We start from the raw sequence: 57014 nt of genomic DNA, 5'->3' as shown, positions 1-57014 counted from the left end.
GCGACCTTACGGACGAAATTGCGGATCAGTTTGGCGCCATCCGGCGTGTGCACCACTTCGGGGTGGAACATCAGGCCGTAGTACTTGCGCTTCTCGTCCTGGATCACCGCGAACGGTGCATTGGCGCTGGTGCCGGCGACAGTGAAGCCGGGCGGCATTTTGGTGATGCGGTCGCCATGGCTCATCCAGACCGGATGCTTTTCGCCCATGCCCCAGGTGGAATCGAACAGCGCGCTTGCGGCCTTGACCTCGACATCGGCGCGGCCGAACTCGCGGTGGTGGCCACCCTCGACGCTGCCGCCGAGTTGCTCCGCCATGGCCATCTGGCCGTAGCAGATGCCGAGCACCGGCACGCCGGAATCGAAGATCGCCTGCGGCGCGCGCGGCGAGCCCGCTTCATGCACCGATTCCGGGCCGCCGGAGAGGATCACCGCTTTCGGCTTCATCTCGGCGAAGGCGGCTTCGGCCTTCTGGAACGGGACGATTTCCGAGTAGACGCCCTCCTCGCGCACCCGGCGCGCGATCAGTTGCGTCACCTGACTGCCGAAATCGACGATCAGAATCTTGTCATGCGCCGAGGCCACCGAAGGCACCGACTCTGCTGCTGGCTGTGGGGCTGTCATGGACAGCAAATACGCGACGGGGGGCCGGCTCGCAACCGCGCAAAACGACGGCCCACATGCTTCTGCAGGCATGGACAAATCCATATAGGTAAGTATCATTGACCTATATGTGCCAACGGGAGCGCACAGCCGAATCGCCAGGGAGGAACCATGCAAGGCCAGCCTCACGCCGCCGCCGATCTGGCCACTCTCGGCCGGGACTGGATCGCGGCCTGGAATTCCCGCGACCTGGAACGGATTCTCGCGCTCTACGCTGACGATAGCGAGATGACCTCCGACAGGATTCAGGCGCTCGGCTTTGACTCCAGTGGAACATTACGCGGCAAGGCCAAGCTTCGGGAATATTGGGGAAAAGCGCTTCAGCTGGTGCCCAATCTGCAGTTCGACCTGATTGACTTGTTCGTCAGTCCCGACAGCGTCGTGGTGTTTTATGCGAACGAGCGCGGGATGAGGATTTGCGAGTATCTCAGGGTCGATGCGGACGGCAAGATCAGGCAAGGTTCGGCCAATCACCTCGCGCATTAGCCGCAGCTCGTACAGCCCGGGACCTTCGCCATGAAAATTCCAGCGCTCCCCTTCACGGTCACGGACTGGAGCAAGGTAGCCGCGGTGACGCACCCCGGCGTATCAGGGCAAGCCCACTGGCGCACCCTCGATATCGGCGATCTCCGGGTCCGGATGGTCGAGTACACGCCCGGCTACTTCGCCGATCACTGGTGCGACCGCGGGCACGTGCTCTATGTCGTGGAAGGCGAACTCGATACCGAGTTGCGCGACGGCCGCACCTTCAAGCTCAAGCCGGGCATGAGCTACCAGGTGTCGGACCACGGCGACGCCGCGCACCGCTCCTCGACGAAAACAGGCGCGAAGCTCTTCATCGTGGATTGAGCGGCCGTACCAACAACGTCATTGCGAGGAGCTCTTGCGACGAAGCAATCCAGCTTCTTTCTTTGTGCCGCGCGATGGATTGCTTCGCTTCGCTCGCAATGACGGCTTTAGGCCGTCATCGCTCTCTTCAGCACCGACACGAAAAACCCGTCCGTGCCCGTGCGGCGCGGCGTCATCAGCCAGCCCTCATTTGACTTGAGTGCCGCCGCCGCAAAATCCTCGGCCTTGTCCCACAACACCGTCACCGTCTGCTCCGGCGGAACCACCGAAAACTCCGGGTGGCGCGCGACGAAGGCTTTGATCTGCTCGCCGTTCTCCTGCGGCAACACCGAGCAGGTGATGTAGGCGATCCGGCCGCCGGGTTTTGCCAGGGCGGCGGCGCGGTCGAGCACGGTGACCTGGTCCTTCAGCCGGACCTCGAGCGCGCCGGGGCGCATCCGCCATTTGGCGTCGGGATTGCGCCGCCAGGTGCCGGTGCCGGTACAGGGCGCATCGATCAGCACGAGGTCGGCTGATGCGTGGATGTCGGAGAGCGTGTCGTTCGGGCCCTTCGGGGTGCGGACGTCGCAATTGTGCACGCCGGCGCGCGACAGCCGCTCGTAGATCGGCGCCAGCTGGCGCTTGTCGTGGTCGGTGGCGATCAGCCGGCCCTTGCCCTGCATCATCGCCGCCAGCGCCAGGGTCTTGCCGCCGGCGCCGGCGCAGAGGTCGATCACCTGCTCGCCGGGCTTTGCGGCCGACAGCAAGGCCGCCAGCTGCGAGCCCTCGTCCTGCACCTCGATGGCGCCCTTGATGAAATCCTCCTCGGCATGGATGCCGGGATTGCGCGCGTCGGCGCCGAGCTCGATGCGCAGCCCGATCGGCGACCATGGCGTCGGCGCCACGCCGAGATGGGCCAGCGACGGCAGCATCTTTTCGCGGGTGGCCTTCAGGGTGTTGACTCGCAAATCGAGCGGCGCCCGGCTCGCCATCGCGGTCGCCTCGGCCACCCGGTCATCGCCGAACACCTGAGCCAGATAGCCGTCGAGCCATTCCGGATAATCGCCGGCGACGTGTGCGGGCGCCTCCGCCAAGGATCGCGATGATAGCGCGGAGCGCTCGGCCTCGGTCAACGGCTCCGGCGCAAAGCGGCCACCGTCGCATAATGCGTCGATCGCCTCGGCATCGAGCTTGCGCTCGAGTTTCAGCATGCCCAGCACGCGCGCCCGCGGCGTATCGGCGTCCATGATCCAGGCGCTGGAAGCACGGCGGCGCAGCACGTCCCAGATCAGGCCCGCGATCGCGGCGCGGTCGCCGGAGCCGGCATAGCGGTGCGCGGTACCCCACTCCTTCAGCGCCTTCGCCGCGGGGACGCGCTCTGCGTCGATGGTGCCGATCAGTTCGATGGCGGCCGAGAGCCGCGCTGCGGGAGTCATTAAAAACTTTCAGTTCGAGAACGGGTTAGCTCAACAACAGCATCTTCAGGGCGAAGTAGAGCCACATCGCAAACAACACCAGCACGCCGGCGAACCAGACCAGCGAGCGCGACCGGACGTCGTTGGAGGTCACGAAGATTCCGGCATGGGCAAAGCGCGTTACGACGAATACCCAGGACAGCAGCACGATGACGAGGTCGGCCTTGCGCAGCGGCAGCGCCAGCGCGATCAGGATGTAGAACAGCACCGGGAGCTCGAACTGGTTGCTGAAACAATTGCCGATCTGGGTGACCCGCTCGGGCCAGTTCGGCTGGCGCAGCGCGATATCCTTGAGGGCGACCTGTCGCCCCGTGACCGCCCGGGTCCGCGCCGAGGCCATCCCCAGCAGCAGCGCGAAGGCAAGCCCCACCAGCACGAAGACCGGCAGCAAGACCATTTGAACCGACATCGGAATTCCCTCTGGATGGCGTGCAGGCCCCCGCTATAGCGACCGCGCTTCCCCCTGACAATAAACCCTGAAACAGCGGTTGAACCACATTCGCCGCTGCCGTGACCAACTCCAGGCGGTTCCACCCGTTTCGGGCCGAACCGGCACCAATGCGACCTTCGAGATGCCACGATGAACCTGACTTCCCCCGCCCTGAAGGGTGCCGCCCACGGTACCGAAGCGCCCGGCAGCGCCGTGGCCTCGCTGTTCAAAATGGCCGACGACAGCCCGGACGGCGTGCTCGGCATGCTGATGTCGGGGCTGGCGGGCGTTGCCGCGGCGCTGGCGGTGGCGATCGTTCTGACCGTCTATTTCCGCTCCGGCTATCGAAGCTCACGCGACATCCTGAGGCACGGCCTTGCCGCCACGGTGGTGCTCGCGCTGCTCGCTTTCGTGGCTTACGACATGCGGCATGCCGCCCAGGCCTATCTCGGCATCAACCCGGCAAAACCCGCGGTCGAATTCGAAATCCGGCTGCCGAAGGCCGCGCTGGCCACGGTGTCCGAAACCCAGGTCGAACTGGTCACCGATCGAAACCAGAAGCTGGCCCAGATGCAGGCCGCGCTGGCGTCCGACCACAACGGCCGCACCGTGATCCGGGGGTCGGTGACACTGGATTACCGGACCACCGACCGCGTCGTGGTGCTCCATTTGCCGGGACAGCCGCAGCGGCTGTTCAAGCTGCGGCTCGCGGCGAACCCTGGCCATTCCGATCAGTTCGGGCCGTGGCATCTGGTCGATCGCACCGCCTCGCCCGGCGGCGAAGCGGCGCGCGAGCGGAACGACGCCTTCGCGATCCGCTATCGCGTGCTGTAGCGCTTCGGCGCAGCTCCTCGTCAGGCCACCCGGATGGTCTGCAGGAAGTTTTCAACTTCGGTGCTGAGGTGATTGCTCTCCGCCAGCAGGGAGACCGCGAGGCCGTGAACCTGCCCTGCCGCCGTGCCGGTATCTGCCGCCCCGCGATTGACGTCGGCGATGCGCCCGGTGACCTGCGTCGCGCCCTGGGCGGCCTGCTGGACGTTGCGGGCGATTTCCTGGGTCGATGCGCCCTGCTGGTCCACCGCTGCTGCGATCGCGGTGGAGATCTCGGAAATCTGGCCGATCGTGGCGCCGATCTCCTTGATCGCGGACACCGAATGTTCGGTGGCGGACTGCATTTGCGTGACCTGGGCCGCGATCTCTTCGGTGGCCTTGGCCGTTTGCGCGGATAGCGCCTTGACCTCGGACGCCACGACGGCAAAACCTCGCCCGGCGTCACCGGCACGCGCGGCCTCGATCGTCGCATTGAGCGCCAAAAGGTTGGTCTGCTCGGCGACCGCCGTGATCATCTTGATGACCTCACCGATCCGGCTCGCCGACTGCGACAGCTCCGCGATCCGGACATTGGTTTGCTCGGCCTGCGCCACGGCGGCCTGCGCGATCGCTTGCGATTGCTGGACCTGCCGGCCGATTTCGGCGACCGAGGAAGCCATTTCCTCGGACGCTGCTGCGGCGGAGCGCACATTCGATGACGATTGCTCGGATACCACCGCGACCGTCGCGGATAATTCCTGGGTGGTTTCCGCGGTTTTCGTCAAGTTGCCGGCTGCCGCCTCGATATCGGAAGAAGCCGACGATACCGTCCTGATGATCCGGCCCACCGCCTTTTCAAAACCGTCCGCCACTTGCAGCATTCCGGCCTTGCGGTCCTGCTCGGCCTGCTTCGCCTGTTTCGCATGGGCCGATTCCATGGCTTGTACGCGCAACGAATTTTCCTTGAAGACCTGCAGCGCGCTCGCCATGGCGCCGACCTCGTCCTTGCGGCCCAGCGAGGGAATTTCCGAATCCAGTTCGCCGTTGGCGAGCCGTTGCATCGCACCGGTCATCCGGGTGATCGGACGGATCACGCCCTTTGCCACACCGGCAATCCCGGCGCCGACGACGAGAAAGACGAATGCGGAAATGCACCAGAGCAGAATCGTGAACCGCTGAACCCGGCTGGTGGCTTCGGCTTCCGCGGCGGCGTTGTCGTCGGTGGCTTGCTTGACGATCTCGTCGATCACGGCGCGGTGCGCGGTATAGGCCGCGGCGATCTCCGTGTATGACTTCGTCGCCTGTGCGGTGTCGGCCTTGGCAAGGGCCGGCAGGAACGACTGTTCCAGCACGTTCCAGAAACGCTGGACTTCCTTGTGCGATTTCTCGACAAGCCTGGCCTTGTTCACCGGCTCGAGGTCGGAGGTTTTCCAGAATTCGTGACGCTCGTCATACTCCTTCTTGAGCTGCGAGAGCCGTTCGCGCCGCGCCGCGACCGTCGACGGGTCCTGGCGTGCAAGCGTGGCTTCGAGATAAGCCTCGATGATATATTCAGGCGGCGGCAGAATATCCGCGATCAGGTCATTGCCGAGCTTGATCTTGCTGTAGAGCGGCCCTCCGACCTTGAGCTGGGAGAGCGCGTAATTGCTGGCAAGGATCACGGCCAGGAGACCGACGACGGTCAGCGCCCCGAATGCAAGGATCGCGCGCGAAATCGTAATACGAAATCTCATGGCAATGGTTCCGGGCGGGGTGCAACCTGACGATAATGAGAGACATTGTTACATATTAGTTAAAAACGTATTGAATCCCCGTCGCCGCAACTGCCCAATGCTTAGGCACAGGCGCTTTTGTATTTCATCGTGCCGTCGCCGATCGACGTATAAGAAGTGCGCAAGGAATGCTGCATGACCGAATTTCGCCTGACCCAGATTTCCGATACCCACCTCACCCGCCGCTATCCAAAACTCACCGACAATTTTCACCGGCTCAGCGCCTACATCGACGCGACGCGTCCCGATCTCGTCGTCAACAGCGGCGATCTCGCCTGGGACGCGCCGACCAACCGGGACGATTTCGAATTTGCCCGCGAGCTGCACGCAGCTCTTCCGGCGCCCTGCCGCTATCTTCCAGGCAATCACGATGTCGGCGACAATCCGACCACGCTTGGTCCTACCCCGACCTCACCCGTCACCGAGCCAGGCGTGCAGGCGTTCCGCGCGCACTTCGGCAAAGATTACTGGCGCTTCAAGGCCGCCGGCTGGTGTTTCATCGGGCTCAATTCAATGGTGATGAACACGGGTCTCGCAAGCGAGGCCGAACAGTTCGACTGGCTGGCTCAACAGCTGGCGAGCGCCGATGGCAAGCCGGTGGCGCTGTTCCTGCACAAGCCGCTGTTTCTCAACACGCCCGACGATGCGGAACTGGCGGAAACGGCCATACGCTATGTGCCGATGCCGGCGCGAAGCCGGCTTGTGGAGATGCTGGATACCGTCGACCTGCGGCTGGTCGCCAGCGGCCACGTGCACCAGCGCCGTGATTTTACGTTTCGTCACACCAGGCACGTCTGGGCGCCATCCGTCGGCTTCATCATTCCCGACCACAGGCAGGAAGTGATCGGCGCCAAGGAAGTCGGGCTGGTGGAATACCGCTTCCAGCCCGACAGCTTCGAGGTCCGGCACGTCAGGGCGCCAGGCCAGGTCGATGTCGATCTGGATGCGCTACTCCGCCGGAGCTAGATGCGCGGCTCGCGCCAGTGATGCAGATTTCTGCGAGAACAGCCAAGCCAGCACGTAGAAGCCGAGCGCCAGCAGGTAGAGGAAGGCAAATCCGAAATACATCGAATTATATTCCATCACGCCGCCGAACAGCGCGCCCATCAGATTGTAGGCGAACGCCGTGGAGATGTTGATCCTGCCCTCGCCGACCAGGCTGGAGAAGATGATCCCGGCGAAAAACAACGGAACTGTCAGCACGAAGCAGCTCATGGCCAGCTGCACCAGCGGCGGACCGAAAGCCCAGTCGCTGTGGCTGACCGCCAGCCCGTATCCGACCAGAAGGCTGACGAACAATCCGACATAGGCCGCCCCTGTCAGGTTGCGCGTCGTCCGCGTCACGATCAAATTGGCCATGTAGGCCATGACCAGCACCAGCATGATGGCTGACGCGATCACCACCCAGGTGCCGCCGAGATGCAGCCCAAGCTCGGTGATGGCCTTGGTCTCCACCAGCATGAAGCCGGAGCCGAGAAAGAAGAACGGCAAATAGCTGCGGTCGATCGGATCGGAGAAACCGATGGTCCGGCGCACGAAAAAGTAGCTGAGCAGCAGGATGATCCCGAGCGCGATCATGTAGGTGAAGGGATAGGCGCGCTCGACCATGTAGAAGAACGGCCAGTCGTCGGTCGGGACCGCGGACTCCGGATAGGGCTGCGAGAACAGGTCGGAGACATCGGTAAAGCCGATCGCTGCAAAAGCGCTGGCGTTCGGCATCGTCACCGCGCCGCCCTTGCGGACGATGAAGGCGGTGGTTTTCGAATAGTCATAGAGCACCCGCACCGCCAGCGGCTTGCCGGCGCCGGGCAGTTCCCGCAGGATCTTCGACAGCTTGAAGCCGAGCGCGTCGTTGACCAGCGTGAACGAGATCGAGAGCACGCCGTCGGGCTTCAACAGCTTGAAGGCCTCGGCGATGCCCTCGCGGGTATAGACGTAGGAATCGACCCGCAGGTTGGAGGCATGGCTGAGCGCGGTGTGTGAATCCAGCACGCCGTAGACGATCAGGTCGTATTTCTGGTCCGCGGTACGGAAGAAATTACGCGCATCGTTGATCGACAGGTTGACGCGCTTGTCGTCGTACGGCCGCTCCGGATGATATTTCTGGCCGAGGAAGGCGATGGCGGGATCGATCTCGATCGCATCGACGTGCGACGCGCCCATCCGCAACGCGGTGGCGACGTCGTTGCCGCTGCCCGAGCCGACGATGGCGACGCGCTCCGGCGGCTTTTTGAAATTGTATGGGAATTCGTAATAGGCGCGAACATACTTATCCGCGTCGGTCTCCTGCCCGCGCTTGCCCTCGGCGAAATTGTAGACCTTCTGGTAGTAGCTGCCGCCCGACAGGATCTGCATCAATCCTTCTGATGTGGCGGTGCGCTCCAGCAGCTGGTAGGGCGAATAGATCCGCTGCGTCTCGGGCTGCACCGGCCAGGCCAGGATCGCCAGCAGCGCGCAGAAGCTGGCGAGGCCCACCGGAAGGAAGTTGTCGCGCGGCAACACGAACAGCAGCATCATGCCGCCGACCACACCGAACCAGATCACCGGCGGCAGCCAGTACAGGCTCATCACGAACAGCGCGATGACGCCCAGGATGCTGCCGATCAGATTGAGGCTGTAGGCTTTCAGCGAGTTGGAGCTGTGCAGCAGCTTGCCGCAGAGCTGGCCCACGGGATAGCAGATGCAGGCGCAGAGAATAAAACTCGCTCCGAGCAGGAAGTAGACCGGCAGGTCGAACGTGGAGAGCCAGCCGATCGAGAAGATCAGGTGCCCGCCGCCGGTATCGTAGCGCAGCAACGTGATGACCCCGACGAACAGCGCCAGCATCGGCAAGACAAGCGCGGGCGCGCAGCGCTGCTTTTCCGCCACCGCGTAGCCCGCGCCGAGGCCGAGGAAGCAGGCCAGCATGGTGAAATTCTTGTAGAAGGCGAACACCGGAAAGACCGAGGCGAGCCAGCGGATAAGCACCAGTTCCAAAAGCAGGCTGAGCATCGTCACCAGAACGACCGCCCTGATCTTGCTCCGGGTGCTCAAATTGTCGTAGTCGGCTTCGAACAGCGTGCCCATCAGCCTGACCTGGCGCTCCAGCGGCTCGGCCAGCCAGCCCCAGCAGAACAGCGCGCCCAGCGTCAGTCCAAACGCGATCCTGACAAGGCTGACCGCCCACTCCGCGGCACCGACATCGGGGCGCATCATCAGGGTGTAGATCGCGATCGCCGTGTAGACGAACAGCAATCCGCCGAGCGACAGGCAGAAGATGCGAACCAGGCTGCGATTGGGATTGTGGGCGGTATTTTTCATGAGCCGGACCGGGAGCGTTGGTGAAACCGTGCGCTCCCGCATCGAAAAACCCCGTGAAATCCACGCGATGGTTCGTGGCTTATGGCTTCACCAGGGATCGAGCGTGCGTCGAGGCGAAAGACTAGGCAGCTTCGCTTAAGAGCCTGTTACCGGAGGTCGTGAATCGGCCGGCCTGCTATTGGATATTGATGCCGGATTGACGGGCTTTGTCGGGCCTATGCGCCCCCGGCCGTATTGAACCGGGAAAGGTCGCAATCGCGCTCGGCATATTGGGTCCGGCGCAGCCCCTCGCGGTCCGTCACCACGGCCGGCCGGCAACGCGCCTGCCAGGCGGCGCGGGCCTCCGCGTCGGCCTTCTGCTGCTCCGGCGTCGGCGGTGGACCGACACGAATGACGTCGCTGCCGTTGACGCCGAAATCGGTGGATTGGCTGGGCGTGAGCGGACGTCCCAGGCGGATGGCGTCCGCCTTGGCCTTGGCCTCCGCGGCCCGCGCTTTCGCCGCAGCAGCGGCGGCTGCCGCGTTGCCATGGTCCATCGCAAAGGACGGTCCCGCCGGAGGCGGCGTGGCCGGAGCCCGCGCGTTCTGGGCCGACGGAACCGGCGTATCCTGGCTCGGCGCCGTCGATGCTGCGGGCGGATCCGGGGCCATAAACGCCGGCTGGGCCGACGCCGTCGATATGCCAGCCGCAATCAGCAACAAAACAACCGGAATGATGCGCATGTGACAGGTCCCGAAAAAGCGTAGGCAGCGGGACTTGTTGATATTCCGGGAAGGTTGAAGGCGCGTAAATTTGGCTGATTACCGCCCGGACAACAGAATGCGTCGGATTCTAGCGATAGGCGATGGCCGCGCCGGCGCCCGCCCTGTCGAGCGGACGCCGGGCCTGCGGCTCAGGCCTTGTCCGGTCCGACCCGCACCAGCTGCTTGCCGAAGTTGGCGCCCTTCAGAAGACCCATGAAGGCCGCGGGCGCGCTGTCGAGACCCTCGGTGACGAATTCCTTGTGCTTGACCTTGCCCTCGCGCACCCACTGCGACATGTCGCGCAGGAAGTCGCCATGGCGCGCGGCGAAATCGCTGACGATGAAGCCGCGGATGGTCAGCCGTTTTGTCAATACCGCGCGCATCATCTTGCCGGCCCATTTCGGCGAGGTCTCGCCGAAATTATTGTATTCGGCGATCAGGCCGCAGACCGGCATGCGCGCGAACGCATTGAGCAGCGGAAATACCGCTTCGAACACCGCGCCGCCGACATTTTCGAAATAGACGTCGATACCCCCAGGACAGGCTGCCTTCAGCTTGGCCGCGAGATCGGGATCGCGGTGATCGAGGCAATCATCGAAGCCGAGTTCGTTCTTGACGTAGTCGCATTTGTCCTTGCCGCCGGCGATGCCGATCGCGCGCGCCCCCTTGATCTTCGCGATCTGCCCGACCGCCGAGCCGACCGCGCCGGATGCCGCCGCCACCACCACGGTTTCGCCGGGCTGCGGCTTGCCGATATCGAGCAAGCCCGTATAGGCGGTCATGCCGGGCATGCCGAGCACGCCCACCGCGCTCGAGATCGAGCCGAGTTTCGGGTCGATCTTGCTCAGGCCCTTGCCGTCGGAGATCGCATGGGTCTGCCAGCCGGCGCGTGACAGCACGATGTCGCCTTTGGCAAAAGCGGGATTGTTCGAGGCGATCACCTCGCTCACGGTGCCGCCCTCCATCACGCCGCCGATCGGCACCGGCGCCGCATAGGACGGGCCGTCACTCATGCGGCCGCGCATATAGGGATCGAGCGACAGCCAGATGGTGCGCAGCAGCACCTCGCCCGCGCCGGGTGTCGGGATCGCGCACTCCTCGATGCGGAAATCCGAGGCCTTGGGTTCACCGACCGGGCGGGAGGCGAGAATGACGCGCTTTGCTTGATGGGACATGGTTGTTTCCTCCGATTTTTTTATTCGTCACTGCGAGCGTAGCGAAGCAATCCATCGTCGCCAAGCAAAGAAGAGGGGAAGGCGACCGCGACAATCAAGATTGTCGTCGCCCGGCTTGACCGGGCGATCCGGTACGCCGCGGCTTCTCGATTGATCTCTAGCGCCTCTGGATACTGGGTCGCCCGGTCAAGGCCGGGCGACGACAGTGGTGTTGGTGCGAGCGATGAGGTTCGATTAAGCGGTGATCTTCGCCAGCACCGCGTCGAATGCTGCGGCGGCACTCGGAAGATCCTTGAACGCGAGCCCGCTGTCGGCGGACTGCTTCTGCGCTTCGGTCGCGGTGGGACGAATTTCCGCCACCGGCTTCGCGCCCTCAAGCAGCGCCTGCGGGGCGATCACGTGAAACTCATGCGCTTCGATCGGCTGATCCTTGAGCAGGAAGACGCTGAGCGAAACGATGTCCTTGCCGCGCCGGTAGGAAATGTAGCGGTCGACCGCAACCGAACCGTCACGCTGCATCCCGCCCAGCTTGGCGTAGCCCTTGGCGTCCAGCAGCTTGTGCGACTTGAAGCCCTTGACGCCGACCGATTTGGCTTTCGCGGTCTCTTCCGACAAATCGTATTTCTCGGCCATCTCCTTGCCGACGGTCGCGAGCTGCCCGGACATCTCGTGCTCGAATTCCTTCAGCTCGGTGCGCGGCTTTCCGGCCTTGCGGGGCTTTGCGGCATCGCGCTTTTCCATCTCGGCCTTGCATTGCGCAATGACCTCGGCGACGGATTTACGTTCCGCATTGACCAGCAGATTCTTCAGATCCTGATCTGAAAGCGCGGCAATCCTGTCGTCCGACCAATCGACCATGGTAACCAACTTCTCTTCTGAATTATGTTGCGATGACTTCAAGGGAACCGCGCTTCGAATCCGAGCCTGGATCCATGGACAGCGCAGTCGTCCGCAGTTCGCACCCTACCGCGTTTCGCCTGATTTGGGTGGTCTATTTGGGCCCGAAAACTACACCCCGCCGGGGTAATTCGGGCTTTCGCGCGTGATGGTGACGTCATGGACGTGGCTTTCGCGCAGGCCCGCCCCGGTGATCCGCACGAATTCCGCCTTCTCGTGGAACTCGGCGAGGTTTCGCGCGCCGACATAGCCCATTGCCGCGCGCAGGCCGCCGGCCAGCTGATGCATGACGTTGCCGACCGGGCCCTTGTAGGGCACCTGGCCCTCGATGCCCTCCGGCACCAGCTTGAGGGTGTCCTTGATATCCTGCTGGAAGTAGCGGTCGGCGGAACCGCGCGCCATCGCGCCCACCGAGCCCATGCCGCGATAGGCCTTGTAGGAACGGCCCTGCCAAAGGAACACTTCGCCGGGGGTCTCATCGGTGCCGGCCAAGAGCGAGCCGACCATCGCGATGTCGGCGCCGGCGGCCAGCGCCTTGGCGAGATCGCCGGAATATTTGATGCCGCCATCGGCGATCACGGGCACGTTGGCCTTCTTGGCCGCCTCGACCGCATCCATGATCGCGGTCAGTTGCGGCACGCCGACGCCGGCGACGATGCGGGTGGTGCAGATCGAGCCCGGACCGATACCTACCTGGATGGCGTCGGCGCCGGCATCGATCAGCGCCTGCGCGCCTTCCATGGTGGCGATGTTGCCGGCGATCACCTGCACGGCATTGGAGAGCCGCTTGATGCGGTTGACCGCCTGCAGCACCCGCGAGGAATGACCATGCGCGGTGTCCACCACGATGATATCGACCCCGGCATCGATCAGCCGCTCGGTGCGCTCGAAGCCGCCCTCGCCGACCGTGGTCGCGGCTGCGACGCGCAAGCGGCCCTGCGCGTCCTTGCAGGCCAGCGGATGCGCGACCGCCTTTTCCATGTCCTTCACGGTGATCAGGCCGACGCAGCGATACTGGTCGTCGACCACGAGCAGCTTTTCGATGCGATGCTTGTGCAGCATCCGCTTCGCCTCGTCCTGGCTGACGCCCTCGCGCACCGTCACGAGGTTTTCGTGCGTCATCAATTCCGAGATCTTCTGGCGCGGGTCGGTAGCGAAACGGACGTCGCGGTTGGTGAGAATGCCGACCAGTTTGCCGGGCACGCCCTTGCTGGCGCCGGTAACCACGGGAATGCCGGAAAAGCCGTGGTCGGTCATCAGCGCCATGGCATCCGACAGCATGGCGTCGGGACCGATGGTCAGCGGATTGACCACCATGCCGGATTCATACTTCTTGACCTGCCGCACCTGGGCGGCCTGGCCGTCGACGTCGAAATTGCGGTGGATCACGCCGATGCCGCCGGCCTGCGCCATGGCGATCGCCATCCGCGCTTCGGTGACGGTGTCCATCGCGGAAGCGATGATCGGGATGTTGAGCGGAATGGCGCGGGTGACGTGGGAGCGGATGTCGGCCTCGGAGGGCAGGATGTCCGAAAGGCCCGGTTTCAGAAGCACGTCGTCGAACGTATAGGCTTCGCGAATCCCCTGAAGTCCCTGTACCAGCGCCATTTACCAACTCCTTCGGCGGCTCGTTCGCCGCGATATACCTATGGGATGAGCAGGACCTGCGCCGACGCCTTGGCGTCACCGTCGAATCGAAGCCCATCGGTAGGGTTGGCGGTGGTCGATAGCATGGCGGGCCGCCGAATCAAAGCGTTTGCCAGCCATGCACAGGCTTTTGTGAGCGGATCCCCGAGGACCCTGCCCCTAGCGCGGATAGCCCGGCGGCGGGCCATGCTGCCGGATCGCCTCCACCACCTCCCGGTGCCGGCGATCCTCGCGCTTCATGTGAACCACAATCAGCGCGTGCGCCGACGGCACCAGCAGCAGGACGGGGAAGATCAGCCCGAAAATCACGCAAAGCACGATCAGGACAAGGTTGAAGACCGCCGAAAACGGCTGCCCGTTGAGCAGCAGCCCAAGCGGCGGCAACAGGGCGGCGAGGACATAAATCATCGTCGAATCTCCGGCGGGGCTTACTACACCTCTCCCATCGGGAGAGGTCGGCGCGTAGCGCCGGGTGAGGGGTTACGGTGTCTCGTGGTGCCTAGCCCCCTCACCCGAATTGCTGCGCAATTCGACCTCTCCCCGCTGGGGAGAGGTGAAGTCGGGCCTTCGATCATCCAAACGCAAACCAACATTGTCACGCAGGATTTAGGTGGCTTTGCGGCTTCCGCAATGGCCCCTCGCTTGCCGCGATGTTACAGCCGGTCGGCCTCCCCTTCTCCACCCCCCCGATCCCCATGACCAAAGAACGCCTGATCCCGCTTATCGTGGCCACCGCCCTGTTCATGGAGAACATGGATTCGACGGTCATTGCGACGTCGCTGCCGGCGATCGCGGCGGATATCGGCACCAGCCCGCTGACGCTAAAGCTCGCCATCACGTCCTATCTCTTGTCGCTCGCCGTGTTCATTCCGGCCAGCGGCTGGACCGCCGACCGTTTCGGTGCGCGCATGGTGTTTTCGACCGCGATCGCCGTGTTCATGGTGGGATCGATCGGCTGCGCGCTGTCGACTTCCGTCACCCACTTCGTCATCGCGCGCATCCTGCAGGGCATCGGCGGCGCGATGATGACCCCCGTGGGGCGGCTGGTGCTGCTGCGCTCGATCGACAAGAGCCAGCTGGTGAATGCGATGGCCTGGGTCACGGTACCGGCGCTGATCGGCCCGGTAATCGGCCCGCCGCTCGGCGGCTTCATCACGACGTATTTTTCCTGGCACTGGATCTTCCTGATCAACATTCCGATCGGCCTGCTCGGCATCTTCATGGCGCAGCGCTACATCGATCCGATCCGCAGCGAGACCCCCGAGCGGTTTGACCTCTATGGGCTCGTGCTGGCGGGGATAGGCCTCGGCGGCATCGCATTCGGTCTGTCGGTCGCCGGGCTCAACCTGCTGCCGTGGACGGTGATCGTGGCCCTGGTCGGGATCGGCACGGTTTCAATGACGCTCTACGTCATCCACGCAAGGCGAACCCAATCGCCGGTGCTGGACTTTTCGCTGATGCGGCTGCCGACATTGCGCGCCAGCATCCTCGGCGGCTTCCTGTTTCGCCTCGGCATCGGCGCGCTGCCGTTCCTGCTGCCGCTGTTGATGCAGGTCGGCTTCGGCCTGTCGCCGTTCCGCTCGGGACTGGTGACGTTTGCCTCCGCGGTCGGCGCCATGGGCATGAAGACGCTGGCGGCGCGCATCATCCGCACCTTCGGTTTTCGCAACATCATGGTGATCAATGCGGTCGTGAGCTCGATTTTTCTCGCCGCCTGCGCGCTGTTCACGGTGACGACGCCGCTGCTCCTGATCATGATCATCCTCGTGGTCGGCGGCTTCTTCCGCTCGCTGCAGTTCACCGCCATCAACACCGTGGCCTATGCCGAGGTCGAGCCGGCGCAGATGAGCCGGGCCACTACGCTGGTCAGCGTCAACCAGCAACTGGCGATTTCCGCCGGCGTCGCGATCGGCGCGTTCACGGTGGAATCCACCATGCTGATGCGCCATGTCACCGAACTGAGCGCGGTCGATTTCGCCCCGGCCTTTATCGTGGTCGCCATCATCTCGGCGATTTCGGCTTACTTCTTCTGGCAAATGCCCGATGATGCCGGCCATGAGATCTCCGGCCGCAGCGCGGTCGAGATTTCCAGCCGCAAGGGTGCCGCGAAGGCCGCCGCCAAGGCGGCCAGCGAGACCACGGAAGACGCCAGGGATCAGCGGCTGGGTTGAATCGAAGTCAGGGAGATTACCGTGCAGATGTCAAAAGCGATCATTGCCGCCGCGTTCGCGCTCGCCGCCGTCACGGCGACGGCTGCCGCACAGGAGTGGCCCGCCAGGAACATCACCCTGGTCGTGCCGTTCGCGGCCGGCGGCGGCATCGACGCCAATGCTCGGCTGCAGGCGGTGGCGCTTGGCGAGGTGCTGGGGCAAACCATCATCGTGGAGAATGTTGGCGCTGCGGCCGGGACGGTCGGCAGCGCCCGTGTCGCCAAGGCGGCGCCTGACGGATACACGCTGCTGATCGGCAACACCGGCACGCACGCCTACAGCCAGTCGCTCTACAAGAAGCCGCCGTATGACGCCGCGAAGGATTTCGAGCCGGTCGGGCTGGTTTCGGAATCGCCGCGGATTCTGATCGTGCGCAAGGACCTGCCGGTGAACAATCTGCAGGAATTCATCGCCTACGCGAAGGCCAACCAGAGCAAGATGCAGTATGGCTCGGCAGGCGTGGGTTCTGGTACGCATCTGCCATGCGCGCTGCTCAACATGGCGATCGGCATCGACGTCACCCACATCCCATTTCGCGGCGCGGGTCCGGCGATGCAGGACCTGATCGGAGGCCGCATCGACTATATGTGCGACACCATTCAAACCGGGGCGGCGCAGGTCAAGGGCGGCACCGTCAAGGGCATCGCGGTGATGTCGCCGAAGCGCGTGCCGATCGTTGCGGACCTTCCGACCACAGGCGAACAGGGCTTGCCGGGCGTCGAGGCCACGGTCTGGAACGGCTTCTTCTTTCCGAAGGGAACGCCTGAGCCGATCGTGCGCAAGATGAACAAGGCGCTGGCGGACATGGTGGCGCGGCCCGATCTGCGCGAGAAGATGGAGGCTATCGGGCTTGCCGTCGTGCCGCCGGAGCAGCGCACGCCGGAATATCTGGCAAAATTTCTGCCGGAAGAAATCGAGCGCTGGGGAAAGGTGATCAGGGCCGCCTCCATCAACATGGATTGATTTGAGGAGAGTTTTAACAAACTTTCCGACACGCCCTTAAGCCCTGCCGACCAGATTGCTGTCGCGGCGCCCAGGGAGATTTCATGATCGACGACAAAGTCAGAATCAAATGCAGCAAATGCTCGCAGGTGTTCCGCGAGCGCGCGCAAAAACTCCGCGACGGGTTTCAGACCAACTGCCAGCACTGTAATCGGCTGATTACTTTCGATTCCGGTTCGGAAGACAAAAACATCCGGCGGGCCCTGCTGAACGCGAGGGACGTTCGGATGGCGCTGGAAACCCGACTGAGGGAAAGCCTGGCGCAAGCCCAAGCTTAGGGCCGGCGGTCTATCCGGCCGATTCGGCGTCGCTGTCCGAGGGCGGCTTGGCCTGCACGCCGCGAAATCCCAGCGCCAGCACGTAGCGCTCCGAGGAATCCTTGCGGCTCGAGGCCGGCTTGACGTGCTTGACGGTGGTAAAATCGCGCTTGAGCTGCGTCATCAGGGTCGCATCGGCGCCACTCTGAAACACCTTGGCGACAAAGGCTCCGCCGGGCTTGAGCACGTCGGCGGCAAAAGCGGCGGCGCTTTCGACCAGGCCGATGATGCGCAGCTGGTCGGTCTTGCGGTGGCCCGTGGTGTTGGCGGCCATGTCGGACAGCACCACGTCGGCTTTGCCGCCCATCATGGCCAGCAGCTTGTCGGGCGCGTCGTCCTTGAGAAAATCCAGCTGCGCGAAGCTGACGCCGGGAATTTCCGGCATCTCCAGCAGGTCGATCGCGATCACCTTGCCCTTGCCGTCAGCGGCGCCGACGCGCTTGGCCGCGATCTGGCTCCAGCCGCCCGGCGCGGCGCCGAGGTCGACCACCGTGATCCCCTGTTTGAGAAAATGGTACTTGTCGTCGATCTCGATCAGCTTGTAGGCCGCGCGCGAGCGCAGACCGTCCCGCTTGGCCTGCGCCACATAGGGATCGTTGAGCTGGCGCTCCAGCCAGAGTTTTGAGGACAGTTTCAGCCTGCCCGCGCTCTTGACGGTAACCCGCAGCCGTCCGGTGGTGTCTTTTGCCATAATCGAGGCTCTAGCACATCGAGAGCCGGCGCGCCTATCGGCATCCACTCAATGCGCCGTCCGCGCGCATCATTTCGACCAGCATGCCCTCGCGCAGGCCGCGATCGGCGACCCGCAGCCGCGGCAGCGGGAACGCGCTGCGGATGGCATCGAGGATGGCGCAGCCCGCCAGCACCAGGTCGGCACGCTCGACGCTGATGCAGTTGTTGCTGGCGCGTTCCTGATAGGTCATGCACAGCAGGCGCGCGATGGTGGCGGTGAGATCGGCATCGCTCATCCAGACGCCATCGATCCGGCGGCGATCGTATCGCGGCAGGTCGAGATGGACCCCGGCCAGGGTCGTCACCGTGCCGGAGGTGCCGAGCAGGTGCATGCCGCCGAGGTCGGCGCCATGTTCGGCCGCGAACGGCGCGATGTGCTGGGCGACCGCCGCGACCATGTCCGCGTAGGATTGCGCCGTGACGTCCTTGCCGCCGAACCCCTCGGCCAGCGACACCACGCCGAGCGGGATCGACATCCATGCCTTGATGCGCGGGGGCGCATTTTCCTGTTCCGGATTGCGCTCGATCCGGACCAGTTCCGTCGAGCCGCCGCCGATGTCGAACAGGATGGCGCCCCTCCCGTACGGATCAAGCAGCGGTGAACAACCGGTCACCGCCAGGGCTGCTTCGGTCTCGCGATTGATCACTTCAAGCCGGATGCCGGTCTCGGCCGCCACCCGGTCCATGAAACCGTCGGCATTCGACGCCGCGCGGCAGGCTTCGGTAGCGATCAGCCGCAGCCGTTTGGCCTTCTTCGACTGGATCTTGTCGCGGCAAATGCTCAAGGCCGCGATGGCGCGCTCGATCGCGGCGTCGCTGATGCAGCCGGTCGCCGAGATCCCCTCCCCGAGCCGGATGATGCGCGAGAACGAGTCGACCACGCGAAAGCTGTCGCCGGTCGGACAGGCGATCAGCAGGCGGCAATTGTTGGTGCCAAGGTCCAGCGCGGCATAGACGCCGGTCGCCGCCGCCGGCGAGTGGCCGGCGCCGGGTGCGCCGCCGCGGCGCGACTCCTGCCGCTCGCCGCTATGCGGCGGGCCTTGGCCGTCGTCTCCGCGCGGCCCAGGGCCCTCGCGAAGCCGCGTGTCTTCGTTCATTCAAAATGTCTTTCCGCGGCCCCCTTGGGGCCGACGTGGAATTTCCGTTCACGGAAACTTTAGCAGCGCCGGACATCCGCGCAACAGCCGTTCACATGCCACCATGTCCAATCAGGCGTTGTCGTTCCGATATCGGTGCGTTATCTCAGGGAAATCGCGAAAATCGCACAAAAGTATGCATTTCAGGTATTTTTCAATGCAAGATCACACGTCCCCCACCTCTCTGGAAAACGCTATCGCACTGCAAAAATACGGTGTCGGGCAGCCGGTCCGCCGCAAGGAAGACGACACGCTGGTACGCGGCAAGGGCAAGTACACCGACGATTTCAGCCTGCCCGGCCAGGCCTATGCCTGGATCGTGCGCTCCAGCCACGCCCACGGCATCATCCGCGCCATCGACACCAGGGCCGCCAAGGCGATGCCGGGCGTGCTCGGCGTGTGGACCGGAACCGATCTTGCCGCTGCCGGCTACGGCCCCTTCACCTGCGGCCTGCCGCTGAAGAGCCGTGACGGAACCCCGCTCCTGCAGACCAACCGCACCGCGCTGATGACCGACAAGGTGCGCTATGTCGGCGATCCCGTCGCCTTCGTGGTGGCCGTGACACTAGCGCAGGCGCGAGAGGCCGGCGAAGCCATCGAACTCGATATCGAACCGCTTCCTTCCGTCACCAACGCCGCCGAAGCCGGCAAGCCCGGCGCGCCGCAGCTCTACGATCATATCCCCAACAACGTCGCGCTCGACTACCACTATGGCGACGCCGCCAGGATCGAGGCGGCCTTCGCCGCTGCTGCGCATGTGACAAAACTCGACATCGTCAATACGCGGGTCGCCGTGGTGTCGATGGAGCCGCGCGTGGCGCTGGCGGCCTACGACAGAACCAGCGAGCGTTACACACTGCAGGTTCCGACCCAGGGCGTGTCGGGCAACAAGGTGACGCTGGCGAAGATCCTCAACGTGCCGAACGACAAGGTCCGCATCCTCACCGCCAATGTCGGCGGCTCGTTCGGAATGAAGAACGTCAACTACCCCGAATATATCTGCATCCTGCACGCGGCGAAGATACTCGGCCGCCCGGTCAAATGGACCGATGAGCGCTCCACCAGCTTTCTCTCCGACAGCCAGGGCCGCGCGCAGCTGATGCATGCCGAACTGGCGCTCGATGCCGACGGCAAGTTCCTCGCGGTTCGCCTGCAGGGCTACGGCAATCTCGGCGCCTACATCACCGGCGTGGCGCCGGGCCCGCTGTCGCTCAACACCGGCAAGAACCTCGCCAGCGTCTACCGCACGCCATTGCTCGGCGTCGACATCAAGACGGTGCTGACCAACACCACGCTGATGGGCGCCTATCGCGGCGCCGGACGCCCCGAGGCCAATTACTACATGGAGCGCCTGATCGATCGCGCCGCAAGCGAGATGGGCATCAACCCGCTGACCTTGCGCAAGCGCAACTTCATCAAGCCGGCGCAGATGCCGTTCGCCGCCGCCTCCGGCGTCACCTATGACAGCGGCGATTTCCAGGGCGTATTCAACAAAGCGCTGGAGATTTCCGACCACGCCAACTTTGCCAGGCGCAGGAAAGAGAGCCGCAAGTCCGGCAAGCTGCGCGGCATCGCGGTCGGCTCGTATCTGGAAGTCACGGCGCCGCCGAGCGGCGAACTCGGCAAGATCACGTTCGAGCCCGACGGCTCGGTGAAACTCACCACCGGCACGCTGGATTACGGCCAGGGCCACGCCACCCCGTTCGCCCAGGTGCTGTCGGCGCAACTCGGCGTGCCCTTCGACAAGATCACGCTCGAACAGAACGACAGCGATCTCGTGCGCTTCGGTAACGGCACCGGCGGCTCGCGCTCGATCACCGCGACCGGCCAGGCGATAGTCGAAGCCGCCGCGCTGGTGGTGGCAAAAGGCAAGCAGGCGGCGGCGCATCTGCTGGAAGCCGCCGAAGGCGACATCGAATTCGGAGGCGGCCGCTTCACCATCGCCGGCACCGACCGCTCGATCGGCATCATGGAGCTGGCGCAGCGGCTGCGCGAAGGCAAGGTGCCGGAAGGCGTGCCTGAAACCCTCGACGTCGATCACGCCACCAAGGACACGCCGTCGACCTTCCCCAATGGCTGTCATGTCGCGGAAGTCGAAATCGATCCCGATACCGGCGTACTTCGGATCGTGCGCTACACCGGGATCAGCGACTTCGGCACCATCGTCAACCCGATGATCGTCGAGGGCCAGCTGCATGGCGGCGTGGCGCAGGGCATCGGCCAGGCGCTGATGGAGGAAGTCTGCTACGACGACAACGGCCAGCCGATCACGGGATCGTTCATGGATTACGCGCTGCCGCGCGCGGGAGACATTCCGCCGATGGTGGTCGGCGATCATCCCTCGCCGGCGAAATCCAACCCGCTCGGCACCAAGGGCTGCGGCGAAGCCGGCTGCGCCGGCGCGCTTGTCGTGATCGTCAATGCGGCGCTCGATGCGCTCTCGGAGCATGGCATCACGCAGATCGACATGCCGCTGACGCCGGAACGGGTGTGGCGCGCAATCCAGGACGCGAAGCAGAAGGTGGCGTGAGGTTGTCGCTCGTGCAGCCAGCCATCATCGACGATCTTCGCGCCGCGTTCGATACAACGACCGTGCTGACCGGCAGCGACATCGGCGCCCGTTATCATACCGACATGGCCGGCGTTGCGGTGGCGCCGCCGCTCGCGGTGGTGCGGCCGCGCACCACGGAAGAGGTCTCGCAATTCCTGAAACTCTGTCATCAGGCGCGCGTGCCGGTCACGACGCAGGGCGGCATGACGGGATTGGTGCGCGCCACGATGCCGGCATCAGGCGAAATCGTGCTGTCGACCGAGCGCATGAACGCGATCGAGGAAGTCGATACCGGCGGCGGGGTCGTCATTACCCAGACCGGGGTGCCGCTGCAGCGCCTGCAGGAACGCGTCGAGCAGGACGGCTTCATGTTTCCGCTCGATTTGGGCGCGCGGGGCAGCTGCACCATCGGCGGGAACATCTCCACCAATGCCGGCGGCAACCGGGTGATCCGTTACGGCATGACCCGCGATCTCGTGCTCGGGCTCGAAGCCGTGCTGGCGGACGGCACCATCCTCAAGGGCGTGCGCAAATACATCAAGAACAACACCGGCATCGATCTCAAGCAATTGTTCGTCGGCACGGAAGGGACGCTCGGCGTGGTCACCCGCGCCGCGTTGCGGATTTTCCCGGCGCCGGCGGAGCAGCAAGTCGCGCTGTGCGCGCTGCCGAGCTTCGACATGGTCCGTGCCTTGCTGACGTTGACGCGCGCGCGGCTCGGCGGCGATCTCACCGCGTTCGAGGTGATGTGGAACAATTACTATCGCCTCACCACCGAATTGGTGAAAGGCGTCGCATCACCACTCGCGACCAACTATCCGTTCTACGTTCTGCTTGAATCCTCCGGCAGCGACGCCGAACGCATCCGCGCCGACCTCGAAAAGCTCCTCGAGCAGGCGCTGGGGGACGACATCATCCTCGATGCCACGATCGCGAGCTCCGGGGCAGCGGCCGCGGCGATCTGGCGGATCCGCGACTCCTCGGTCGAACTCGGCCGCGCGCTCGGGCCCGGTGTCGGTTTCGATATCAGCCTTGCCATCGACAGGATGGAGGCCTTCGCGGTCGCCGTCGACAAGGGCATGAAGACGATTCACAGCGATGCCTACGCCATCGTGTTCGGCCATGCCGGGGACGGCAATCTGCACGTCAGCGCAAAGTACCCGCCGCCGGCCGACAAATACGACGAGGTCTCGAAGCTGGTATACGGCATAACAGGCGATTTCGGCGGCTCGATCTCGGCCGAGCACGGCATCGGCATCCTGAAGCGGCCGTACCTGAAACTCAGCCGCACCGCGGAGGAGATCGAGACCATGCGCACGCTGAAGCGCGCACTCGACCCGCATCACATTCTCAATCCCGGACGTATTTTTACGATGTGAAAGCCGGCGTGAGGTCTTCGCTTGAGAGCGTAAGCACGCTGCACATTACACCCACAACTGTCATCGCCCGGCCCTTGACCGGGCGACCCAGTATTCCGAGACGCCTGAGATCGAGCCGTGAAGCCGCGGCGTACTGGGTCCCCCGCTTTCGCGGAGGACGACAACTGAGGATGTTGCGGGCAGCGGGGGCTCTTACGCCGAAGCCGCCCGTCTACCCCAGCTGCTTCAGCGCCCGCTCCAGCAGATCCAGCCGGTCCTGGCCCCAAAAGATCTCGCCGGATGGCAGCACGTAGCTCGGTGCGCCGAACACACCGACCGCGAGCGCGTCCTGGGTGTACTGCTCGTGCAGCGCGTCGAGTTCGGCGTCGGAGGGGCCACCGGCGCGCAAGCTCACGGCGTCGAGACCGGCGCGCCTGGCGGCGGATGCAACGTGACCGGGATCTTCGAGCGTTTCCTCGCGTTCCCACACCGCGCGGCCGAGCTCTGTCGCCAGCCGGTGGGCGTCCTCGCCCTTCAGCTTGGCGGCGATCACCAGTCGCGTCGCTACGGTGTCGTTGCAGGGGAAACCCTTGGGCTCGAGAGTCAGGGGAACGTCCCGCACCTCGCGCCAGCGCTTCAACTCCATCATCCGGTAGGCGCGCCGCTGCGGCGAGCGTTTTGGCAATGGCAGCCCACCGGTCTGCTCGAAGATTGGCCCGAATTTGCAGGGTTTGATGTTGACGGTGACATCGTTACGCTTGGCGATCTCGGCGAATGGCGCGCTGCCGAGATAGGTCCAGGGCGACGTCAGGGTCATGTAGTAATCGACGGTGATGCTCATGCCGCCGCCTGCTCGCGCGGCTGGGTGATCGCAATGTGCTGGCAATGCGCCAGCGGCGTCGTGCCGTTGGCGACCACCAGGGCGTCGAGTTCGACGAAGCGGTGGCCCTTCTTGTCGTAATTGCCGGTAACTTTCGCCCGCGCCGTCAATTCATCGCCGATAGCGGCCGCGGACAGCAGCTGCATCCTGGTGCCGACATGAATCCAGGGGCCCATGATGGCGTTGTCGACCAGCACCTTGTTCATGACCCGCGGCAACAGGCCGGGATGACCGAGACCTTCCCGCTCATAGAGCGTTTCAGTCTCGCGGATATCCGCCAGATATTCTCTTGCCGCGTCGGCGCCCCACGCTCGCGGCACGGCCCCGAGCCATTTGCCGAGGGCATAGGACTCCGCATTCACCGGCTTGCGCTCGGCTACTGCTGCGACCTCGACATAGTCGGACAGGGAAAATGACGGAGCTGCTGCCGGCAGCGATGCCGTGCCGGTGGCGCAAAGCGCTCCACGGCTCCTGACCTCGATCGAAAGCACGCCGTTGCTTTCCTCAGCCGTGACATCGGCCAGTTCGCCGTCATAGACCGGCTTGATGAAGCGCGCCTCAATCAGCCCGCGTTCGAGAAAGTCCCGGCCCCATTTGGCGACCGGCAGATGCATCATGTAGGCCATGACGTCGACGCCCGGCACCAGTCCGCCGTCAAAGCCGTAGCGCTTCGCCACCGTGTCATCGTGCATCTTGTTTTCGGAATGCTTTGACGTGTTGTAGGCCGAGACCCGATACGGCGCGATAGGCATGGCGGTTTCCCCCGTTTTTGGCTGCTTTTCTGCCCCAATCGTACGCGAAGAAAATGCCGTGGCAAGCGCGTTCCGGTCGCCTTTTCCTCGCAATTCCCGCTGCGATGGGCTACCACGCGGCTCCGGGACCGCCCAAAGGGCTCCCGTGCCAAATCCTTAACGTGATGACGCCTGTTTTGAACCCCACGACCCGCATCTATGTCGACGCCGACGCCTGTCCGGTCAAAGACGAAATCTACCGCGTCGCCGCCCGCCATGGCCTGCCCGTCAGCGTGGTCGCCGGCAATTTCATCCGCGTACCGCCTGATCCCATGATCGAGCGTATCGCGGCGGGGTCCGGCATGGACGCCGCCGACGACTGGATTGCGGAACGCGCCGGAAAGGGCGATATCGTCATCACTTCCGATATCCCGCTGGCGAGCCGCTGCGTCAAGGCAGGCGCCGAGGTGATCGCGCCGAACGGCAAGCCGTTCTCGGAGCAATCGATCGGAATGACGCTGGCGGTCCGCAACCTGATGACGGACCTCAGGTCGTCAGGCGAAGTAACCGGCGGTCCGAAGGGCTTCGCACCGCGCGACCGCTCGGCATTCCTGTCGGCGCTCGACCAGACTATTCGGCGCATTCAGCGCCAGCGCGCCGACACGGCGCAAAAACAGAATTGAATTGAGATACCATGGCGCCTCCCCTGATCCAGTTGAAAGACATCAAGCTGACCTTCGGCGGCACGCCGTTGTTGTCCGGCGTCGAATTATCGGTATCGGCGGGCGACCGCGTCTGCCTGATCGGCCGTAACGGCTCCGGCAAATCGACGCTGCTCAAGATCGCGGCCGGTCTGGTCGAGCCCGACAGCGGCAGCCGTTTCGTGCAGCCCGGCGCCACCATCCGCTATCTGCCGCAGGAGCCGGATTTCGACGGCTTTACGACGACGTTGGCCTATGTCGAGGCCGGGCTCGGCCCCGGCGACGATCACTATCAGGCCCGCTACGTGCTGGAGCAACTCGGACTGCACGGCGATGAAGATCCCGCACATGTCTCCGGCGGCGAAGCCCGCCGCGCGGCGCTGGCGCGGGTGCTGGCGCCCTCGCCCGACATTCTGCTCTTGGACGAGCCCACCAACCATCTCGACCTCACCACCATCGAGTGGCTGGAAGGCGAACTCGGCAGCCGCCGCAGCGCGCTGGTGATGATCAGCCATGACCGCCGCTTCCTCTCCAATCTGTCGCGCTCCACCGCCTGGCTCGATCGCGGCCAGATCAAGCAGATCGACCGCGGTTTCAGCGCTTTCGAGGCCTGGCGCGACGAGGTGCTGGCCGAGGAAGAACGCGACCAGCACAAGCTCGACCGCAAGATCGTCAACGAAGAGCACTGGCTGCGCTACGGCGTCTCCGGCCGCCGCAAGCGCAATGTCAAGCGGCTCGGCAACCTGTTCGCGCTGCGCGACCAGCGCCGCGACTACCGTGGGGCAGCGGGTAATGCCAATCTCGCGGCTTCGGAAGCCGACAAGTCGGGCAAGCTGATCATCGAGGCCAAGGGCATCAGCCGGACCTATGGCGAGCGCAAGATCGTCGATGACTTCTCGATCCGGGTGCAGCGCGGCGACCGCATCGGTATCGTCGGACCGAACGGCGCCGGCAAGACCACGCTGATCGAAATGCTGACCGGCGGCAAGCCGCCGGACAGCGGCACCATCCGGTTCGGCGCCAATATCGAGATGGTGACGCTGGACCAGCACCGCGAAAGCCTCGATCCCAAATCGACGCTGGCCGACGCCCTCACCGGCGGCGGCACCGACAATGTGATGGTCGGCGGCAAGCCGAAACACGTCGTCAGCTACATGAAGGATTTTCTGTTCGCGCAGGAACAGATGCGCACACCGCTGGAAGTACTCTCCGGCGGCGAGCGCGGCCGGCTGATGCTGGCCCGGGCTCTCGCAAAACCTTCCAACCTGCTGGTGCTGGACGAACCGACCAACGACCTCGATCTCGAAACCCTCGACGTGCTCGAGGAAATGCTCGGCGACTACGAGGGCACCGTGATCCTGATCAGCCATGACCGCGACTTTCTCGATCGCGTGGTGACCTCAGTGATCGCGCCCGAGGGCGACGGCCGCTGGATCGAATATGCCGGCGGTTACACCGACATGCTGGCGCAGCGCGGCGCCGACCTCAAGCGCGAGGCCGTGAAGGCCGGCGCCGAGGAGAAAAAAGACTCGAAGGGTGGCGCGCCCTCGACCACGGCGAGGCGCAAGCTCAATTTCAAGGACAAGCACGCGCTGGAGACGCTGCCGAAGACGATCGCCGGCCTGCAGGCCGAGATTGCAAAACAGCAGCGTCATCTTGACGATCCCAATCTTTACAAGAAGGATCGCAAGAAGTTCGACCTGTGTTCGGCCGCGCTCTCCGCCGCGCAGAAGGAGCTGGAAGCCGCCGAGGACAGGTGGCTGGAGCTCGAAGTGATGCGCGAAGAGATTGAGCAGGCTTGACGACATTCACCGTCATTGCGAGGAGCCCTTGCGACGAAGCAATCCATTCTTTCTTTCCGCCGCGAGATGGATTGCTTCGCGGAGTTTATCATCGGGCGCGCGCATTTGCGCGACCCGGTGGCTCGCAATGACGAGGATGCAAAATACGGAGTTGCTTCAATGACCACGCCCCTTGCCGCCACGATCGCCCGCGAATATGGCACGCCCTGTGCCGTGATCGACATGGACCGGGTCGAGCGCAACATCGCGCGGATCCAGGCCGCCTGCGATGCCGCCGGGGTCGCCAACCGGCCGCATATCAAGACCCACAAGACCCCTGTCCTGGCGAGGATGCAGATCGCGGCCGGCGCCAGGGGCATCACCTGCCAGAAACTCGGCGAGGCCGAGGTGATGGCGAATGCGGGCATCGACGACATCCTGATCAGTTACAATCTGATCGGCGAGGAGAAGATGGCGCGGCTCGGCGCACTGCAGGCCAAAGCCAGCATGACCGTCGCTGCCGACAATTCGACGGTCATATCAGGCCTGCCGCAGGCGGCCGCGGCCTCCGGCCGGCCGCTCTCGGTGGTGGTCGAATGCGATACCGGACGCAAGCGCGCCGGCGTCGAAACCCCCGCCGAAGCCATTGCATTGGCGCGCGAGATCGCGGCGTCGAAGGGGCTAATCTTCGCCGGTTTCATGCTGTACCCGACCGAGACCGGCTGGGCCGACGCGCAGAAATTCTATGACGAGGCGCTGGCCGGCGTTCGCGCCCATGGTCTGGATGCCGCGATGGTTTCCACCGGCGGCACACCGAACCTGAAGAACGTCGGAAAACTCAAGGGCGCCACCGAGCACCGGCCCGGCACCTATATCTACAACGACCGCATGCAGGTCGCCGCCGGCGTCGCGACCTGGGACGATTGCGCATTGAACATCTATTCCACCGTGGTCAGCCGGGCCGGTCCCGATCGTGGCATCCTGGATGCCGGGTCGAAGACGCTGACGTCGGATACCGGCGGGCTCGAGGGCCACGGCCTCATTCTCGAACATCCCGAAGCCAGGATCGCGCGCTTCGCCGAAGAGCACGGCTTTCTGGATCTCACCCGCAGCAACACCCGCCCCAATGTCGGCGACGTCGTGCGGATCGTCCCCAATCACGTCTGCGTCGTCGTCAACATGATGGACGAGGTGGTGATGGTGCGCGGCGAGGAGATCATCGGCACACTGGCGGTGGCAGCGCGGGGGAAACTGCGGTAGCTCCGATGCCGATTTGTAGGGTGGGCAAAGGCGCTCTTGCGCCGTGCCCACCATCTATCGGCAATCGTGAATGTTGGTGGTGGGCACGCTCCGCTTTGCTCACCCTACGATTGGCGCGAAAGCCACTTCAACGCCCCCCTCCCCGCCGCAGCCCCCGTCGCAAACGACGCCTGCAGCAGATAGCCGCCGGTCGGCGCTTCCCAGTCCAGCATTTCGCCCGCCGCGAATACGCCGGGCAAGCGGCGGATCATGAAATCGGTGTCGAGTTCGTCGAAGGCAATTCCGCCCGCGGTGGAGATCGCGCGCGCGATTGGCGCGACACCATTCAATTGAACCGGCACGGCGTTGATCAATCCGGCTAGCTTTTCGGGAGATAGCGACGACAACGACGCGCCGGATTTCGCCGCCGCCTCCTGCAACAACCCGATGCCGACCGGCGACAGATGCGCCGCCTTGCGCAGCCAGTTCGAGAATGATTGCTTGCCTTTCGGCGCGGACAGTCGGGCCACCAGATCCTTTATGACGAGATCGGGCCGCAGCGCGATGTGCAGGGTAGCCTGCCCCGAATCCAGAATGGCCTCACGCAAATCAGCCGACAGTGCATAGATCGCGCCGCCCTCGATGCCGGTTCGCGTGATGATGGCCTCACCGCGCACGGTGTGGGAGCCGAACGACAGCGCAATACCCTTGAGCGGCTGGCCCTCGAAGCGATCGCGGAAGATGTCGGACCAGGTCACCTTGAAACCGCAATTGGCCGGTCGCAGCGGCGAGATCATCACGCCTTTCGCGCCAAGCGTTCCCGTCCATCCACCATCAGAGCCGAGCCTCGGCCAACTGGCACCACCGAGCGCCAGCACCGTGGCGCGTGCTTCGGTGACGCGTTGTCCGTCCGGTGTTTCAAACAGCAAGCGGCCCTGCTCATCCCAGCCGGTCCAGCGGTGGCGCAGTTTCAGTTGCACGCCCATCGAATCCAGCCGCCGCAGCCATGCGCGCAGCAGCGGTGAGGCCTTGAACGCTTCGGGAAACACCCGGCCGCTGGAGCCGACGAAGGTCGGCTGGCCAAGTTGCTCGCTCCATTGCCGCAGGCGATCCGGTGGAAATGCCTCGATAGCGGCTGCGAGCTTCGGCATCGCCTCGCGGTACCGCGCGAGAAACGCGGGCAGCGGCTCGCTGTGCGTCAGGTTGAGCCCGCCCCGCCCCGCCATCAGGAATTTTCGACCCGCCGACGGCATCGCGTCGTAAACAGTGACGCTGGCGCCGCCCTGCGCCAGCACCTCGGCCGCCATCAGGCCGGCGGGACCGGCGCCGATGACGGCGACCTGATTCTTTGAAACTGCAGACATGTAGGGAGTGTAGGCGTTATCCGCTGACCAAAACACTGCCGTCATGCCCGGGCTTGACCCGGGCATCCACGCCTGACCTTCCGAGCAGTGCCAAAGACGTGGATGGCCGGGTCAAGCCCGGCCATGACGAGAGTGTTTCGTGATTCCGGGATGATGCGCAATCACCAGCCCCGGAGTGACGGGATCAGAGCTTGATCCCGGCCCTTGCCGCGGCCTGACCGACATATTTCTGGGTCTGCTCGAACGCGCCCTGCAACGCCTTCGCCTTGCCCATGTCGCTGATCTCGGCGAAATGCGCAGCGACCGCGTCGGGGGTCCAGTCTGCTTGCGCCAGGTTGATGCCCTCGGTTTCCATGACCTTGATCACCGCGAAGGAGCCTGCGCCCGCGCCCATGATGGTGCGGGTCGGCGCGTCCTCGCTGAGCAGGAATTCGACCGCCGGCGTGATCGCCTCGGGGCGCATCAGCCCGAGCGCCTGCGGCGGCAGCAATTCCTCGGTCATCCTTGTCGCCGCGGTCGGCGAGATGGTGTTGACGCGGATGTTGTTCTTGCGGCCCTCCTCGGCCAGCACATTCATCAAGCCGACCATGCCGGCTTTGGCGGCGCCGTAATTGGCCTGGCCGAAATTGCCGTACAGGCCCGACGACGAGGTGGTGATGACGATGCGGCCGTAATTGCGCTCGCGCATGCCGTCCCACACGGCCTTGCAGCAATAGAAGGTGCCGGTGAGATGCACGTCGATCACCTTGGCAAAATCGGCAATCTCCATCTTGGAAAACGACTTGTCCCGCAGGATGCCGGCATTGGCGCAGAGCAGATCGACGCTGCCCCATTCACTGGTGGCGCGGGCGACCATCGCCTTGACCTGCTCGTAGTTCGAGACGTCAGCGCCGTCGGCCATCGCGGTGCCGCCCGCCTTGCGGATTTCCTCGACCACGGTTTCGGCCGGGGTCAGCGAGCCGCCGGTGCCGTCGCGGGCGCCGCCGAAATCATTGACCACGACCTTGGCGCCGCGGCTCGCCAGTCCCAGCGCATGCGCCCGTCCCAGACCATTGCCTGCGCCGGTCACGATGGCGACGCGTCCGTCAAACCTGATTGTCATGTGTAGCAATCCCGAATTCAGAGTTCATTCTTCCCTTCTCCCCTTGTGGGAGAAGGTGGCGCGAAGCGCCGGATGAGGGGTTTCTCTCCTCACGCACGGTGCACGCTGGGGCAAGCCCTCACCCGTCGCGATGCTTCGCATCGCGCCACCCTCTCCCACAAGGGGAGAGGGTAAGCAACCCCGGCAATGCGGCCAATCCCTAAGCGAAATAGATCAACCCGATCCAGTCGGCTACCAGCGCGGGCTTTGTCTCACCCTCGATCTCGACCGTCACGTTGGTGCGCGACAGCAGTTCCGTCGGCTTGCGCAATGTCGCTTCGGTCAGCGTGAAGCGGCCGCGGACTCGCGAGCCGGCGCGCACCGGCGACAGGAAGCGCAATTTATCAAAACCGTAATTCACTCCCATGGTGGTGCCCTCGATCACAGGCATCACCTCGTAGGACATGATGGACATCAGCGACATCGTCAGGAAGCCGTGCGCTACCGTATTGCCGAACGCGGTTTCACGTTTGGCGCGCTCGGGATCGACATGGATGAACTGGTGATCCTCGATCACGTCGGCGTAGACGTTGATCCTGTTCTGATCGACCAGATGCCATGACGACACCCCGACTTCATGGCCGACCAACTTCATGTAGGCATCCAGCGGGATCGGCGGTTTCTTCCAGACTTCATTCATTCGTCAGTTCTCCGCCGATCCAGCCGGCATTACCTTCTTCAACTCTGGAAAATCCTCTTCGCGGAATTCGACGCCACGCAGCGAATCTTCGCGATCATTGTCATGCTCCAGCCGGCGCAGTTGCACGCGGCGGATCTTGCCGGAAATCGTCTTCGGCAGCTCGGTCACGAGTTCGATCCGCCGGATCCGCTTGAATGGCGCCAGCCGGGTGTGCAGATGCCGGAAGATCGACAGCGCGGTTTCCGCCGATCGTTCCTTGCCCGCCACCAGCATCACATAGGCCTTCGGGATCGCCAGCCGGATCGGATCGGGGCTGGGAACCACGGCGGCTTCCGCCACCGATTCATGCTCCAGCAGGATGCTTTCGAGTTCGAACGGACTGATCCGGTAATCCGATGATTTGAACACGTCGTCGGAGCGGCCGACGAAGGTGAGATAGCCCTCGTCGTCGGCGAACACCACGTCACCGCTGCGATAGAGATCGCCGTCGGCGCCGGAGAGTTTGCCGTCGTCGCCCTGGTAGCCCTGCATCAGGCCGGCGGGCCGTTCGTCCCCGAGCATCAAGGTCACCTCGCCCTCTTTGGTGACTTGGCCGTCGATATCGGTGATCTGCACGCGGTAGCCCGGCAGCGGGCGGCCCATCGATCCGACTTTTACCTTCTGCCCCGGCGAATTCCCCGCCAGCGCCGTGGTTTCGGTCTGGCCGTAGCCGTCGCGAATGGTCAGGCCCCAGGCCATGCGCACCTGATCGATCACTTCGGGATTGAGCGGCTCGCCGGCGCCGCAGACTTCACGCAGCGATACCTTGAAGGTGGCGAGCTTCTCCTGAATGAACAACCGCCACACCGTCGGTGGCGCGCACAGCGTGGTGACGCCGCAGCGGCCGATGGTCGCGAGCAAGCCCTTGGCGTCGAAGCGCGGCTGGTTGACCACGAACACCGTGGCGCCGGCATTCCACGGCGCGAAGAAGCAGCTCCAGGCGTGCTTGGCCCAGCCCGGCGAGGAGATGTTCAGATGCACGTCGCCGGGCTGCAGCCCGAGCCAGTACATGGTCGAGAGGCCGCCGACGGGATAGCTGCGCTGGCTGTGCCGCACCAGTTTCGGTTTTGCGGTCGTGCCCGAGGTGAAATACAGCAGCATCGGATCGTCCGCCTCGGTCGGTCCATCCGGCGTGAAACCTTCCGGAAAATCCGCGGCTTGCTCATAAGGCCGCCAACCCTCGTGCTTCGACGACGCGCCTACCACGATGCGAATGAGTTTGTCGCCGCCCAGCCCCGCAAACTTCGCGACCTGGTCCTGCGTCGCCACCACGATTTTGGCGCGGCCGCGATCGAGCCGGTCGCGCAGTTCGTCCGGCGTCAGCAGTGTGGTCGCGGGGATCACCACCACGCCGAGCTTCATCGCCGCCAGCATGGTCTCCCACAGTGGAATGACATTGCCCAGCAGCAGCAGCAGGTGATCGCCACGCTTCAAGCCCTGCGCGCGCAGGAAGTTTGCCACCTGGTTGGAGCGGCGCGACAACGCCTCGAACGAGAGTTTGGTCTCGCGGTTGCTGCCGGCGTCGACGATCCACAGCGCCGGACGGTCCTTGCTGTCGGCATTATCAGCCAGTTCGGCGTCGAACCAGTCCAGCGCCCAGTTGAACGGCACCGGATCCGGCCAGCGGAAATCCGCGACCGCCTTGTCGTAGTCCGTCCTGTGCTCGAGCAGGAAAGCGCGCGCGTCCTGGAATGTTGTCATGTTAGGCCCTACGGTCTCACCACATCCCCAACCGTCATCCTGAGGTGCGAGCCTCTTTGGCGAGCCTCGAAGGATGGCCGCACGCACCGAACCAGGTCATCCTTCGAGGCTCGCTCTGCGGTGCAAGTGCACCGCAAAGCTAGCACCTCAGGATGACGCACGGTCATCACTTGCCCGCCAGCCCGCGTACGTGCTGGATGATTCCGGAAAAATCCACCCCGCCGTGGCCCGCGGCATCAAATGCCTTGTAGATTTCCTGCGCATGTTTGCCAAGCGGCGTCGCGGCACCGGTGGCGTTGGCCGCGTCCTGCGCCAGCGTGAGATCCTTGACCATCAGCACCGAGGCGAAACCGGGTTTGTAGTCGTTGTTCGCCGGCGAGGTCGGCACCGGGCCCGGCACCGGGCAATAGGAGGTCAGCGCCCAGCATTGTCCCGACGAGGTCGAGGCAACGTCGAACAGCGCCTGATGCGACAATCCCAGTTTTTCGGCGAGCGCAAATGCCTCGCCGACCGCGATCATGGAAATGCCCAAAATCATGTTGTTGCAGATCTTCGCCGCCTGCCCGGCGCCGGCGCCGCCGCAATGAACGATCTTCTTGCCCATGTTTTCGAGCACCGGCTTGGCCGCCGCAAAAGCCTTGTCCTCGCCGCCGCACATGAAGGTCAGTGTCGCGCCCCTGGCGCCGCCGGTGCCGCCGGACACCGGCGCATCGACCGAGCCGACACCATTCTTGGCCGCCAGCGCATGGGCCTGTTTGGCGCTCTCGACGTCGATGGTCGAGCAATCGACGATCAGCGCGCCTTTTGTCATGGCCGGAACGACCTCGGACCACACCGACATCACATGCTTGCCCGCGGGCAACATGGTGATCACGACATCGGCGCCTTTCACCGCGGCCACCGAGCTGTCGGCGATCCCTGCCCCGTCGGCCTTGGCTTGCGCGCGTGACGCTTCCACCAGATCGAACGCGACCACCTTGTGGCCGGCCTTGACCAGATTGGCCGCCATCGGCCCGCCCATATTGCCGAGACCGATGAATGCAATGTTTGCCATCTGAAATTCCCTCCGCTTGAGCCGTTGCTGTTCTTATTGGTTGAACTTGAGTTCGTCGGCGCCGATTTCCGCGAAGTAAGGCGCCAACATTTCGGGCGTCACATCCTCGATCCGGGGCGGCGACCACTTTGGATTACGGTCCTTGTCGATCACGGCGGCGCGTACGCCCTCGCGAAAATCGTCGCTGGCGAACACTTCCAGCGCGGCGCGATACTCCCGCACCAGGCATTGCTCCAGCGAGGACGAAGCCCGCGCCAGCCGCATCAGCTTGAGCGCCACCACCATGCCGCGCGGCGATTTCTCGTTCAATGTCTTCAGCGTCGCCTGCGCCAGCTCCGAGCCGTCCGCCTGCAAGGCCGCAACGATGTCCTGCATGTGGTCATGGCCGAACCATGCATCGATCTGCGGCTCGATCGCCGCGACCGGTCCCGACGTCTCGCCGGTGGCAAAGCCGTCGATGACGCTTTTGACTTCCGCTGAGGTCACGCCGGGCCGCAGTTTTGTTAGCGCTTCACGCAAGGAAGCAAGCTTGGCGGAGGGCACCACCGCATCCGCAAACCCGGCGTAGACCGCATCCGGTCCGTTCATGGTCTGGCCCGTAAGTCCAAAATAAGTACCGATCTCGCCCGGCGCGCGCGCCAGCAGCCAGGTGCCGCCAACATCAGGAAAGAAACCAAGGCCGACTTCGGGCATCGCGAGTTTGGTCCGCTCGGTAACGACGCGATGGCTGCTGTGCGCGGACAGTCCGACGCCGCCACCCATCACGATGCCGTCCATGAAGGAAATATAGGGCTTTTGGAATTTGGCGATGCGGGCGTTGAGGATGTACTCCTCGCGCCACAGGATTTTTCCCAGATCGCCCCTGACTTTGGAATCTTCATACAGCGCGCGGATATCGCCGCCGGCACAGAGGCCACGCTCGCCGGCGCCTTCCAGCAGGATCACGCCGACCGCCGGGTCCGCCTCGAATGCGTCGAGCGCCTTGTCGACATCACGAAACATCTCCAGCGTCACCGCGTTGATCGCCTTGGGACGGTTGAGCCGGATGACGCCGGCCGCCCCCTCGCGCCGCGCGATCAGGTCGGGTTCGGAGCCTGTGACAGCCGCGGCCGCCGTCATCGCGCGCCCTCGATCAGTTTTCGCGATACGATCAGCCGCATGATCTCGTTGGTGCCTTCCAGAATTTGATGCACGCGCAGATCGCGCACGATCTTCTCGATGCCGTATTCGCTGAGATAGCCGTAGCCGCCATGCAGCTGCAGCGCCTGGTTGGCGACCTCGAAGCCGACATCGGTGCCGAAGCGCTTTGCCATCGCGCACAGCATGGTGGCGTCGGCATCCTTGCGGTCCAGTGCCGCCGCTGCCCGCCACACGAAAGTCCGCGCCGCCTCCAGCTCGGTCGCCATGTCGGCGAGACGAAACTGCAGCGCCTGGAACTCATCGAGGCGCTTTCCAAAGGCCTTGCGCTCTTTCATGTAGGCCAGCGACTTGTCGAGCGCGCATTGCGCGCCGCCGAGCGAGCAGGCCGCGATGTTGATGCGGCCGCCGTCGAGCCCGGCCATCGCGATCTTGAACCCGATGCCCTCGTCGCCCAGGCGATTGGCGACAGGCACGCGGGCATTCTCAAAAATCACCGCGCGGGTCGGCTGCGCGTTCCAGCCCATCTTGCGTTCATTGGCGCCGAACGACAGGCCCGGCGTATCGCCCTCGATCACCAGCGTCGAGATGCCGCCCGGGCCGTCGGCGCCGGTCCGCACCATCACCACATAGAGATCGCCCTTCCCTGCGCCGGAGATGAACTGTTTCTGGCCGTTGAGCACATAATGATCGCCGTCGCGCACCGCACGGGTGCGCAGTGCCGCGGCGTCCGAGCCGGAACCCGGCTCGGTCAGGCAATAGCTCGCCAGCAGCTCCATGGTGCACAGTCTTGGCAGCCACTTCTGGCGCTGGCTGTCGTTGCCATAGGCATCGATCATCCAGGAGGCCATGTTGTGGATCGAAATGAACGCCGACACCGTCGGACAGCCCTGCGCCAGCGCCTCGAAGATCAGCGCCGCATCGAACCGCGTCATCCCCGAGCCGCCGACATCGTCGCGGATATAGACGCCGCCGATGCCGAGACTGGCGGCCTCGCGCATCACGTCGACCGGAAAATGCTTCTCCTCGTCCCAGCGCACTGCATGAGGCGCGATCTTTTCCGCGGCAAATTCCCGCGCCATATCGCGAACCGCAATCTGGTCCTCGTTGAGAGCGAAGTGCATCTGTCCCGACGCGATCAGTTCATCGTCGGAATCGAGAACTCCGCGCCTTCCTTGACGCCGGAAGGCCAGCGCGCGGTCACCGTCTTGGTCTTGGTGTAGAAGCGGATCGAGTCCGGACCGTGCTGGTTGAGGTCGCCGAAGCCGGACTTCTTCCAGCCGCCGAAGGTGTAGTAGGCGATCGGCACCGGGATCGGCACGTTGATGCCGACCATGCCGACATTGACCTTGGCGGCAAAATCGCGCGCGGCGTCGCCGTCGCGGGTGAAGATCGCTACACCATTGCCGTAGTCGTGATCGGAGGGCAAAGCGAGCGCCTCGTTGTAGTCGTGCGCGCGCACCACCGAGAGCACGGGGCCAAAGATCTCTTCCTTGTAGATCCGCATGTCCTTGGTGACGTTGTCGAACAGGCAGCCGCCCATGTAGAAGCCGTTTTCATAGCCCTGCATCTTGAAGCCGCGGCCGTCGACTGCGAGCGTGGCGCCTTCCTTGATGCCGACCTCGACGTAATCCTTGACGCGTTCCAGCGCCGCCCTGGTGACCAGCGGGCCGAAATCGGCGGACGGATCGATCGAGGTACCGATCTTCAGGGCCTCGACGCGCGGGATCAGTTTCTCCATCAGGCGGTCGGCGGTGGTCTTGCCGACGGGCACCGCGACCGAGATCGCCATGCAGCGTTCGCCGGCCGAACCGTAGCCGGCGCCGATCAGGGCATCGACGGTCTGGTCCATGTCGGCGTCCGGCATGATGATGGCGTGGTTCTTGGCGCCGCCAAAACACTGCGCGCGCTTGCCGGTCTGGGCGGCGCGCTCATAGATATATTGCGCGATCGGCGAGGAGCCGACGAAGCCAACGGCCTTGATGTCGGGATCGTCGAGGATGGCGTCGACCGCTTCCTTGTCACCGTTGACGACGTTGAGAATGCCCGGCGGCAGGCCGGCCTCGATCATCAGCGCCGCCAGCGTCATCGGCACGCCGGGATCGCGCTCCGACGGTTTTAGGACGAACGCATTGCCGCAAGCGATCGCGGGCGCGAATTTCCACATCGGGATCATCGCCGGAAAATTGAACGGGGTGATGCCGGCGACGACTCCGAGCGGCTGACGCATCGAATAGATGTCGATGCCGGGGCCGGCGCCCTCGGTGTATTCGCCCTTCATCAAATGCGGGATGCCGCAGGCGAATTCGACCACTTCGAGGCCGCGCTGGATGTCGCCCTTGGCGTCGGGAACGGTCTTGCCGTGTTCGCGCGCCAAAAGGTCCGCGAGTTTGTCATAGTCGCGCTGCGCCAGTTCGAGGAACTTCATCATAATGCGGGCGCGGCGCTGCGGATTGGTGGCGCCCCACTCGACTTGGGCGGCCTTGGCATTCTCGACCGCGGCGCGCATTTCCGCCTTGGAGGCCAGATCGACCTTGGCCTGGACATCGCCGGTCATCGGCTCGAAAACGTCGGCCGTCCGCCCCGAGGTGCCCTTGACCTCGCGGCCGCCGATAAAATGTCCGATTGTACGCATGTGAGAAATCTCCCTGGGTCCCGGCTGGATCGCTTTGGTGACCCTTTGGACCCGCATTTTGCAGTATTCAAGTCCGAGATATTGCACCATAGATGTGCGGAAATGCAGGATCAAGCCGGCGCCATCGATTGGGACGACTTCCGCTTCCTCTTGGCCATTGTGCGCGGCGGATCGGTCTCCGCTGCCGCGAAACAGCTCGGCGTCGATCATGCCACAGTGATCCGGCGTGTCGACCGGCTGGAGCGGCATCTCAAGGCAAAGCTGTTCGACCGCCGCAAGACCGGGTATCTGCTGACCGAAGCCGGCCAGCGCGTCGCCAACAGCGCGGAGGCGATGGAATCGACTATCGTCGCCAACCAGGAGGCCGTCGGCGGGTCACGCGCCCATCTCACCGGCACGGTGCGGATCGGCGCGCCCGATGGTTTTGGCAGTCACTTCCTGGCCTCGCGGCTGCTGCCATTCACCGAGCGCTACCCGGATCTCGACCTTCAGCTGGTCGCGACCGCGCGGCTGTTCAGCCTGTCGAAGCGCGAGGCCGATATCGCCATCAGCCTGACGATGCCGAAGGAAGGACGGGTGGTCGGGCGCAAGCTGCTCGACTATAGCCTCGGGCTCTATGCCGCACCCGCCTATCTCGACCAGCGCCCGGCGATCGCATCCCGCGCCGACCTGCCCAGCCACCGTTTCGTCGGCTACATTGAGGAACTGCTGTTCACGCCGGAACTGGACTATCTGCCGCAGGTCTCGCCGAAGATCTCGGCCAAATTCCGCAGCGCCAATCTGATCGCCCAGCTCAATGCCACCATCGCCGGGTTCGGGATCGCGGTGCTGCCGCATTTCATGGCGACGGCGCATCCCGAGCTGCGGCCGATCCTGCCGGACGAAATCTCGATCTCGCGCAGCTTCTGGCTGTTGATGCATGCCGACAGCAAGGACCTGGCGCGGATCCGCGCCGTCGCGGATTATATCTACGAGACGGTGGAGCGCGAACGCGCGCTGTTCAATCGGCCTAAATCGTAGGGTGGGTTAGCCGCAGGCGTAACCCACCATCTGGATGCGAGTGAGACAATGGTGGGTTACGCTACGCTAACCCACCCTACGCAGCACCCTACGCAGTTCTGGACTTCCTTGCCGGCTTCGCTACCGCACGACCCAGCGCAGCGTCACGCCCCGCGCCCAGAATGTCGTCCGAAAATTCGCCCGATCCAGCGATGCGGGACAGCACCAGCGTTCCCACCATGGTCGACAGCGTCGCCAGGGCCTGTTTGCGCGCGGCCTTGCGCGGAACGTCCGGTACCTGGTCTGCGATCATGTCGACCATCTGCTCCAGCTTGGCCGCGAACGCCTTTCGGGTTTTTGGACTCTCGCGGGCGATTTCCGCACCCAGCGCCGTGATGGCGCAGCCGTGGCCGGGATCGTCACGATGCAGCGGGGTCAGATAGGTTTCCACGATGGAGGCCATGCGCTTTTCCGGCGGGATGGTTTCCGTCATCTTGCGCCAGCGTTCGGTCGAACGGTCCATCGCGTAGGCGAAGGCCTCGATCACCAGCGCCTCACGCGAATCGAAATGGGCGTAGAACCCGCCATGGGTCAGCCCCGCATCCTTCATCAAATCGGCGACGCCGATGCCATGGGCGCCCTTTTCGCGAATCCGCACCGACGCCTTCTTCACGATCCGGTCGTGGGTCTCGAGCTTGTGTTCCCTGGAATAGCGCATCGCAATCCTGCAGCTGCTGGTCTATGATATGTTTTCAGTCATATAATAGCAGTTGCGGCCTGGGAAAGCTGCATCTTATTTCGTTATTTCGCGCGCGGGGCTTCCCCGACCATCGAGAAGGTCGCCGTCGCGTGCACCGCAAGATTGCCGGCGCCATCGTACACCCAGCCTTCGGCGTAGCTGGTCTGGCGGCCGAGTTTTATCACTTTACCTTCCGCCGAGATGGTGCCGGACTTGACCGACAGCGGCCGCAGATAGGTGAGCTTCAGATCGAGTGTCACCGCGCCCTGCCCCGCCGGCAGCATGGTCGAAATCGCGCAGCCCATGGCGGTGTCGAGCAGCGCCGCGGCGGTGGCGCCGTGCAGCAGCCCGATGGTGTTCTACCTTCATGCGGCTGAAGCTCCATCACGATCCGCCCGGGTTCCGCCACCCGCAGCCGAAAATCGATCAGGCGGGCCATCGGCGGTTCCGGCAGCACCCCGTCGCGGATCGCCCGCATGGCGTCGAGACCGGACATGGCGGCAGCGGCCCGCGCCACCGGACCCGGCGCCTGCCAGTCCACCACCCGCTCCCGCCGCGATCCGGCAGCGAACAGGTGCATCTCCGCCGTATCGATCTTCTCAACCGCTGTCATACGCCCGCTCCATTATGAATGATGATCGTCATATTATAGCAGCGTCCGCCGCTCCGCAACGGGTTGTATTGTCGCCAACGGCGATCGCCCCGCGCACCACTTGACAAGGCGGCGCTTTGCCCCGGAAGTGACACGTCCACGCACACTTCGAAGGAATTGCGAGACCGTCCATGCACATGCTCAATCCCTATTGCGGCGTCGACCGCGACCCGCGCGGCGTGGTTCGCCTGACCATCTGCAACGCCGGCTCGCTCAACATCCTGGGAACACCAGCGATCAACGGCGTGCGCGAAGGGCTGGAGACGCTCGCGGCCGACAGGGAGATTCGCGTGCTCGTGATCGCCGGCCAGAGCGAAAAGAGCATGATCGGCGGCGCCGACATCAAGGAAATGGCCAAACTCGATCAGGCCTCGGCGGAGAAATTCATCACCGGCCTGCGCGATCTCTGCGAGGCCGCGCGCGCGTTCCCCGCGCCCGTCATCGCGCGGATGCCGGGCTGGTGCCTCGGCGGCGGGCTCGAATTCGCCGCCGCCTGCGACTTCCGGATCGCCGCGCATGACGCCCATTTCGGCATGCCCGAGGTCCGGGTCGGCATTCCCAGCGTCATTCACGCGGCGCTGCTGCCGCGGCTGATCGGCTGGGGCCGCGCCCGCTGGTTGGTGATGACCGCGGAAAATATCGACGCACCCACGGCGCTAGCCTGGGGCCTGATCGACGCGGTCGCAGCCGAAGGCGGCCTCGATGCCGCGGTCGAAAAAACCGTAGCCATGCTGCTGGAATGCGGCCCCGAGGCTTTGCGCGCGCAAAAAGCCCTGCTGCGGCAATGGGAGGAACTGCCGTTGAAGCAATCCGTCGACCTCTCGATTCCCGTGTTCGGGCAATCCTTCCTGACCGGCGAGCCGCAGCGGCTGATGCAGGGATTTATCGACCGGAAGCGGTGATGCGATGGCCGGGCAGCGTCAGCATTTCTCGCTCCCGGTGACAGGCGCGAAGAGCACGGCGGTCGCCTGTGCTAGTCGAGTTCAGGACGTCCGGCGAGACCGCAGTAACCATGATGCTCCGGCTGTTCGCTTCCCTTGAGATGCGACAGGTGGAATTGGCGCCACGACATGCACGCGCTCGCGATGCAATGATACATCTTGGCGGAGTTCTCGAATCCATCCGACTGGGTGTTGAACAATCGGTTGGCGCCGTCGATCCGCACCATTGGGCACCATTTCGAGTGTGCGACTTTTTCGCTCATCAGCATCTCATTAACTCCTTTATGCGGCGATTTCTCGCGAGCTGGCGTCACCAGGCGACGCCGCATCGCCATTGACGCGGTTGCGAGCCTTTCTTTTCGTATTGTCGACAGCCGGCTGCGGCGATCCAATCAAACCGCTTAACGTAGCGCCGTTCGGGCCGGCATAGCTATTCCGCCCCGCCGCCTTGGCCGAATACATCCGGCGGTCCGCCGCCTCGACCAGCATGGCCCATCCGTCCGCCTTGTCGCTCATGCGTTCCGAGGCGCCCATGCTAGCGGTGACCGGGATGGAATCGGGCGCGAGGCCGATGCCGGCTTCGGCCAAACGACTGACGAATCTCTCGACCTGCTCCCCGTTCGTCTCCGGCATGATCAGCACGAACTCCTCGCCGCCCCAGCGCACCAGCACATCCTGACGGCGCGCCACGGCACGTATCGAGGCGACCGCGCAGCGCAGGACGTCGTCGCCGCAGCTATGCCCAAATCGGTCGTTCAATGATTTGAACCGGTCGAGATCGATGAACAGGACGCTGAGCGCAGTGTTCTTGCGCCGCGAGATGGCGAACATGGCTTCGAGCATCCGCTCGCCGAACTTTCGCGTCGCGGCTCCGGTCAATCCGTCGGTTGCCGACTTTTCCACCAGACTGACGAGAAAGTTGAGCTGGCTGAGACTTGCGATGGTGGAAATTCCGGCAACCAGTAACAGCAGCAGCACGACCGCCATTGGCGAAGTCGTTGAGAACAGCTCTGACCACATGATGATGGGAAATGCCGTTACAGGGACCAGCGAGGCAGCCAGCAGCGCGCTCTCGCGTGCCGTCAGGGGAAAGATTGCCAGGATCGCCGCCAGGGCGATTGGTGAGAGCAGATAGCCTTGGGTTCCGAACAACTGATAGGCGTGCGCCCCGGTATGGGACAGGACGAACTGGGCACCGAGGACCAATCCCGACGGAATCATCAGCAAGGCCAGGACAGCGCCACAGGCGCCGAGCGACCGAGACTCGAACCGGTAACTTCCGAGAATCCAGAAGGCGCCCGCGATGAACACCCGCTCGAGCCCCAACGCAACGTTAACGGGCCAGGGCCAGCAGGCAAAATCCACGGCGATCCACAGCAGGGAGAGGACGCTGAAAAACCGTGAAACGAATCGAACACGCGACAAGATCAGGCCGTAGCGTTCATGGGATATCTCGGGCGAATGGAGCCGCGCCGTAAGGAGATTGTCCCAACTCAGGGATGTCGATGGCATCGCGTTCAAAACCTTTTTTGCTTTCGTGGACCAGCAAAGCAAAAATCGACCGGAAATTCTCGGCGGTTACCTTCGGACAATTTGTATCAATTGTACTTAACGACGAATTCCGGGGGCTGGCCTTCCGGAAAACAGCGTTTATCGGGCGTTAAACGATGGAATGGGAGCTCAGCGGCCCTCGAATTTCGGCTCGCGCTTCTCCATGAAGGCCTTGATGCCTTCCTGCATGTCCTGCGTCTTGAACAGCGGCAGGAGTTGCAGATAGACGTGATGGACGTGGTCGGGAAAGGTCTCGTTGAGTCCCATCCGCATCATCCGCTTGGCGGCCTGCACCGCCAGCGGCGCATTGGCCGCGATCTCCCGCGCCACCGCGCGCGCCCGGCCCATCAACTCGGCATCCGGCACCACCTCGTTGGCGAGGCTCCAGTCCAGACATTCGCGCGCCGAGAGCGTCCGCCCGGTGAAGATCAATTCCGAGGCCCTGGCCCAGCCGATCATCCGCGGCAGCAACCAGGTGCCGCCGGACTCCGGTACCACGCCGCGCTTGACGAAGGCCGCCGCCAGTTTCGCCGACTCCCCCATGATGCGGATGTCGCAGCCGAGCGCGGTATCCATGCCGTAGCCGGCCGCCCCGCCATTGACGGCGCAGATCGTCGGCTTGTCCATCGCGTGCATCACGGTGGGCGGGGTATTGCGCAGGTCCAGCGTCGTCTTCGACGACGCCGCGCTGAGCCCATCCCCGCTCCGCTCCTTGCGCAGATCGAGACCGGCGCAGAAAGCGCGTCCGTTGCCGGTGAGGATGACGCAACGCACCGCCGGATCCTCGTTGGCCCTGATCAAAAGACGTGTCAGATCGTTCAGCATCGGCCCGGAGATCGTGTTCATGCGCTCCGGGGCGTTGAGTGTGATGACCGCGATGCCCTCATCGAGCTCGTACAGGACTTCGTTGGATTCGGTCTGCTCGGCGCGTGCGGTCATGTTCATCGGAAGGGCGTCTCTTTCAGTCGATCTCGGCGTTGTTCACTGCTTTGGTCTCACGCGCATGCTGCCTTGCTATCGGGCTTCTTTCAAGCTGTAGTCCTGCCAGGGCTGGAAGCGTCTGCTGCGATCGGATGCCGCCAACATAAAACGGAAAAGCCATGAGACCTGCCGGCAAAGGTCCGCTCGATTCGCTCTATTTTCATTATCCGCACTTCCCGGCGCGGCATGTCCCCGAGCTGGACGGCAGCGCGGCGCGGTACCCCGTCGTGATCGTCGGCGCCGGCCCGATCGGCATGACCGCGGCATTGGTGCTGGCGCGCTACGGCATCCGCAGCGTACTGCTCGACCGCAAGGACACTTTTAACGACGGCAGCCGGGCGCTGTGCATCGCGCGGCCGAGCATGCATATCCTGGAGCGGATCGGGGCGGTCGCACCCTTCCTCGACAAGGCGCTGGGCTGGCGGTTTGGCCGCAGCTATTACCGCGGCGAACAGATTTTCCGGCTCGAGATGCCGCACCCCCCGGGCGAGAAGTATCTGCCGATGTACAATCTGCAGCAACAGTATATCGAGCAGTATCTGCACGACGCGGTCGCGGCCTGCGGCCTCGTCGACATGCGCTGGCAGAGCGAACTCACCGGCATCGAGTGCGGCAATGACGGCGTGTCGCTCAATATCGTCTCGCCGGCCGGCGACTATCGCCTCGATGCCGATTATGTGCTCGCCGCCGACGGGGCGCGCTCGCCGGTTCGCACCCAGCTCGGCCTGCGCATGAAAGGCGAGAATTACGAAGGCAAATACGTCATCGCCGATATCCGGATGGACCACGACTTTCCGACCGAGCGCCGCGCCTTCTTCGAGCCCAGCGGCAACCCCGGCGGCACCGTGCTGATCCACAAGCAGCCCGAAAATATCTGGCGGGTGGACTATCAGCTCCGCGAGAGCGAGAGCGAGGAAGCGGCCTTGCTCGAGGAAAACATCCGCGCCCGCGTCGGCGCCATCCTCGGGGATATCGGCCACACCAAACCGTGGGAGCTGGAATGGTGGAGCATCTATTCCGCCAACACGTTGTGCCTCGACGACTACCGGCATGGCCGGGTGTTCTTCATCGGCGATGCCGCCCATATCGTGCCGATTTTTGGCGTGCGCGGTCTCAACAATGGCCTGGCCGATGCCGACAATCTCGGCTGGAAGCTCGCGGCGGTGCTCAACGGCGAAGCGGACGAAAGCCTGCTCGACAGCTATTCGCCGGAGCGGCGCGGCGCCACGCTGGACGTGTTCGCCAATGCCACCAAGAGCACCCGCTTCATGACCCCGCCGACGCGGGGCTGGCGGCTGGCCCGCGAAGCGGCACTCTCGCTCAGCCTGAAACACGAATTTCCGCGCGGCCTCGCCAATCCCCGGCAGATGCAGCCCTACACCTATTCGGAAAGTCCGCTGACGCCTTATCCGGAGCGCGACGCGGAGTTTGCCGGCGGACCGGCCAGCGGCAGCTTTCCGCCGAACGCCAGGCTGGCCGACGGCGGTTTTCTGCTGGACCGCGCCGGCGACGGCATGACGGCGATCCTGTTTTGCGACGGTTCGCCCGACGCCGACCAGGCCGCCCTCCTTGCTCAGCTAAACAATCTCGACCGGCGCTTTGTCGCTCTCCTGGTCCAGCCGGCCGGCTCCACGGCAAGTGCGATAGTCGACACCGACGGCGAAATCGCCGGCCTGTTCGGCGCGCAGCCGGGCACATTCTATCTGCTGCGTCCCGACCTGCACATCGCCGGACGCTGGAAGGCGCTCGTTGCCAACGAAACTCTCGAAACCGCCCGCCTTTGCCTGGGGAGAGCGATGCCATGAGCACAATGCCGTCAGAAGATTTCGAAGCCGCCTACGAGTCGCTGGCGATGGCGATCGATTCGGCCGGCCCCGAGCGCGAAACGCTGTTCCTGACCAAGCTCGCGCTGGTGCTCGGCCATCAACTCGGCGACATCGCCGTCTTCCGGAACGCAATCCGGACTGCGCTGGAAGGCGGCGCGGAGTAACGGCTTTCTCCCGAAAACGACAAGGCAGCCTCCCTCCCCACGACAAATTATTCCGCGGCGCCGTTGCAATTCCCGCAACGCATCATATGATGATCGTAATTTCACCATCGCCTCCTTCGAAGCATTTGAGGAATCCCGCCATGGCCGCAGCGTCCGATCCCGTCGTCATCGTTTCCGCCGCCCGCACCCCGCTGGGCCGCTTCATGGGCGAGTTGTCGCCGTTCAGTGCCCACAAGCTTGGTTCTCACGTGATCGGTGCAGCCCTGGAGCGGGCCACATTGTCGCCGGAGCGGATCGACGAAGTCCTGATGGGCTGCGTGCTGCCGGCCGGCCAGGGCCAGGCGCCGGCACGGCAGGCCGCGCGTGGCGCCGGATTGCCGGATGCGACGGGGGCGACCACCATCAACAAGGTCTGCGGCTCCGGCATGAAAGCCACGATGCTGGCGCATGACATCATCAACGCCGGCTCCGCCGCGATCGTTTTGTCAGGCGGCATGGAGAGCATGAGCAATGCACCGTACCTATTGGCAAAGGCGCGCGGCGGTTACCGCGCCGGCCACGACCGGATCATCGATCACATGATGATGGACGGGCTCGAAGACGCCTATGAGACCGGCCGCTCGATGGGCGATTTCGGCGAAGCCACCGCGGAAGCCTATCAGTTCACCCGCGCCGATCAGGACGCCTACGCGATGGAAACGCTGACCCGCGCCCGCAAGGCGGTCGAAGGCGGCGCGTTCAAGGCCGAAATCGCGCCGATCGCCATCACCGAAAAGACCGGCCCGCGTACAATCGCCAATGACGAGCATCCCCTCAAGGTCGATCCCGCCAAGATACCCTCGCTGAAGCCGGCGTTCCGCGCCGGCGGCACCATTACGCCGGCGGCTTCCTCCGCCAATGCTGACGGCGCCGCGGCGCTGATCCTGGCAAAACGCTCACTGGCCGATCGCGATGGATTGCCGAGCCTCGCCGTTATCAGGGGCCACGCCACCCACAGCCAGGAACCGCAATGGTTCACCACCGCGCCGATCCCGGCGATTCGAAAATTGCTCGACAAGGTCGGCTGGAGTGCGGATGACGTCGACCTGTTCGAGATCAACGAGGCTTTTGCCGTGGTGGCGATGGCGGCGCAGCGCGATCTCGGCATTCCCAGGGAGAAGCTGAACGTCAATGGCGGCGCCTGCGCGCTCGGCCATCCCATCGGCGCCACCGGCGCCCGGCTGATCGTCACGCTGCTGCACGCGCTGGAAGCTAGAGGCCTGACGCGCGGCGTTGCGGCGCTCTGCATCGGCGGCGGTGAAGCCACCGCCATTGCCGTGGAGCGCATCGTCCACTGACGCTCGGCCGGATCACTTCTCCCTCTCCCCGCAAGCGGGGTGAGGTAAGCCAACACTGATATTATGTTTACAACTTAGGGAAGTTTTAATTCCATGATCTCCCGCTGGCTGTCCGCCGCCCTCGCCCGCCGCAACATCCATTACGGCTGGGCGATGGTCGGCGTGACCTTTCTCACCGCGCTGATCAGCGCCGGCACGGTCGGCGCGCCCGGCGTCTTCATCGTGCCGCTGCAAAAGGAATTCGGCTGGAGCACCGCGGAGATCTCCTCGGCGCTGTCGATCCGCCTCATCCTGTTCGGATTGATGGCGCCGTTCGCCGCCGCGCTGTTGAACCGCTACGGCCTGCGCAATGTCACGCTGACGTCGTTGCTGGTGGTGGCCTCCGGTCTCGTGGCGTCGCTGTTCATGACGCAAATCTGGCAGCTGGTGCTGCTGTGGGGCGTGGTGATCGGCCTCGGCACCGGCATGACCGCGCTGGTGCTCGGCGCCACCATTGCCGCGCGCTGGTTTTCCGCGCGCCGCGGTCTGGTGGTCGGCATTCTCACCGCCAGCGTGGCGACCGGGCAGCTGGTGTTCCTGCCGCTGCTGGCGAGCCTGACCGAAAGCCTGGGCTGGCGGACCGCGCTGGTGCTGATCTGCGTGATGCTCGGCGTCGCAGCGTCAGCGGTGCTGCTGGTGATGCGCGATCGTCCTGGTGATCTCGGCCTGCGGCCGTTCGGCGATGAAGGAACCGAGCCTCTGCCGGCGCCGCCGCCGAATACCGCACCGATCGCCGCCGCCGCGTTCGGCGCGCTGCGCGATGCCGCGAAGACAAAAGTGTTCTGGATCCTGTTCGCCACCTTCTTCATCTGCGGCGCCAGCACCAACGGCCTGGTGCAGGTTCACCTGATCCCGATGTGCCTCGATTTCGGTATTCCGCAGGTTCAGGCCGCGGGCCTGCTGGCCGCCATGGGGATCTTCGATTTCGTCGGCACCATCGCCTCGGGCTGGCTGTCCGATCGGTACGACAATCGCTGGCTGCTGTTCTGGTATTACGGCCTGCGCGGGCTGTCGCTGCTGTTCCTGCCGTTCACCGACTTCTCGTTCTACGCCTTGTCGCTGTTTGCAATGTTCTACGGTCTCGACTGGATCGCCACAGTGCCGCCGACCGTGCGCCTGGCCGCGCAAAAATTCGGGCCGGAGCGCGCCAATCTGGTGTTCGGCTGGATTTTTGCCGGCCATCAACTCGGCGCCGGCGTCGCCGCGTTCGGCGCGGGCCTGTCCCGCACCGTGCTGGAGAGCTATCTGCCGGCGTTCTTCGTCGCCGGCGCGCTGTGCGTCTTCGCAGCGCTTATCATTCTGGCAATCGCGCGGCCTGTGAAGGTGGCGGCGGCGGTGTAATCGGTTCGCGTAGGGTGGGCAAAGGCGCCCTCGCGCCGTGCCCACCAACGTCGACAAACCGTTATCCTGAATGGTGGGCAAGCTTCGCTTTGCCCACCCTACGATTTCCTCGCCGGGCGGCTACGGCCTGATGGAGAAATTCTTCGGCGGGCCCGGCGTTCGCAGCGGCTCGGCGAGCCGGGCGAATTCGCACAGCAGCGAACGGGTCTTGCGCGGATCGATCACTTCCTCAACCCAGAACCGCTCGGCCGAGCGGAACGGCGAGCGCAGCTTGTTGAGGCGGTCCTCGATCTCCTGCAGTTTTGCTTTCGGATCATCAGCGGCGTCGATGTCGGCGCGATACGCTGCCTCGATGCCGCCTTCCAGCGGCAGCGAGCCCCAATAGGCCGACGGCCACGCGTAACGCATCGAGTAGCGGTTGGCCGGCTGATGCACGACACCGGCAACGCCGAAGGCGTTGCGCACGATGATGGTGCACCAGGGCACCGTGGTCTGGTTGACCGCGGCCATGGCACGCACGCCGTGCCGGATGGTCGCCGCCTTCTCGGCGTCGAGTCCGATCATGAAGCCCGGGCAATCCATCAGATAGACCACCGGCAGGTGGAAGGTCTCGGCGAGATCGACGAAGCGTACCACTTTCTGGCACGCCTCCGCCGTCCACGAGCCGCCGTAGTGAAAGGGATCGCTGGCCAGCAGCATGACGGCGCGGCCGTCGAGCCGGGCGAAGCCGGCGATGACGGAGCGGCCTAAATTGGCGCCCATCTCGAAGAACGACCCCTTGTCGACCACCGCGTTGATGATGGGACGCATCTTGTAGACCTGACGGCGGTTGCGCGGCACCGCCTTCATCAGCGATTCCTCCACGCGCTCCGGATCGTCGTCGCAAGCCGTTGTCGGCGGCAGATCGAACACCGAGGACGGCAGATAGGAGAGAAAGCGCCTGGCACAGGCGAAGGCTTCTTCCTCGGTGTCGACGGCATGGTCGACGCCGCCGGCGCGGGTCTGGATATCGGCGCCGCCGAGTTCCCACTTTGTCAGGTCCTGGCCCAGCCGCTTTACCACTGGCGGGCCCGCGACGAACATCGCCGAGGTCTTCGTCATCACGGAATAATGGCTGGCGGCGAGCCGCGCGGCGCCGAGGCCGGCGACCGAACCTAGCCCGAGGCCGACCACCGGCACGCGCGCCATGTTCGCAAGCGTATACCAGTACCAGCGGGTGCCGCCGACGCCGCCAGGCAGATTGGCCGCACCCTTGGTCTCGATGGTCTTGACCGAGCCGCCGCCGCCGGAACCCTCGATCACGCGGATGATCGGCAGCCGGAAGTCGTGCGCCATCTCCTCGGCCATCAGCGGCTTCGCAGAGATCGACGCATCGGCGGAACCGCCGCGCACCGTAAAATCGTCGCCGACCACGACCACCGGACGGCCGTCGACCTTGCCGCGGCCGAACACGCAGTTCGCCGGCGTCAAATTGGTGAGTTCGCCGCTCTCGCTGTATTCGGCTACCCCGGAAATCGCGCCGATCTCGTGGAAGCTGTTCTGGTCGACCAGTCCGTCGATGCGTTCGCGGACGGTGAGCCGGCCCTGGTCGCGCTGGCGCTTGACCTTGTCAACGCCTCCCATCTCGCGCGCGAACGCTTCGCGCCGGGCGAGGTCGTCGAGTTCCGGCTTCCAGGTCATGGGTATCCTCCGCCTTTATGATTTTGTTGTTTTGGGTAGTCACCGGAAGCGGTTTTCGGTCCAGCCGATTGCTGAAGACATCGCCGTCGGCGCCCTCGAGCATGCTGCCGACCGCAAAGCCCAGATCCAGCATTCGCGGCGCAACTTCCTTGTGCAGCCGCTTTTCGTCATACATCGCCGACAACAGGCCGATCGTCACCACGACGAAGGTTTGATACTGCGGCGACCAGATCGGCACCGCGAGACCATTGATATGCGGGCTCCACAGGCCGCAGGCGACCACGTAGCCGTGCTCCTGCAAAAACCGCCGGTTGGCTTCGAGACGCGGGCGCAACACCTTGGCGCCTGCCGGAATCTCGCGCTCCATTTCGGCGAGCAGCGCGTCACCGACATCGGCATCGAGCGCCGCCGTATAGGCGTGCCCCGCTGCAGTGCTCGCCATCGCGATACGGCTGCCGGTGCTTTCATGCAGGCCGAGCGCATTGGCCGCTCGCGCAAATTCGAGATAGACGAGGTGGAAGCGGTCGGGAATGACGAAGCCGACGGTGCCCGGCAATTGTTCGGCGACATCCTGCAGCCGCTGCCGGATCAGGTTGCGCAACTGCAAGCCCCGCATCATCGACGTGCTCATCGCCACGGCACTTGGGCCGATGCGGTACTTCTGGTCGCGCGGCAGATAGACCAGCTGGCCCATCCGGGTCAGCGTGTGGGTCAGACGCGATACCGTCGATCGCGGCAGCCCGCAGCGGTTGGATATTTCGAGATTGCCGAGTCGCGCCTCGTGCCCCTCGAAGCAGCGCAACACGTCGAACGCGCGCGACACCACCTGGATGACGTCGCCCTCGCCCGCGAGATCGCTGGCGAGCATTCCCTGCTTACTGAGCCGTTCCGAGCGTCTTCCCATGTGTTTTTTTCCATTCCGTCTGGCGGAATAAAATTCCACTTGCAGATCAAGCTACCCTAGGCAATCTGCGTCCACAACAGGAAGCCGTTGGCGAGGGCATTTGTCCGTCAGACGGTGCCGGGGAGAATTGGAATGCCAGAAATCAAGATTGTGACCGAAGTGGCCGGACGCGTGTGCGCGCTTCCCGTCGAAATCGGCGGCAGCGTCGGCGACGGCGACGACGTCGCATTCGTCGAAGCCATGAAGATGGAAATCCCCGTCGCCTCACCCGCAGCGGGCAAACTCAAATTGATACTCGTCAACATTGATGACGTTGTCGCCGAAGGCCAGGTGCTCGCCGTCATCGAAACGTGATTCAAGTCGGCAACCCGCATCGGCGCGGGCATGAAGCTGCGGGAAAACCTGACAGCGGTCGCCAAAAATTCGCTGGACGTTGCCATCACCATCGGGCGATGACATGATCCGGACAACGAAAAACAATTTCGCATAGCGAAACTACTGGAGGGAACATGATCCACCGTCTGATGGCGCTCGCGCCTGTCGTCGCCACAAGCATTTCGCTGCTGACTTTGCCTGCCGCTCACGCCCAGGACGTCAAGCTGCCGCCGACCATGACGTTCACGGCCTATGACACCGGCACCGCCGGTTTCAACATCGCGGTCGCCGTCGGCAAGATGATGAAGGACAAATACGGCACCGATCTGCGGGTGCTGCCCGCGGGCAACGACGTGGCGCGGCTCTCTCCGCTGCGCGCCGGCCGGGCGGCGGCGTCGGCGATGGGATCCGGAAGTTATTTCGCGCAGGAAGGCGTGTTCGAGTTCGGCGCCAAGGAATGGGGACCGCAGGCCTTGCAACTGGTGCTGTCCACGGTCGACTGCAACGGCGCTTCGCTCGGCGTTGCGAAGGACACCGGCGTCAAGGAAGTCAAGGACCTCAAGGGCAAGCGCGTCGGCTTCGTCGTCGGCTCGCCGGCCTTGAACCAGAACTCGCTGGCGATCCTGGCCTTCGGCGGCCTCAAGCAGAGCGACATCAAGTCAGTCGAGTTCTCGAGCTACGGCGCGATGTGGAAGGGCCTGCTCAACAACGACGTCGACGCCGCCTTCGCCACCACGATCACCGGCCCCGCCAAGGAAGCCGAAACCTCGCCGCGCGGCTTGGTCTGGCCGCCGCTGCCCCATAGCGACAAAGCCGGATGGGAACGGGTGCAGAAGGTAGGATCGTTCTTCTTCCGCCACATGGCGAGCTGCGGCGCCGGCATCGCCAAGGACAAGCCGATCGAAATGGGAACCTATCCGTATCCGATCTTCGTGGTGTACGGAACGCAAGCCCCCGACGCGGTCTATGCTGTCACCAAGGCCATGATCACGGGCTACGACATCTACAAGGATGCCGCCGCCGGTGCGAGCGGGCTTGCCGCCGACAAACAGACGAAAAAATGGGTGATACCGGTTCATCCCGGCGCGGTGAAGGCGCTCAAGGAAGCCGGCCAGTGGAGCGACGACCAGGAAGCGCACAACAACGCGCTGTTCAAGCGGCAAGCGGTTCTGGCGGCGGCGTGGGCCGATTTCGGCAAGGCCAGCCCGCCTTCCGACGACAAGGAATTCCTCGCGGCTTGGATGAAAGCACGCGCTGCGGCGCTGCAAAAGGCCAGCATGCCAAACGGGTTCGAGGACTAACCTCGACGCGCCTCGCTTTGCTTTTTTTTGCTTTGCTTCAACGCCGGCGCGACAACGCGCCGGCTCATTTGACGGGATAACGCATGTCTGCCTCAAGCTCCGCCGCTTCCGAAGGACCTGCGGCGAAACGGATCGAGTTCGCCGATCCCCATGGCAGCCTCGCCAATTTGCAGGAGGCCGAAGTCTCCCGGGCGCGAACCCTACGGGGCGGCTGGCGCTGGGCGCTGATCGTCGCCACCGCCGCGACGATTCTGCTGTGCATCAACCAGCAATTCTCGCTGCGGTTCTTCATCGGCTACACCCAGCTCAACACCGAATATTTCTATCTGCTGATCGCGCTGATGCTGCCGTTCACCTTCCTGATCTTTCCGGGTACGGAACGCGCGCCGCTCGATCGCGTCCCGTGGTACGACATCCTGCTGTTCGTCCTGACCTTCGGCGCCGCCATCGTCCTGATGAACAGCGTGCGCAAGGCCGCCGAGGCCGGCTGGGAATTCGGCGGCGCGCCGACGCCTGTGATCGTTGCGGGCCTTATGATGTGGTTCGTGCTGATGGAGGCGCTGCGCCGCACCGGCGGCTGGAGCCTGCTGCTCAGCGTGCTTCCCTTCACTGTTTATCCGCTGTTTGCCGATGAAAAATGGCTTGGTCCATTCCGTGGTACCCAGTCGACCCTTGAGCAGGCGACGTCGTATCACGTGCTGTCCGGCGAGAGCCTGCTCGGCATTCCGATCCAGGCCTTCGCCGACACCGTGATCGGCTTTCTGGTGTTCGGCACCGCGCTGATGATGACCGGCGCCGGCAAGTTCTTCATCAATCTTTCGTTCGCGATGTGCGGCACGTTCCGCGGCGGCGCTGCCAAGGTCTGCATCTTCGCCAGCGGCCTGCTCGGCATGATGTCCGGCTCGATCATTTCCAACGTGCTGACCGCCGGAACCATGACGATTCCGGTCATGAAGAAGAGCGGCTTCCGCGCTTCCTATGCCGCCGCGATCGAGGCCTGCGCGTCGACCGGCGCCGTGCTGGCGCCGCCGGTGATGGGCGCGACAGCCTTCGTGATCGCCCAGTTCCTCAATGTCAGCTACGCCGAAGTCGCGCTGGCCGCGATCATTCCCGCGGCGCTGTTCTATATCGGCCTGTTCATGCAGGTGGACTCCTACGCCGCCCGGCACGGCCTCGAGGGCATTCCGCGCTCCGAATTGCCCAGGGTAATGGATACGATCAAGGACGGCTGGTACTACATCTTCGTCATTGCCCTCCTCGTCGTCATGCTGCTGTATTTCAAGCGGGAGAGCCACGCGCCGTTCTTCGCCACGGCGCTGCTGCTGGTGCTGAACCAGCTGTTTTCCAGGGAAACCCGCTGGACGTTCTCGACCATCAACAAGTTCCTGGAGGTCAACGGCCGCACTTTCGTGGAGCTGGTCGGCATTCTCGCCGGCTGCGGCCTCCTGATCGGCGCATTCTCGATGACCGGTGTGGTCTCCAGCCTCGCCAACGATCTGTTGCGGATCGCCGGCGACAACGCCTTCCTGCTGCTCGTGATGTGCGCGTTCACCAGTCTCATCCTCGGTCTCGGGCTGACGACGACCGCCTGCTACATCTTCCTCGCCATCCTGGTGGCGCCGGCGCTGGAAAAGCTCGGCCTCAACAAGATGGCCGTGCACATGTTCATCTTCTACTGGGGAATGCTGTCGTCGATCACGCCACCTGTCGCCATCGCCTCATTCGCCGCCGCCGGCATAGCCGGCTCGCCGGCGATGCGAACGGGCTGGGAATCGATGTGGGTCGGCAGCATCATCTATTTCATCCCGTTCTTCTTCGTGCTCAATCCCGCGCTGGTGCTGCAGGGTGCCAGCCCCTATTTGGAAGGCCTCGGCCTGATGGCGCTCGCCGCGGTCGGCACCCTGTTCATCTGCGGTGGCATCCAGGGCTATCAGGCCTTTGTCGGCGACCTCCGCCGTACCGGGATGATGGAATGGCCGCTGCGGGTCTTGCTCGTGGTCGGCGGCTTTGTGCTGGCGACACCGGGCGGCGGCATCAACCCGCTCTCGCAATGGCAGATTACCAGTCTGGGGCTGGCCATCCTGATCCCGACCGTCGCGGTCGCGATGATGCTGATGCGCGGGCAGCCACTTGTGACGCACCCGTTGCGCGTTCGCTGATTGCACGGCAAGACTGGGGGCGATGAAACAGCCGCCTCCAGCCTTCGCCGCCGCGCCTGCCGCGCCCTCTTCCTGGGCCTCCTCGAAACCGCCGCTGCTGCGGTTCCTCGACCACTGCCACGCGGATTTTTCGCAGGACACCGGCGGCACCGTCGCCGACTACATCCCGGAACTCGGCAAGGCCGACCCTGCCCATTTCGGCATCAGTCTCGCCACCCTCGACGGCCACGTCTACGAGGCCGGCGACACCCGCGTCCCCTTCACCATCCAGTCGATGTCAAAACCCTTCGTGTTCGCGCTGGCGCTGGACACGCTGGGCGCTGCGCGGGTGGAGAGCGCCGTTGGCGTCGAACCGTCGGGCGATCCCTTCAATTCGATCCGGCTCAACGCCGACAACCATCCCTTTAACGCGATGGTCAACGCTGGCGCGATCACCTGCTCAAGCCTGATCCGCGAGGCCAAGGGCGATGGCGCTTTCGAATATATCCGCCAGGCGCTCGGCCGGTTCGCCGGGCGCGACCTCGCCGTTGACGAGGCCGTGTTTGCCTCCGAAAGCGTCAGCGGCGACCGCAACCGCGCCATTGCCTACCTGCTGCGCACCTCTCACGTCATCAACCAGGACGTCGACGCGGTGCTCGAGACCTATTTCCGGCAATGCGCCGTGCTGGTCACCGCGCGCGATATCGCCGTGATGGCCGCGACGCTGGCCAACCGCGGCGTCAATCCCGTCACCGGCGAGCAGGTCATGACCCCCTACGCGATTTCGCGGACACTGTCGGTGATGACCAGCTCCGGCATGTATGATTACGCCGGCGAATGGATCTATCGCGTCGGCATTCCCGCCAAGAGCGGCGTCGGCGGCGGCATTCTGGCCGCCCTCCCCGCGCGCCTCGGGCTCGGCAGCTATTCGCCGAAACTCGACAGCCACGGCAACAGCGTGCGCGGCATCAAGGTGTGCGAGGCGCTGTCGCAGCATTACGATCTGCATATGCTCAACCGCAGCGACGACGCCCGCACCAGCATCATCGCCGACTACGACATCGGCAAGAATCCGTCGCGGCGCGACCGCCGCCCGCTTGAACGCAATATCCTCGCCGCGCATCACAGGGATGTCCGCGTCATCGAGCTGGTGGGCACGCTGTCGTTCTCCAACGTCGATTACGTGTCGCGTCAGCTCGCCGCAAAGCCCCGTCCGCAATTCGTCATCTTCGACCTGCACAGGGTGACCTCGATGACGCGCGCCGGCGCCCGCCTGGTGGCCGAGGAATTCCGCGAACTGGCGGTCCACGGCGTCACGGTGATCCTGTCCGGCATCAAGCGGGATTCGGGTGATTGGAAAATGATCGGCGAATGGACCGGCGAACTCTCAAACGTGCGTGACTTCTATCTGCTCGATGCCGCCATCGAATGGGCCGAGGACCAGGTGGTCTATCGCTACGGCGGCGCCATCGACTTTCACGAGATCACCGAATTGTCCGAGCAGGCGCTGCTGGCGGGCCTGACGCCGGAGGAGCTGACCGATCTGGCTTCGATCGCTTCTATCAGAACCTACCGGCCGGGCGAAAGGATCGTCACCTCGGGTGACCCAGCGGCGTCGCTGTTCTTTCTGCGCAGCGGCGCCGTGCACGTCACGCTGCCCGACGGCATCAGGCTGGCGACGCTGACCGCGGGCATGGCCTTCGGCGAAATGGCGCTACTGGAAACCCACCGCTCCGCCGACGTGCTGGCCGACTTGTCCGCCACGGCCTATGAAATAGCCTTGCGGGATTTCGAGCGCTTCCGCAACCAGCATCCGAGGGCCAGCGAACGGATCATGCGCAACCTCGCCCAACTGCTGGCCGACCGCCTGATCGTCGCCAATACCAGGGTGGATCTGCTGACGGCACATTAGATTGTGGCCGCTAACTCACCACTTCCGACACCGGCTGCATGTCGAT

General features: G+C 64.2%; 49 protein-coding genes and 2 pseudogenes (1 of these 51 running past the window's edge). 22 read left to right on the top strand and 29 right to left on the bottom strand.

Translation table 11 applies throughout. The features are described from left to right. Window positions 1-623 carry the 5' portion of a glutamine-hydrolyzing GMP synthase gene (guaA, locus tag Q7T45_RS02860; RefSeq protein WP_304867359.1) on the bottom strand. Its footprint begins 973 nt before the window's first position, so 623 of the gene's 1596 nt are visible here — the first part of the coding sequence; the start codon lies at window positions 621-623; its stop codon lies beyond the left edge, outside the window. A 150-nt stretch (window positions 624-773) separates the two neighbouring features. Between guaA and Q7T45_RS02855 the strand changes: the two genes are divergently transcribed. Then, complete coding sequence (locus Q7T45_RS02855) at window positions 774-1148, top strand: nuclear transport factor 2 family protein (protein ID WP_304867356.1); 375 nt, start codon at window positions 774-776, stop codon at window positions 1146-1148. A 30-nt stretch (window positions 1149-1178) separates the two neighbouring features. Beyond that, window positions 1179-1511 (top strand): DHCW motif cupin fold protein, encoded by a 333-nt coding sequence (locus Q7T45_RS02850; RefSeq protein ID WP_304867353.1) that lies wholly within the window; start codon window positions 1179-1181, stop codon window positions 1509-1511. 107 nt (window positions 1512-1618) lie between these two features. Here the strand turns inward: Q7T45_RS02850 and Q7T45_RS02845 are convergent, their stop codons facing one another. After that, entirely contained in the window at window positions 1619-2926 is a 1308-nt protein-coding gene (locus Q7T45_RS02845; protein ID WP_304867350.1) for an RsmB/NOP family class I SAM-dependent RNA methyltransferase, read from the bottom strand. A 25-nt stretch (window positions 2927-2951) separates the two neighbouring features. Beyond that, a complete protein-coding gene (locus tag Q7T45_RS02840) occupies window positions 2952-3374 on the bottom strand; it encodes an MAPEG family protein (protein ID WP_304867347.1) in 423 nt (140 codons plus the stop codon). 171 nt (window positions 3375-3545) lie between these two features. On the opposite strand from Q7T45_RS02840, the gene Q7T45_RS02835 reads away from it, so the two are divergent. Then, on the top strand, window positions 3546-4229 hold the full coding sequence (locus Q7T45_RS02835; RefSeq protein ID WP_370691196.1) for an acriflavin resistance protein: 684 nt from the start codon (window positions 3546-3548) through the stop codon (window positions 4227-4229). Between the two features lie 20 nt (window positions 4230-4249). Here the strand turns inward: Q7T45_RS02835 and Q7T45_RS02830 are convergent, their stop codons facing one another. After that, the gene (locus Q7T45_RS02830) at window positions 4250-5938 is read right to left on the bottom strand and encodes a methyl-accepting chemotaxis protein (protein ID WP_304867344.1); all 1689 of its coding nucleotides are present in this window, start codon (window positions 5936-5938) and stop codon (window positions 4250-4252) included. Window positions 5939-6112: 174 nt separating this feature from the next. Here Q7T45_RS02830 and Q7T45_RS02825 point away from each other — a divergent pair, with 174 nt between their 5' ends. After that, window positions 6113-6943: a metallophosphoesterase gene (locus tag Q7T45_RS02825; RefSeq protein ID WP_304867341.1), complete on the top strand. Its 831-nt coding sequence runs from the start codon at window positions 6113-6115 to the stop codon at window positions 6941-6943. Here the strand turns inward: Q7T45_RS02825 and Q7T45_RS02820 are convergent. The 6 genes from Q7T45_RS02820 to Q7T45_RS02795 all read right to left on the bottom strand — a co-directional run bounded on the left by Q7T45_RS02820 (window position 6926) and on the right by Q7T45_RS02795 (window position 14147). Further along, window positions 6926-9277, bottom strand: a complete 2352-nt coding sequence (locus tag Q7T45_RS02820; RefSeq protein WP_304867339.1) for a hypothetical protein — start codon at window positions 9275-9277, stop codon at window positions 6926-6928. The genes Q7T45_RS02825 and Q7T45_RS02820 overlap by 18 nt on opposite strands. Window positions 9278-9492: 215 nt before the next feature. Continuing rightward, a complete protein-coding gene (locus Q7T45_RS02815) occupies window positions 9493-9999 on the bottom strand; it encodes a hypothetical protein (RefSeq protein WP_304867336.1) in 507 nt (168 codons plus the stop codon). Between the two features lie 170 nt (window positions 10000-10169). Continuing rightward, the gene (locus Q7T45_RS02810; RefSeq protein ID WP_304867334.1) at window positions 10170-11195 is read right to left on the bottom strand and encodes an NADP-dependent oxidoreductase; all 1026 of its coding nucleotides are present in this window, start codon (window positions 11193-11195) and stop codon (window positions 10170-10172) included. A gap of 234 nt (window positions 11196-11429) precedes the next feature. Further along, window positions 11430-12053 (bottom strand): hypothetical protein, encoded by a 624-nt coding sequence (locus Q7T45_RS02805; protein ID WP_304867331.1) that lies wholly within the window; start codon window positions 12051-12053, stop codon window positions 11430-11432. A 150-nt stretch (window positions 12054-12203) separates the two neighbouring features. Next, a complete protein-coding gene (gene guaB, locus Q7T45_RS02800) occupies window positions 12204-13700 on the bottom strand; it encodes an IMP dehydrogenase (RefSeq protein ID WP_304867329.1) in 1497 nt (498 codons plus the stop codon). A 198-nt stretch (window positions 13701-13898) separates the two neighbouring features. Then, window positions 13899-14147 (bottom strand): hypothetical protein, encoded by a 249-nt coding sequence (locus tag Q7T45_RS02795; RefSeq protein WP_304867328.1) that lies wholly within the window; start codon window positions 14145-14147, stop codon window positions 13899-13901. Window positions 14148-14434: 287 nt separating this feature from the next. On the opposite strand from Q7T45_RS02795, the gene Q7T45_RS02790 reads away from it, so the two are divergent. The 3 genes from Q7T45_RS02790 to Q7T45_RS02780 all read left to right on the top strand — a co-directional run bounded on the left by Q7T45_RS02790 (window position 14435) and on the right by Q7T45_RS02780 (window position 17229). Next, window positions 14435-15910, top strand: coding sequence for a DHA2 family efflux MFS transporter permease subunit (locus tag Q7T45_RS02790; RefSeq protein ID WP_304867325.1), 1476 nt, complete (start codon window positions 14435-14437; stop codon window positions 15908-15910). Window positions 15911-15937: 27 nt separating this feature from the next. Continuing rightward, window positions 15938-16912, top strand: coding sequence for a tripartite tricarboxylate transporter substrate binding protein (locus Q7T45_RS02785; RefSeq protein WP_304867430.1), 975 nt, complete (start codon window positions 15938-15940; stop codon window positions 16910-16912). An 83-nt stretch (window positions 16913-16995) separates the two neighbouring features. Next, window positions 16996-17229: a hypothetical protein gene (locus tag Q7T45_RS02780; RefSeq protein WP_304867321.1), complete on the top strand. Its 234-nt coding sequence runs from the start codon at window positions 16996-16998 to the stop codon at window positions 17227-17229. Window positions 17230-17239: 10 nt separating this feature from the next. Here Q7T45_RS02780 and Q7T45_RS02775 read toward each other — a convergent pair whose 3' ends face one another. Further along, a complete protein-coding gene (locus Q7T45_RS02775; protein ID WP_304867318.1) occupies window positions 17240-17959 on the bottom strand; it encodes an RlmE family RNA methyltransferase in 720 nt (239 codons plus the stop codon). Between the two features lie 34 nt (window positions 17960-17993). After that, the gene (locus Q7T45_RS02770; RefSeq protein ID WP_304867314.1) at window positions 17994-19097 is read right to left on the bottom strand and encodes a Ppx/GppA phosphatase family protein; all 1104 of its coding nucleotides are present in this window, start codon (window positions 19095-19097) and stop codon (window positions 17994-17996) included. A gap of 196 nt (window positions 19098-19293) precedes the next feature. Here Q7T45_RS02770 and Q7T45_RS02765 point away from each other — a divergent pair, with 196 nt between their 5' ends. Further along, on the top strand, window positions 19294-21666 hold the full coding sequence (locus tag Q7T45_RS02765; RefSeq protein WP_304867311.1) for a xanthine dehydrogenase family protein molybdopterin-binding subunit: 2373 nt from the start codon (window positions 19294-19296) through the stop codon (window positions 21664-21666). Then, on the top strand, window positions 21663-23066 hold the full coding sequence (locus Q7T45_RS02760) for an FAD-binding oxidoreductase (protein ID WP_304867307.1): 1404 nt from the start codon (window positions 21663-21665) through the stop codon (window positions 23064-23066). Before Q7T45_RS02765 ends, Q7T45_RS02760 begins: the two co-directional genes overlap by 4 nt. Before the next feature lie 211 nt (window positions 23067-23277). On the opposite strand, the gene Q7T45_RS02755 is transcribed toward Q7T45_RS02760, so the two are convergent. Together Q7T45_RS02755 and Q7T45_RS02750 are read right to left on the bottom strand one after the other, a co-directional pair. Then, entirely contained in the window at window positions 23278-23886 is a 609-nt protein-coding gene (locus Q7T45_RS02755; protein WP_304867303.1) for a 2-hydroxychromene-2-carboxylate isomerase, read from the bottom strand. Beyond that, window positions 23883-24677 (bottom strand): hypothetical protein, encoded by a 795-nt coding sequence (locus Q7T45_RS02750; RefSeq protein ID WP_304867300.1) that lies wholly within the window; start codon window positions 24675-24677, stop codon window positions 23883-23885. Before Q7T45_RS02750 ends, Q7T45_RS02755 begins: the two co-directional genes overlap by 4 nt. A gap of 164 nt (window positions 24678-24841) precedes the next feature. On the opposite strand from Q7T45_RS02750, the gene Q7T45_RS02745 reads away from it, so the two are divergent. The 3 genes from Q7T45_RS02745 (at window position 24842) to Q7T45_RS02735 (ending at window position 28398) form a co-directional block, all read left to right on the top strand. Continuing rightward, window positions 24842-25339, top strand: coding sequence for a YaiI/YqxD family protein (locus Q7T45_RS02745; RefSeq protein ID WP_304867298.1), 498 nt, complete (start codon window positions 24842-24844; stop codon window positions 25337-25339). 11 nt (window positions 25340-25350) lie between these two features. Beyond that, window positions 25351-27159, top strand: a complete 1809-nt coding sequence (locus Q7T45_RS02740; RefSeq protein ID WP_304867295.1) for an ABC-F family ATP-binding cassette domain-containing protein — start codon at window positions 25351-25353, stop codon at window positions 27157-27159. A 159-nt stretch (window positions 27160-27318) separates the two neighbouring features. Further along, the gene (locus tag Q7T45_RS02735) at window positions 27319-28398 is read left to right on the top strand and encodes a D-TA family PLP-dependent enzyme (RefSeq protein ID WP_304867292.1); all 1080 of its coding nucleotides are present in this window, start codon (window positions 27319-27321) and stop codon (window positions 28396-28398) included. Between the two features lie 104 nt (window positions 28399-28502). Here the strand turns inward: Q7T45_RS02735 and Q7T45_RS02730 are convergent, their stop codons facing one another. The 8 genes and pseudogenes from Q7T45_RS02730 to Q7T45_RS02695 form a co-directional block, all read right to left on the bottom strand. After that, window positions 28503-29741, bottom strand: a complete 1239-nt coding sequence (locus tag Q7T45_RS02730; RefSeq protein WP_304867289.1) for a TIGR03862 family flavoprotein — start codon at window positions 29739-29741, stop codon at window positions 28503-28505. A 184-nt stretch (window positions 29742-29925) separates the two neighbouring features. Continuing rightward, window positions 29926-30843, bottom strand: a complete 918-nt coding sequence (locus tag Q7T45_RS02725) for an SDR family NAD(P)-dependent oxidoreductase (protein WP_304867285.1) — start codon at window positions 30841-30843, stop codon at window positions 29926-29928. Between the two features lie 199 nt (window positions 30844-31042). Then, window positions 31043-31522 (bottom strand): MaoC family dehydratase, encoded by a 480-nt coding sequence (locus Q7T45_RS02720; RefSeq protein WP_304867282.1) that lies wholly within the window; start codon window positions 31520-31522, stop codon window positions 31043-31045. Between the two features lie 3 nt (window positions 31523-31525). After that, window positions 31526-33262 (bottom strand): AMP-binding protein, encoded by a 1737-nt coding sequence (locus Q7T45_RS02715; RefSeq protein WP_304867279.1) that lies wholly within the window; start codon window positions 33260-33262, stop codon window positions 31526-31528. A 166-nt stretch (window positions 33263-33428) separates the two neighbouring features. Further along, window positions 33429-34334 (bottom strand): annotated as a pseudogene (mmsB, locus tag Q7T45_RS02710) (3-hydroxyisobutyrate dehydrogenase); the annotation flags it as partial. 15 nt (window positions 34335-34349) lie between these two features. Continuing rightward, complete coding sequence (locus Q7T45_RS02705) at window positions 34350-35435, bottom strand: enoyl-CoA hydratase/isomerase family protein (RefSeq protein ID WP_304867273.1); 1086 nt, start codon at window positions 35433-35435, stop codon at window positions 34350-34352. Next, window positions 35432-36577: an isobutyryl-CoA dehydrogenase gene (locus tag Q7T45_RS02700; protein ID WP_304867270.1), complete on the bottom strand. Its 1146-nt coding sequence runs from the start codon at window positions 36575-36577 to the stop codon at window positions 35432-35434. The genes Q7T45_RS02705 and Q7T45_RS02700 overlap by 4 nt, the downstream gene beginning before the upstream one ends. A gap of 14 nt (window positions 36578-36591) precedes the next feature. After that, a complete protein-coding gene (locus Q7T45_RS02695; RefSeq protein ID WP_304867267.1) occupies window positions 36592-38088 on the bottom strand; it encodes a CoA-acylating methylmalonate-semialdehyde dehydrogenase in 1497 nt (498 codons plus the stop codon). Between the two features lie 102 nt (window positions 38089-38190). Between Q7T45_RS02695 and Q7T45_RS02690 the strand changes: the two genes are divergently transcribed. Further along, window positions 38191-39108: a LysR family transcriptional regulator gene (locus Q7T45_RS02690; protein ID WP_304867265.1), complete on the top strand. Its 918-nt coding sequence runs from the start codon at window positions 38191-38193 to the stop codon at window positions 39106-39108. A gap of 88 nt (window positions 39109-39196) precedes the next feature. On the opposite strand, the gene Q7T45_RS02685 is transcribed toward Q7T45_RS02690, so the two are convergent. Next, entirely contained in the window at window positions 39197-39805 is a 609-nt protein-coding gene (locus Q7T45_RS02685; RefSeq protein ID WP_304867262.1) for a TetR/AcrR family transcriptional regulator, read from the bottom strand. Between the two features lie 83 nt (window positions 39806-39888). Beyond that, window positions 39889-40439 (bottom strand): annotated as a pseudogene (locus Q7T45_RS02680) (PaaI family thioesterase). A gap of 170 nt (window positions 40440-40609) precedes the next feature. On the opposite strand from Q7T45_RS02680, the gene Q7T45_RS02675 reads away from it, so the two are divergent. Then, a complete protein-coding gene (locus tag Q7T45_RS02675) occupies window positions 40610-41380 on the top strand; it encodes an enoyl-CoA hydratase (RefSeq protein ID WP_304867260.1) in 771 nt (256 codons plus the stop codon). A gap of 71 nt (window positions 41381-41451) precedes the next feature. Here Q7T45_RS02675 and Q7T45_RS02670 read toward each other — a convergent pair whose 3' ends face one another. The 3 genes from Q7T45_RS02670 to Q7T45_RS02660 all read right to left on the bottom strand — a co-directional run bounded on the left by Q7T45_RS02670 (window position 41452) and on the right by Q7T45_RS02660 (window position 43915). Further along, window positions 41452-41682 carry a hypothetical protein gene (locus Q7T45_RS02670; RefSeq protein ID WP_304867257.1) on the bottom strand — a complete coding sequence of 77 codons (231 nt, stop codon included), beginning with the start codon at window positions 41680-41682 and terminating at the stop codon, window positions 41452-41454. A gap of 19 nt (window positions 41683-41701) precedes the next feature. Next, window positions 41702-42931: a GGDEF domain-containing protein gene (locus Q7T45_RS02665; protein ID WP_304867253.1), complete on the bottom strand. Its 1230-nt coding sequence runs from the start codon at window positions 42929-42931 to the stop codon at window positions 41702-41704. A 168-nt stretch (window positions 42932-43099) separates the two neighbouring features. Continuing rightward, complete coding sequence (locus tag Q7T45_RS02660; RefSeq protein WP_304867251.1) at window positions 43100-43915, bottom strand: enoyl-CoA hydratase/isomerase family protein; 816 nt, start codon at window positions 43913-43915, stop codon at window positions 43100-43102. 155 nt (window positions 43916-44070) lie between these two features. Here Q7T45_RS02660 and Q7T45_RS02655 point away from each other — a divergent pair, with 155 nt between their 5' ends. The 4 genes from Q7T45_RS02655 (at window position 44071) to Q7T45_RS02640 (ending at window position 48658) form a co-directional block, all read left to right on the top strand. Further along, window positions 44071-45756, top strand: coding sequence for an FAD-dependent monooxygenase (locus Q7T45_RS02655; RefSeq protein WP_304867248.1), 1686 nt, complete (start codon window positions 44071-44073; stop codon window positions 45754-45756). Then, window positions 45753-45941 (top strand): hypothetical protein, encoded by a 189-nt coding sequence (locus Q7T45_RS02650; protein ID WP_304867245.1) that lies wholly within the window; start codon window positions 45753-45755, stop codon window positions 45939-45941. The genes Q7T45_RS02655 and Q7T45_RS02650 overlap by 4 nt, the downstream gene beginning before the upstream one ends. 140 nt (window positions 45942-46081) lie before the next feature. Then, window positions 46082-47278, top strand: a complete 1197-nt coding sequence (locus Q7T45_RS02645) for an acetyl-CoA C-acyltransferase (protein WP_304867242.1) — start codon at window positions 46082-46084, stop codon at window positions 47276-47278. A 93-nt stretch (window positions 47279-47371) separates the two neighbouring features. Then, window positions 47372-48658 (top strand): MFS transporter, encoded by a 1287-nt coding sequence (locus Q7T45_RS02640; RefSeq protein ID WP_304867239.1) that lies wholly within the window; start codon window positions 47372-47374, stop codon window positions 48656-48658. A gap of 120 nt (window positions 48659-48778) precedes the next feature. On the opposite strand, the gene Q7T45_RS02635 is transcribed toward Q7T45_RS02640, so the two are convergent. Both Q7T45_RS02635 and Q7T45_RS02630 read right to left on the bottom strand, forming a co-directional pair. Next, the gene (locus Q7T45_RS02635) at window positions 48779-50338 is read right to left on the bottom strand and encodes an acyl-CoA carboxylase subunit beta (RefSeq protein ID WP_304867236.1); all 1560 of its coding nucleotides are present in this window, start codon (window positions 50336-50338) and stop codon (window positions 48779-48781) included. After that, window positions 50268-51242, bottom strand: coding sequence for an IclR family transcriptional regulator (locus Q7T45_RS02630; protein WP_304867233.1), 975 nt, complete (start codon window positions 51240-51242; stop codon window positions 50268-50270). Before Q7T45_RS02630 ends, Q7T45_RS02635 begins: the two co-directional genes overlap by 71 nt. 132 nt (window positions 51243-51374) lie before the next feature. On the opposite strand from Q7T45_RS02630, the gene Q7T45_RS02625 reads away from it, so the two are divergent. The 4 genes from Q7T45_RS02625 to glsA all read left to right on the top strand — a co-directional run bounded on the left by Q7T45_RS02625 (window position 51375) and on the right by glsA (window position 56968). Next, window positions 51375-51596, top strand: a complete 222-nt coding sequence (locus Q7T45_RS02625) for an acetyl-CoA carboxylase biotin carboxyl carrier protein subunit (RefSeq protein ID WP_304867230.1) — start codon at window positions 51375-51377, stop codon at window positions 51594-51596. 155 nt (window positions 51597-51751) lie between these two features. Next, a complete protein-coding gene (locus tag Q7T45_RS02620) occupies window positions 51752-52918 on the top strand; it encodes a TAXI family TRAP transporter solute-binding subunit (RefSeq protein WP_304867228.1) in 1167 nt (388 codons plus the stop codon). A gap of 83 nt (window positions 52919-53001) precedes the next feature. Beyond that, window positions 53002-55077, top strand: coding sequence for a TRAP transporter permease (locus Q7T45_RS02615; RefSeq protein WP_304867225.1), 2076 nt, complete (start codon window positions 53002-53004; stop codon window positions 55075-55077). Between the two features lie 22 nt (window positions 55078-55099). After that, a complete protein-coding gene (glsA, locus tag Q7T45_RS02610) occupies window positions 55100-56968 on the top strand; it encodes a glutaminase A (protein WP_304867222.1) in 1869 nt (622 codons plus the stop codon). Window positions 56969-57014 lie beyond the last annotated feature (46 nt).

The organism is Bradyrhizobium sp., from assembly GCF_030646015.1.
GTDB lineage: Bacteria > Pseudomonadota > Alphaproteobacteria > Rhizobiales > Xanthobacteraceae > Bradyrhizobium.
Note: the sequence above shows the minus strand (reverse complement) of the source record. Positions and strands in the feature narration are given on the sequence as shown.

Excerpts from the sequence above, each read along its gene's own strand:
- Q7T45_RS02855 (WP_304867356.1), top strand. The coding sequence starts at position 774 with ATGCAAGGCCAGCCTCACGCCGCCGCCGATCTGGCCACTCTCGGCCGG.
- Q7T45_RS02850 (WP_304867353.1), top strand. The coding sequence starts at position 1,179 with ATGAAAATTCCAGCGCTCCCCTTCACGGTCACGGACTGGAGCAAGGTA.
- Q7T45_RS02845 (WP_304867350.1), bottom strand. The coding sequence starts at position 2,926 with ATGACTCCCGCAGCGCGGCTCTCGGCCGCCATCGAACTGATCGGCACC.
- Q7T45_RS02840 (WP_304867347.1), bottom strand. The coding sequence starts at position 3,374 with ATGTCGGTTCAAATGGTCTTGCTGCCGGTCTTCGTGCTGGTGGGGCTT.
- Q7T45_RS02835 (WP_370691196.1), top strand. The coding sequence starts at position 3,546 with ATGAACCTGACTTCCCCCGCCCTGAAGGGTGCCGCCCACGGTACCGAA.
- Q7T45_RS02830 (WP_304867344.1), bottom strand. The coding sequence starts at position 5,938 with ATGAGATTTCGTATTACGATTTCGCGCGCGATCCTTGCATTCGGGGCG.
- Q7T45_RS02825 (WP_304867341.1), top strand. The coding sequence starts at position 6,113 with ATGACCGAATTTCGCCTGACCCAGATTTCCGATACCCACCTCACCCGC.
- Q7T45_RS02820 (WP_304867339.1), bottom strand. The coding sequence starts at position 9,277 with ATGAAAAATACCGCCCACAATCCCAATCGCAGCCTGGTTCGCATCTTC.
- Q7T45_RS02815 (WP_304867336.1), bottom strand. The coding sequence starts at position 9,999 with ATGCGCATCATTCCGGTTGTTTTGTTGCTGATTGCGGCTGGCATATCG.
- Q7T45_RS02810 (WP_304867334.1), bottom strand. The coding sequence starts at position 11,195 with ATGTCCCATCAAGCAAAGCGCGTCATTCTCGCCTCCCGCCCGGTCGGT.
- Q7T45_RS02805 (WP_304867331.1), bottom strand. The coding sequence starts at position 12,053 with ATGGTCGATTGGTCGGACGACAGGATTGCCGCGCTTTCAGATCAGGAT.
- guaB (WP_304867329.1), bottom strand. The coding sequence starts at position 13,700 with ATGGCGCTGGTACAGGGACTTCAGGGGATTCGCGAAGCCTATACGTTC.
- Q7T45_RS02795 (WP_304867328.1), bottom strand. The coding sequence starts at position 14,147 with ATGATTTATGTCCTCGCCGCCCTGTTGCCGCCGCTTGGGCTGCTGCTC.
- Q7T45_RS02790 (WP_304867325.1), top strand. The coding sequence starts at position 14,435 with ATGACCAAAGAACGCCTGATCCCGCTTATCGTGGCCACCGCCCTGTTC.
- Q7T45_RS02785 (WP_304867430.1), top strand. The coding sequence starts at position 15,938 with ATGTCAAAAGCGATCATTGCCGCCGCGTTCGCGCTCGCCGCCGTCACG.
- Q7T45_RS02780 (WP_304867321.1), top strand. The coding sequence starts at position 16,996 with ATGATCGACGACAAAGTCAGAATCAAATGCAGCAAATGCTCGCAGGTG.
- Q7T45_RS02775 (WP_304867318.1), bottom strand. The coding sequence starts at position 17,959 with ATGGCAAAAGACACCACCGGACGGCTGCGGGTTACCGTCAAGAGCGCG.
- Q7T45_RS02770 (WP_304867314.1), bottom strand. The coding sequence starts at position 19,097 with ATGAACGAAGACACGCGGCTTCGCGAGGGCCCTGGGCCGCGCGGAGAC.
- Q7T45_RS02765 (WP_304867311.1), top strand. The coding sequence starts at position 19,294 with ATGCAAGATCACACGTCCCCCACCTCTCTGGAAAACGCTATCGCACTG.
- Q7T45_RS02755 (WP_304867303.1), bottom strand. The coding sequence starts at position 23,886 with ATGAGCATCACCGTCGATTACTACATGACCCTGACGTCGCCCTGGACC.
- Q7T45_RS02750 (WP_304867300.1), bottom strand. The coding sequence starts at position 24,677 with ATGCCTATCGCGCCGTATCGGGTCTCGGCCTACAACACGTCAAAGCAT.
- Q7T45_RS02745 (WP_304867298.1), top strand. The coding sequence starts at position 24,842 with ATGACGCCTGTTTTGAACCCCACGACCCGCATCTATGTCGACGCCGAC.
- Q7T45_RS02740 (WP_304867295.1), top strand. The coding sequence starts at position 25,351 with ATGGCGCCTCCCCTGATCCAGTTGAAAGACATCAAGCTGACCTTCGGC.
- Q7T45_RS02735 (WP_304867292.1), top strand. The coding sequence starts at position 27,319 with ATGACCACGCCCCTTGCCGCCACGATCGCCCGCGAATATGGCACGCCC.
- Q7T45_RS02730 (WP_304867289.1), bottom strand. The coding sequence starts at position 29,741 with ATGTCTGCAGTTTCAAAGAATCAGGTCGCCGTCATCGGCGCCGGTCCC.
- Q7T45_RS02725 (WP_304867285.1), bottom strand. The coding sequence starts at position 30,843 with ATGACAATCAGGTTTGACGGACGCGTCGCCATCGTGACCGGCGCAGGC.
- Q7T45_RS02720 (WP_304867282.1), bottom strand. The coding sequence starts at position 31,522 with ATGAATGAAGTCTGGAAGAAACCGCCGATCCCGCTGGATGCCTACATG.
- Q7T45_RS02715 (WP_304867279.1), bottom strand. The coding sequence starts at position 33,262 with ATGACAACATTCCAGGACGCGCGCGCTTTCCTGCTCGAGCACAGGACG.
- Q7T45_RS02705 (WP_304867273.1), bottom strand. The coding sequence starts at position 35,435 with ATGACGGCGGCCGCGGCTGTCACAGGCTCCGAACCCGACCTGATCGCG.
- Q7T45_RS02700 (WP_304867270.1), bottom strand. The coding sequence starts at position 36,577 with ATGCACTTCGCTCTCAACGAGGACCAGATTGCGGTTCGCGATATGGCG.
- Q7T45_RS02695 (WP_304867267.1), bottom strand. The coding sequence starts at position 38,088 with ATGCGTACAATCGGACATTTTATCGGCGGCCGCGAGGTCAAGGGCACC.
- Q7T45_RS02690 (WP_304867265.1), top strand. The coding sequence starts at position 38,191 with ATGCAGGATCAAGCCGGCGCCATCGATTGGGACGACTTCCGCTTCCTC.
- Q7T45_RS02685 (WP_304867262.1), bottom strand. The coding sequence starts at position 39,805 with ATGCGCTATTCCAGGGAACACAAGCTCGAGACCCACGACCGGATCGTG.
- Q7T45_RS02675 (WP_304867260.1), top strand. The coding sequence starts at position 40,610 with ATGCACATGCTCAATCCCTATTGCGGCGTCGACCGCGACCCGCGCGGC.
- Q7T45_RS02670 (WP_304867257.1), bottom strand. The coding sequence starts at position 41,682 with ATGAGCGAAAAAGTCGCACACTCGAAATGGTGCCCAATGGTGCGGATC.
- Q7T45_RS02665 (WP_304867253.1), bottom strand. The coding sequence starts at position 42,931 with ATGCCATCGACATCCCTGAGTTGGGACAATCTCCTTACGGCGCGGCTC.
- Q7T45_RS02660 (WP_304867251.1), bottom strand. The coding sequence starts at position 43,915 with ATGAACATGACCGCACGCGCCGAGCAGACCGAATCCAACGAAGTCCTG.
- Q7T45_RS02655 (WP_304867248.1), top strand. The coding sequence starts at position 44,071 with ATGAGACCTGCCGGCAAAGGTCCGCTCGATTCGCTCTATTTTCATTAT.
- Q7T45_RS02650 (WP_304867245.1), top strand. The coding sequence starts at position 45,753 with ATGAGCACAATGCCGTCAGAAGATTTCGAAGCCGCCTACGAGTCGCTG.
- Q7T45_RS02645 (WP_304867242.1), top strand. The coding sequence starts at position 46,082 with ATGGCCGCAGCGTCCGATCCCGTCGTCATCGTTTCCGCCGCCCGCACC.
- Q7T45_RS02640 (WP_304867239.1), top strand. The coding sequence starts at position 47,372 with ATGATCTCCCGCTGGCTGTCCGCCGCCCTCGCCCGCCGCAACATCCAT.
- Q7T45_RS02635 (WP_304867236.1), bottom strand. The coding sequence starts at position 50,338 with ATGACCTGGAAGCCGGAACTCGACGACCTCGCCCGGCGCGAAGCGTTC.
- Q7T45_RS02630 (WP_304867233.1), bottom strand. The coding sequence starts at position 51,242 with ATGGGAAGACGCTCGGAACGGCTCAGTAAGCAGGGAATGCTCGCCAGC.
- Q7T45_RS02625 (WP_304867230.1), top strand. The coding sequence starts at position 51,375 with ATGCCAGAAATCAAGATTGTGACCGAAGTGGCCGGACGCGTGTGCGCG.
- Q7T45_RS02620 (WP_304867228.1), top strand. The coding sequence starts at position 51,752 with ATGATCCACCGTCTGATGGCGCTCGCGCCTGTCGTCGCCACAAGCATT.
- Q7T45_RS02615 (WP_304867225.1), top strand. The coding sequence starts at position 53,002 with ATGTCTGCCTCAAGCTCCGCCGCTTCCGAAGGACCTGCGGCGAAACGG.
- glsA (WP_304867222.1), top strand. The coding sequence starts at position 55,100 with ATGAAACAGCCGCCTCCAGCCTTCGCCGCCGCGCCTGCCGCGCCCTCT.